Here is a 56,000-nt window from a genome sequence, read left to right on the forward strand (position 1 = left end):
ATGCCCAAGCCGGACGCGAGAACCGCGTTGCAGAACCTGGCCATCGCGTTTGACCACTACAACGAGTCGCATCCGCACAGCGCCCTGAAATACTGCTCGCCACGCGAGTTTCGCCAGCGAGCAAATTCACCAACCTAAGCGTGACCGCATGTCCGGTCATGCGGGGGCAAGTCCAGAACGGGAGAACGGAACGTATCAGGACGGGTGGGGTTAGCAGTTAAGACTAAAAGTAGCGGACTGAACAGGAGGCAGCATGTTTGATCGACTTGTAGCGGACGGTGATCGCACCACAACGGGAGGATATGTGATTGCGCGTAGCCGGAGCTATAACGAGCAAGGCAAGGCATACGCGCGGAAAGAAAATCATGCTACGTGCGGAAACTGCAAGGGCGGATATCCAATCTATGGCACGGCGAATGACTGGATGGATGATGACTTTCCGCTAGTGAAAGACCTGGACCGCGTTCTATGCCCATGCGGCAAGAACTTTGTTCTCGCGGCCAGTTCATCTTCTGCGTTCTATTCCGATAGCAAAGGCGAAGCAATGGCTGCTGAGCCGCCGCTGAAAGCGCTCACTAATACTAGCACTAGCACTAGCACTAGCACTAGCACTAGCAACGCCGCTTCGCAAACCGTTCGGAGCTACGATGAACAAATTCGCATCGTAGATGATTCGGGTTGTCCTGCTGCGAATTGTCCATTCCATATAACAGACAGTGCGGGCAAAACCTATCAGGGACTGACGGACGAAAACGGTCTGTGCCCGCGCGTGTATACGAACGGCCAAAAAACTCTTGATATAGCTGTTGGACTTAAAGCTCTGGAGCGCTGGGAACAATGACCAACTTCGTCTATCGGACCAACACCAACCAGACCCCTGACTCCAAGTATGATGTTCTCGGTCATCACATGCCTGCACGAATTTTCTTCTTTGTGACCGTCGAAGAAGTCGGCAAAGATGGCATGCTGGTTCGCAACACCTACACGTCGATATCAGATCCCCGACTAGTGGAATTGAAACTCTCGCCGTTGGGCAATATGCGTGAGGCCTACCCCGAAAAATATGGTCTGTGGGGCAAGGGCGGTCCTGAAACTCCAGCGAGTGTTGTTGATCACGTGCTGGAATACAACAAGATCACGTCTTACGCCTCAACCAGTAGCATCTATCCCGGTGGGGCAGACCGGATGGCTGGCAAGACAATCTACGTCGATATTGCCAAGGCAAAGCGCGCCGGTGCGAAGCTAGTGACAACCGATGAGATCGTTCAGGCCATCGATGAGTATGCTGCCAAGGCCCGCTCGCAAGACAGACGATGGGCAAACCATATCAAGCAAAACGTCATCAATCTCGATAAGGAAGTGCTGATTCAACCACGTCCGGTGGTGCCGGGTGAAGGTGTATTCTCGCAGCGCGGATTGGCGATCAGCCTTGGCATCGTCAAGTATGCTCGCGTCGTTCGGGTTGCTGGTTTAGCCTTCACGGGATACGACTTATCGGTTGCAACGGGTCAATCCATCCATCTGAAATCCATTCGTCCCTTGGAAAAAGAAGTCATTCGTCAGACTGGTGGATGGGCGGGCAGTTGGGCCGGCGCCGCCGCGAGCGCCAGAGTCGGTGCTTCGGTGGGTGCAATGGTCGGAATCGAGCTTGGACCCGGCGCAGTGATAACAGGTGCGCTTGGTGGCATCATCTTTGGTGCTATCGGCTACTTCGGCGGCTCGATGATCGCAAATGAGATTCCAGATCAATGATGAGGGGGGAGTGTGTCTTTCTTCAGGCGCAAGGTTGAAGAGTTGCAAACGAAGCGTGCAGAGCGGGAAAGTCTGAAGAGTCTCGAAGAGACCTTTAAAAAGCCGCTCAATGACCTACAAGTCATCTTCGGAAGTGGCCCTCTCGATCTGAGAAGGCGGCAGCTTCCTGCCTATCCTAAGCCGATATACCAGGGCGATGCAGGAATCAATGCCTTCGGGCTCGTCCATCATGTTCAGCTCACTCAGTTTCTGGCTTTACTCAACCTGGTTCGGCAGGGCCGACAAGAGGTCGCATATTTTCACTTCGCGCGTGAGGTCGATGGGCAGTCGTTGAGTACCATCATCTCCCCCACGTGGCGGTTTTCAGAGCGAGATGTGCGATTGCTCTCCAATGATTTTGAATTGATTACCACGCTCTCGGAGCAAGGTTTCCACCCGCCTCCTCCGTGGATTACGTTGTATGAGTTCGGGCCGGTGCTGCATATCAGTCAGGGTGATCCTCACTACTGGCTGAACTATGTTTGGGACCCGTTTTGGGAAAGCCTGAGTCTGGATAAGCAGACCGAATTCCTGGAGGAAGGCCGGAAAGAGACGGTTGCCCACATCTCGGATGAAGATTGGGAACTGTGGGTTGAGAGTATCAGGATGCGCGATGTTCGCTTTCGCAAGCTTGAAGACTGAACATGACGGTTAAACGAAAACTCAGCACATCGTTCCGGTTGCGCCGCTGCTTCGCAATCCGCTATCGGTATGAAGGCGGTTATGAGTGACAAACTCGGCGAAAGGGGTATCTATGATACGAATTGCGATTACGTCTATCTCAAGTGTGTTGGAACGGAATAGATTCAATACTGGATCGGCAAGGCCGGGGACAGTTGATGGAGCGTACAAATTCTATCGAGGTTTGTCTAAGATCTGGTCTTTCCGGCGAGCCGCGCCACGCCGAGACTGCGCACGTTCATCGATCAGGTGGTCGCGGAGTTCGGGCCGCACGGCGCGTGAATCATGTGTGCGTGGGAACGGTGAACGTTGAAGCGGGCGAAAGCGAGGCAAAGCCGGTGAAAAGCCGGTGAAAAGCGCGCAAACACCCAACCGACGCGGTCTGAAAACCGGCCCTTTCGACCCGCCAATCCCTGCGCATTGAAGGCTCGATTCGCGGGCTTTGCCCGCGTTCGGCGCGTCACAAGGCAAAATACGGGTTTCGCGCGCGCGAAGCGCGCCGCGATTCTGGATGAAGCAACCGCAAACCCACACCCCGGCGGCCGCCGTGCCGCCGACCTTCGCCAACGCGCATGACGACTGCCCGTCCGTATTTCAGGCCCGTGGCGTGCGGCGCAGCCAGGACAGCTCGTCCTCGAACAGAGCCACTCAGGAGCATTGATGACCGACTCGAACCCATCCTTCCTCGGCAGGATTTCACTTGCCGTCAGCACGTTCTTCCGCATTCTCGGCGACGGCGAATTCGCCGCCGGCGTGCTGCGTCTGCGTAACGGAGAGGCGGCCGCGAGCACGCCGCCCGCCGCCGCTGCGTCCATGCCCACGCCCGCTCCCACGCCCGCGCCGCAACCCGCGCCCACGCTGAAAGAAGCCAGCCCCGACGCCGCGCTGCAATTGCTCGGCCTGCTGCAACGCGACGCGCGCTTCATCGATTTCGTCGAGGAAGACATCAAGCACTACAGCGACGCCGACATCGGCGTGGCCGCGCGCCTCGTGCACGAAGGCTGCCGCGCGACGCTGCGCGAGCACTTCACGATCCGTCCGATCCGCGACGAAGCCGAAGGCAGCCGCGTCACGCTGGCCGAAGGTTTCGACGCGAGCGCGATCCGCCTGACCGGCAATGTGGTGGGCCGCGCGCCGTTTAGCGGCAGCATCAGCCACCGCGGCTGGCGGGTCGACGAAGTGCGTCTGCCGAAGCTCACGGACAGCCACAACGCGAAGGTCATCGCCCCGGCCGAGGTGGAGCTATGAGCGACGCACGCGAATCACGCTACGCGATCGGCATCGACCTGGGCACCACGCACTGCGCGCTGTCGTATGTGGACACCGCCGCGAGCGACGGCGAGCAAACCAGCGAGGGCGTGCTGCCGATCGCGCAGCTCACCGGACCCGGCGCGATCGACAATCTCGACCTGCTGCCCTCGTTCCTCTATCTGCCGCATCCCGACGAACTGAGTTCGGGCGACCTCCATCTCCCGTGGACCGGCGAGCGCGAGTTCGCGGTCGGCGAGTTCGCCCGCGGCCGCGGCGCGGCCACGCCGATCCGACTCGTGTCGAGCGCCAAAAGCTGGCTGTGCCATCCGGGCGTCGACCGGCGCGCGGCGATTCTGCCCAACGACGCGCCGCCCGAAGTCGCGCGCGTCTCGCCGCTCGAAAGCTCCGTGCGCTATCTGACGCACTTGCGCGAAGCCTGGGACCACGCGCACCCCGACGCGCCCTTCGCGCAGCAGGACATCACGGTGACGATTCCCGCGTCGTTCGATCCGGCCGCGCGCGAGCTCACCGCCGAGGCCGCCGAGGCCGCCGGCTACGGCCGCATGACGCTGCTGGAAGAACCGCAAGCCGCGCTCTATAGCTGGATCCAGAAGAGCGGCGGCCAGTGGCGCAAGCAGGTCGAGGTGGGCGACATCATCCTCGTGGTGGATGTGGGCGGCGGCACCACCGACCTCTCGCTGATCGCGGTAATCGAGCGCGAGGGCAATCTCGAACTGCATCGCGTGGCGGTCGGCGAGCACATTCTGCTGGGCGGCGACAACATGGACCTCGCGCTCGCGCACGGCGTCGCGCGCAAGCTCGCGGCGCAAGGCACTCAGGCCGACGCGTGGCAACTGCGCGCCCTCACCTATGCATGCCGCTCGGCCAAGGAAACGCTGCTCAGCGATCCGGCGACCGACACGGTGCCGCTCGTGGTGCCGAGCCGCGGCTCGAAGCTGATCGGCGGATCGATCCGCACCGAACTCACGCGCGCCGAGTTGACGCAAACCATCCTCGAAGGCTTTTTCCCGCAGGTGGACAGCGCGGCGCGGCCGGTGAGCCGCGCGCGCGCCGGTCTCACGCAACTCGGCCTGCCGTATGCGCAGGACGCGGGCATCACGCGGCATCTGGCGGCGTTCCTCGGCCGTCAGGTGGGCGCGCTGGCGGAACTCGAAGGACTACGCGACGCCGCCGCCAATCCGAACGCAAGCGTAACCACAAACCCGGGCGCGCAAGACGCGAGCTTCCTGCATCCCACCGCCGTGCTGTTCAACGGCGGCGTGTTCAAGTCGCCGCTGCTGGTCGAGCGGATCATGGGCACGCTCAACAACTGGCTCGCGGCCGAAGGCGCGGCGCCCGCGCGGCTTCTGGAAGGCGCCGACCTCGATCTCGCCGTCGCGCGCGGCGCGGCCTATTACGGCTATGTGCGGCGCGGCCGGGGCGTGCGGATTCGCGGCGGCACGGCGCGCGCGTATTACATCGCGATCGAATCGGCGATGCCCGCCGTGCCGGGGCTCGAACCGCCTGTGCAGGCGCTGTGCGTGGCGCCCTTCGGCATGGAGGAAGGCACCGAGGCCGAGTTGCCCGCGCAAGAATTCGGCCTCGTGGTCGGCGAGCCGGTGCACTTCCGCTTCTTCGGTTCGTCGGTGCGTCGTCAGGATCAGGTGGGCACGCTGCTCGATTTCTGGGGCCCGGAGGAATTGCAGGAACTCGAGGAAATCCAGGCGACGCTGCCGGCCGCGGGCCGCACCGCCGGTGAAGTCGTGCCGGTGAAGCTGCATGCGCGCGTCACCGAGGCGGGCACGCTCGAACTGGAAGCGATGCCGCGCGGCACCGACGAGCGCTGGAAAGTCGAATTCGACGTGCGCGGCAACGCCAATGCATGACTGAGATGAAGCGGTACAAGGTCGGCATCGATCTCGGCACTAGCAACACGGTGCTCGCCTACGCGGAGGCCGGCAACGCGTCGGAGCCGATTCGCGTGTTCGAGATCGAGCAACTGGTGAGTCCGGGTGAAGTGGCCGCGCGGCCGCTTCTGCCCTCGGTGCGCTATCACGCGGCGCCGGGCGAACTGGACGCGGGCGATTTGCAATTGCCCTGGACGGCGACGGTGACGGCGACAGCGACAGCGACGGCAAAGCGCGCGGCGAGCGGCGGGCACGGCGCGGACCGCGGCGACGGTAAGGCGGCGCAATCGCCGGTCGTGATCGGCCGGCTCGCGCGCACGCTCGGCGGCCAGGTGCCGGGGCGGCTGGTGGCGAGCGCCAAAAGTTGGCTGTCGCATGCGTCGGTGGACCGCGTCGCTCCCATCCTGCCGTGGGGCGCCGCCGACGACGTCCTCAAGGTCTCGCCGGTCGAGGCCAGCGCGAGCTATCTCGCGCACGTGCGCGCGGCCTGGAACCAGCGCTTTGCGCAGGCGCCGCTCGAACATCAGGACGTGGTGCTAACGGTGCCGGCTTCCTTCGACGAAGGCGCGCGGGCGCTCACCGTGGAAGCGGCGCGCATGGCGGGTCTGCCAGGCTTGCGGCTGCTGGAGGAACCGCAAGCCGCGTTCTACGACTGGCTGTTTCATCACCGCGAGCGGCTTGCGGCCGAACTCGCCGACACGCGGCTCGTGCTGATTTGCGACGTGGGCGGCGGCACCACCGATCTCACGCTGATCGAAGTGAACCTGCCTGAGAACGCCGAGCCCGAACTCACGCGCATCGGCGTGGGCAATCATCTGATGCTCGGCGGCGACAACATGGATCTGGCGCTCGCGCATCGCGTCGAGATGCGGCTATCTGGCGGCGACGGTGGAAGTCGTGGCGATGGCGACGGCAGCAACCGCGGCAATGCCGGCGACCGCAGCGGCGATAGCGTGAATCGCGGCAATGCCGGCAACGGCGATGGCGAAAATCGCGGCAACGCCGTCGGCAGCGGCGGCAGCAACGCGATCGAGAGCAGCGGCAGCAGCGCCAGCGTCAACAGCGAACGCAAGCGCCTGTCGGCAGCCAGCCTCTCGCAACTAGTCGAGCGTTGCCGCGCCGCGAAGGAACAACTGCTCGGCCCGCAAGCGCCCGATTCCGCCTCCATCACGCTGCTCGGCGCGGGCTCGAAACTGATCGGCGGCGCGCGCACCGCGCAGCTTACGCGTGACGAAGTCGAGCAGATCATCGTCGACGGCTTTTTCCCGGCGGTGGCGTCGAGCGAACGGCCAGGCAGGCCGCGCGGCGCGATCGTCGAGTTCGGTCTGCCTTACGCCACCGATGCCGCCGTCACGCGTCATATCGCGGCATTCCTGAGCCGCTTCGCGGCGCAGTCGCGCAAGGCGTTAGGTCGCGCCGCTTCCACCGACCCGGACGCGTCCGTGCCGGTGCCCGACACGCTGTTGCTGAACGGCGGCGTATTCCGCGCCGAGGCGCTGACGCGACGCCTCGCCGACACACTAGGCGCGTGGCGCGGCGAGCCGCTCAACGTGCTGCACAACGACAACCCGGACGTCGCCGTGGCGCGCGGCGCGGTCGCCTATGCGCTGGCCCGCGTGGGCGGCGCGCCGAAGATCGGCGGCGGTTCGCCGCGCAGCTACTTCCTCGTGCTCGACGAAACGGGCGACGGCAAGCGCGACGCCGACGCTACGCCACGCGGCATCTGCCTGCTGCCGCGCGGCACCGAGGAAGGCCACGAAATCCTGATCGAGCAGCGTACCTTCGCGCTGCGTCTCGGGCATCCGGTGCGTTTTCACCTGGTTTCGTCGAGCGCGGACACGGTCTATCAAGCCGGCCAACTGATCGATCTGGCGGACGGCGATTTCGTTCGCCTGCCGCCCATCGCGACGATCGTGCAGCCGCGCGATCAAGCCCGCGATGGCACCAGCACCAGCACCAGCACCGGCACCCGCACCGCGCGCGAAACCGCGGTGCGCATCGCGACCTCGCTCACCGAAGTCGGCACGCTCGAAGTCCACTGCATCGAACTCGACGATCCCGCGCAGCGCTGGCTGCTCGAATTCCAGTTGCGCCGCGAGGACGCGCAGGTGAATCTGGCCGGCGATGCGAGCGAGGCCCGGCATCCCGCGTTCGATGAAGCGATCGACCATATCGACCGCAGCTTCGGCTCACGCTCGCAAAACGTCGGCCCGAAGGAAATCAAGCGGCTGCGCGCGCAGCTCGAACAACTGCTCGGCCCGCGCGAGAGCTGGAACAGCGCGCTGCTGCGTGAACTGTTCGGCGCGCTGTGGGAGCGCGCGCGGCGTCGGCGGCGCTCGGCGGATCACGAGCGGCTATGGCTGAATCTCGCCGGCTATTGCGTGCGGCCGGGCTTCGGCTATCCGCTCGACGCATGGCGCGTCGAACAACTGTGGTCGCTGTTCGACGACGGCATTCAGTACGTCAACGAGAGCCAGGTGTGGTCGGAATGGTGGACGCTGTGGCGCCGCGCCGCGGGCGGTCTCGACGAAAGCGCGCAACTACGCGTGCTCGACGCGATGGCGTATCTGCAAACGGCCGCGCAGTCGCGCCACAAGCTGCCGTTCGACGTGTCCAGAACCGGCTTTCCCGACATGCTCCGGCTGAGCGCGTCGCTCGAACGCATTCCCGTCGAACGCAAGATCGAACTCGGCGAATCGGTGCTGACGCGGCTGAAGAAGCCCGCCGAAAATCATCAAGGCTGGTGGGCGGTGGGCCGTATCGGCGCACGGCGGCCGTTCTATGGCAGCGCGCATGGCGTGGTGCCGCCGAAGGTCGCCGGGCGCTGGCTCGACGCGATACTCGCGCTCGACTGGAAGAAGGTCGATCCCGCCGCGTTCGCCGCCGTGCAGATCGCCCGCATGACCGGCGACCGTTCGCGCGACTTGCCCGACGCCGCGCGCGAGGCGGTGGTGCGCCGGCTCGAGGCGGCCAATGCGCCGCGCGCGTGGATCACGATGGTGAGCGAGACCGTGGAACTCGATAACGCCGACGAAGGCCGCGTATTCGGCGAGTCGCTGCCGGCGGGCTTGAAGCTGATCGCCGGTTGAGCGTTACCCGCCGCGCCGGGCCGCTCAGCCAAACGCCCCGCTCACCTGGCGGCTCATCAACATCGCTCGGCCCCTAGCTCGTCACCGCGTCCTCCTGAGCCCGCTTTCTCGTCAGCATCGCGCTGATGTCCTGCGCCCGGATCGGGCGCGCGAGCAGATAGCCCTGCACCAGATCGCAGCCGGCCCGTTGCAGCCAGTCGAGTTGCGCGCGGTTCTCGACGCCCTCGGCCACGACGCACAGGTTGAAGCCGTGCGCGAGCGAGATGATCGCGCCGGCGATGGTCGTGCCGGCATCCGGCAAAAGCTGGATGAAGCTGCGGTCGATCTTCAACTGGTTGATCGGAAACGACTGCAGATACGACAGCGACGAATAGCCGGTGCCGAAGTCGTCGATGGCGAGCCGCACGCCCAGGTGCCGCACCGCGTGCATGAATTCCATCGCGGAATCCATGTCCTCCATCAGCAGGCTTTCGGTCAGTTCGAGTTCGAGCTGCGTCGCGGCCAGTCCGGTATCGTGCAGCGCGTGCCTGACCGCGTCGATGAAATCGCCGTCGCGCAACTGCCGCGCCGACACGTTGACCGCGACGTTCAACGCGACGCCCGTCGTGCGCAACCACGAAGCCGCATCGGAACACGCGCGCAGCAGCACCCAGCGGCCCAGTTCGCCGATCAAGCCGCACTCCTCCGCCACCGGAATGAACTCCGATGGCGCGATGAAGCCGTTCTCGGGATGCGGCCAGCGCAGCAGCGCCTCCACCCCCACCATGCGCTCCGAATCGCAACGGAATTGCGGCTGGTAATACACGTCGAGCTCGCCGCGCTCCATCGCCTTGCGCAGATCGCGTTCGAGCCGCACGCGCCGCTGCGTGCGCAAGGTCATCTCCGGCCTGAACTCGGCCAGCCGGTTCTTGCCCGATACCTTCGCCTGGTAGAGCGCGATATCGGCGTTGCTGACGAGTTCGGTCAACGCGGTGGCGTCGTCGGGAAACATGCTGATGCCGACGCTCGCGGTGGCCAGCATGTCGATGCCGTCGACGTGAAACGGCCGCCGCAGCGCTTCGGTGATTCGCTCGGCGATCGCCAGCGCTTCGGCGTTGTCGCGCACCGGCGCGGCGATCACCGCGAATTCGTCGCCGCCGATCCGGCCCACGACGTCGTGTTTGCGGACCACGGAAACCAGCGTGGCGCCGACCTGCCGCAGCAGCCGGTCGCCGGCGCCATGCCCCGCCGTGTCGTTGACGCCCTTGAAGTTGTCGAGGTCGATCAGCAGCAGCGCCAGTCTGCGGTCGGCGCGCGCGTGCACTTCCATCGCGCGTTCGAGGGTTTCGTAGGTGGCGCGCCGGTTGGCGAGGTCGGTCACGGGATCGGTGTGCGCGAGGTAGTCGAGCTCGCGCTCCGCCTTGTCCATGCGCGCACGCGCGCGCCGCATGACGAGCGCCGCCACCAGCATCGCGCCGAGCGACGCGATTCCGAGCAAGCCGGCGAAGCGCAGAATGCCGGTTCGCACGTCCGCCGTGCTGGCGACGAACTCCACGACGCCGAGCTGATGACCGCGATAGCGGATCTCCTGATGCACCGTGATGGTCGACGACAGCCACTGAAACGCCGCGGCGGACGGCTCCGGAGGCGGCGCGGCGTTGCGCGTCAGATACTGCGCATAGAGAAAGCCGGCACGGTCGTACACGGTGACCGAGAGCAGCGACGGGTCGGGGCGAAACGCGCGCAGGGTTTCCATCGACGCGTCATGGTCCTCGAACATCACGGAAGCCGAAATATTGTCGGCGACGATCGCCGCTTCGATCTCGACGTCCTTGACGAGCGCCTGGCGCAGCGAGACGAACTCGTAAGCCAGCATCACGCAGCCGACGATCACGAAGGCCGCGATGGCCGCGATGAGTTGGCCGGTCTCGAACGTTTTGGAGAGCCGCGAAGGTTCCGGTCGTATCTGGCTTTTCATTGAACGTTCCTTGCGAGGCGCAGCAGCTTCGAACTGAATTTCAGGCCGCAATGGGCCGCCTCTTGCGTATCGATGTCGAAGCGCACGTGTTCGTCCTCGGTGACGAGCGTGATGGCCGCACTGCTTCTGCCGGGCAGGCCGCCGTCGCTCACGAGCAGCGCGCTCGCCTGGCCGCAGGACGGCGGCGCGGGCGCGCCTTCCGGCAGCACCGTGATGTCGCATTTGCCCGGCCTGGGCGACGCGGCGCTGTCGACCGTCGTCCACGGCCGGCCGTCGATGATCTTGCCGTCGAGCTTCTGCAAGCTGTTCCACAACGGCTTGCCGCGCGTCGCGCAGACATTGAACGAGGCTGCGGGCGCGGCGCTCGCGGGCCACGTCGTGAAGAGCGCGAAGTTGTAGATGTAGGCAGCCTTCAGCGCGACGTCCTGCACCTGGCCCACGCACCACAGCGGCATGAGCAGCCACCACGGCAACACGGCCATCGCGAGACATACGTTTCGGGTCGGTCCCATGTCAGAACCCGTACACCATCTTCGCGTACACGGTGCGGCTCTGCTGCTCGATCGTCTGCTGGACGAACGCCGGCCCGGCGGGATCCGCGTAGCGTTTGTTGAACGCGTTGTAGACGCTCAGCGAGACCTCGGCATGACTGATGAGCCGCGACGAACCGAGCGTGAGATTGGCGATGCAGAAGCCGCCCGTCGTGGACGTTCCGGTCGAACGCGACGAGGTGCATTGCACCTCGGTGCCGAGGCGCGCGGCGTGATGGAACAACGGCACCAGCAGGTTCATCTTCGCCAGATGACGCGGTGAATTGGCCAGCACCGCCGACTGACCGTCGCGCGCGAGTTGCCACGAATAGCTCGCGCGCACACGGACGCCGCCGAAGAAATCGCGCTCGACGGCCAGTTCCGCGCCTTTCACGTCCGCGCGATCGATGTTCTGAAACACCAGCAGACCGTTGTCGGGATCCACCGTCTGCGAGATCAGGTCGCGCACCGCGTACTGGAACAGCGACAGCGTCACGCGGCCGCTCGATTCGAACAGATGCTCGAGCACGATTTCGCGCGTGGAGATATGTTCCGGTTTGAGCTTCGGATTCGCCTCCTGCCCGCCCTCGCCGGGCACGTTGTAATACAGCTCGTAAGCGTTGGGCGCGCGATACGCGGTGCCGTAAATGAGCTTGGCGGTGTCGCGCGCGGTGATCTTGTAGATCAGCGCGAGCCGTGGGTTGAGGTTGCCCGCCGTCACGCTGTCCCAGTCGTAGCGCAAGCCCGCGCTCAGCGTGAAGTTCGCCGGCAGCCGGATTTCGTCCTCGACATACGCGCCGGTCTGATTGCTGGAGCGCTTGTCGTTCAGTTGCGACGAGTACGGCTCGACGATGTAGTTGTACTGGTCGCGATGCGCGTCGCGGCGAAAATCCGCGCCCACCACGATTTTCTGCCGCGGCAGGCTCGTGATCGTGGCGTGCGTGTCGGCGCCGTACCAGAGCGCATGATCGCCATCGACACTCGCCACGGCGGTGCCGGTGTCGTACGGATACGTGCCGAGCCCGCGGTAGTCGGCGCGGCCCCAATAGGCCTGAGCGGAGACCGCGAGTCCCGCGGTCAGTTGACGCGAGAACGTGCCGTTGATGAAGCCCTGCGAATCGTTGGTCGAGTTGGGCGCGTTGAACACCGCGCCGAACGATCCGGTCGGTACGCCCTTGGTGCGATTCACATAGGCGGCGGAAAAAGAGAAATCGCCATACGCGGCCTTGGCGAACAGGCGCTGCGCGCGATCGTAGTCGAGGTTGCGTGCGATGCCGTGGTTCTGGTCCGGCGTATCGAAGTCGGGGAAATACAGGTCCTGTCCGTTGCGCACATACGAACTCGCCGACAACACCAGGTCCGCGCCGTTCTGGCCGTGCCAGCCGTAGGTGGCGCGCGCCCTCTTTTCGCCGAAGCTGCCGACGGCCACGGCGGTCTGCGCGCCATCGATCGCGCTGCCCTTCTTCGTGATGACGTTGATCACGCCGAACAGCGCGTTCGATCCATAGACGGCGGAGCCGGGACCGGGCACGTATTCGATCCGCTCGACGAGGTCCATGTCGACCAGCGCCTCGGTGCCGATCACCGCCTGACCGTAGACGGAATCGTTGGTGCGCACGCCGTCGATCAGCAGCAGGAAGCGGCTGTCGTAATCGCCCGGACGCAGGAAGCCGCGCGCGCCCACATAGGCGTAGTTGCGGTCGTAGCTGACGTAGAGTCCGGGCAGCGACGCGAGCGCGTCGGAGAGCGTGCGCCAGCCGAAATCGCGGATGTCCGCCGCGCTCAGCACCACCACGGCGGAAGGCGCGTCGCTCACCGACTGCGTGAATTTCGACGCGGACGTCACCACCTGAACGCTCATCAGCTTCTCGAGCGGCAGCGTGGCGAGCGTGTCGGCATCGGCGTCCGGCGCGATGTCGGCGGCTTCGCTCGCGGGTAGGTCACCGGCGGGTAAGTGGCGGGCGTTACGTGCGTTACGCGCGTCGAGCGGATCGACGGCCGCGGCTGCGTCGGTTTGCACCGACAACGAGACGAAAATAACGGCGGCGGCAAAATGTACCGCCAGGTGTCTGGAATGGGCGCGGGTCATAGTGTGAATGCGGTGAGCGCCTTTGCGCCTTTCCTTCACACTAACGACAATTTCAGCAGCAACTTAAGCGGGGGCGGACGGGGTTCAGGACAAACCCTATGCAACGCACATACGGTTGCAGTGCTTCATACGCGGCGGTAAAACATGCCGCATGTGAAGCAAGCGCCGCGCGCTGCGATACCACACAGCGACGCGGCAAATGCCTCTACTTGAACGCCTTAACGCGCGCCGCCGCTGGCAATCAGGGTTTCGCCCGTCATCCAGCGCGAGTCGTCCGACGCGAGGAACACGGCAACGTCGGCGACCTCGTCAGGCTGGCCGATGCGGCCGAGCGGTGTCGTGCTGATCGCCCACTGCTCCAGATCGGAGCCGACGATGCCCGCGCTATGCGTGCCTTCGGTCGCGATCATGCCCGGGTTCACCGAGTTCACGCGAATCTTGCGCGGACCGAGTTCGCGTGCCAGCACGCCGGTGATGCCGTCCACCGCGCCCTTGGTGCCCGTATAAACCGCGCTGCCCGGAGGCGTGAGGCGCGTCACCACCGAACTGACGTTGACGATGCTGCCGCCTTCTCCCAGATGCTTGACGGCCGCCTGCGTGGTCAGCAGCAGACCCAGCACGTTGACGTTGAAGTGCTTATGGAAATGTTCTTCGGTGATCTCCTCGATCTGCGCGAACTCGTACACGCCCGAGTTGTTGACGAGGATGTCGAGGCGGCCATACGTTTCGACCGCGGCGTCGATGATGCCTTGCGCGTCCGCCGCCTTGGAGACGTCGCCGCCGACGGCCACCGCCTTGCCGCCCGCCGCGGTGATCGCGGCGACCACGCTGTCCGCGCCCGCCTTGCTGGACGCATAGTTCACCACCACCGAGGCGCCTTGCGCGGCCAGCGCCTTCGCAATCGCTGCGCCAATGCCTTTCGATGCGCCCGTTACAACCGCGACTTTGCCTGTGAGCTTGCTCATGATCGTTTCCTTTCGATTGGGTTGCGCCGACGTAGTGCGGCGATGATTCGCGAGTTGGCGCCCATGAAGCCGATGCAGCTTCCGATGCAGCGACGCCGCCACTGCATGCAATGTAGGGATTCAGGCGACGGGGATAAAGCGGCTGAAGGCGAACAGATACGTCGGGAGGCGCGAACAATCGAAGCGCGGCGCGCGCGAGCCACGCGGCGCCGATGGAATACATGCCGCGCGCATGCCATGCACGCCGCGCGAGAAGCCGATCTCAGCGCCTGCGCCACAGCATGATCTGCACGGACAAGCTGGCCAGTACGGCTATTGCACCGAGCGTATCCACAATGGTGGCCCACACGATTCTTGCCCTCCTCGCTTTGCCTGTCGCCAATGCCTGATCAAACGAATGCGCGCGCCATCAATTGAATGCCGAGGCCGAGCAGGCAAACAAAGAACCAGCGGCGGAAGGTGTCGGCGCTGATGCGCCCTCGCACACGCTGTCCAATCCACATACCAATCAGCGCCGGCGCCACCGCGAACAGCGAGTGGCCGAGGTCGTCGACGGCAAACGCACGCTCTTTGGCGAGCCCGATCGCGAGCGCGATGGTGGAGACCGTGAACGACAGACCGAGCGCTTGCACCAGGTCCTCTTTCTTCAACGCGAGGCCCTGAAGATAAGGTACCGCAGGCACGACGAACACGCCGGTGCCGCCGGTGATCACGCCCGTGACCGCGCCGATTGCCGGCGACAGCCAGCGCTCATGCCGCCTGGGCACGTCGAGACGCCACGCCGTCAGGCCCGCGCCGGCGTACAGCGTCAACGCGGCGCCCAAACCGACGACCGCCCATTCGCCGCCCCCGCCCGCGATGAACGACGCGGCGGCAATCGTGCCGCCGACGATGCCCGCCATCATCGGCCACAAGCGCCCGAGCAGCGCCCGCACGCTCGGTCCCGCGAACAATTGCCAGAGGTTCGTGACGAACGAGGGCAACAGCAGCATCGCGGCCGCGTGAGCCGGCAGCATCAGCGTGCCGAGCACGCCCATCGCGACGGTGGGCAGACCCATGCCGGTCACGCCCTTGACGAAGCCGGCGACGACGAAGGTTGCCGCGACCAGACCTGCGTGCATCGCAAGGGAAGAACTCATCGGGAGCCTGTTCATGGTTGTGATATTGACGATTTTCGATTGCCGCAAGCCCGGCCACAATGCGTAAGATACTTACCGTGACTTAGGCTATGGCTTAGGCTGGCAACCCGAACCGAGACAACGCAAACGCCCCTCCATGCGCTTCGATCTGATCGACCTGCGGCTCTTTCTGTATATCCTCGAAACCGGCAGCATCACGCACGGCGCCGCGCGCGCGAACATGTCGTTGCCGTCGGCGAGCGCGCGGCTGCGCGGCATGGAAGACGCCCTGGGCATGCCCTTGCTCGAACGCGGCCGGCGCGGCGTCGAATCCACGCCCACGGGCGACACGCTCGCGCATCACGCGCGGCTCGTGCTGGGCCAGATCGAACGGATGCAAGGTGAACTGGGCGAGCATCAGGAAGGACGCAAAGCCTGCATCCGCCTGTGGACCAACACCGCCGCGATCACCGAATTCCTGCCCGCGGCGATCGGCCTTTTTCTGCGCGATCATCCGAATGTGCAGATCGATCTGAAGGAGCGCCAAAGCAGCGAGACGGTCAAGGCGGTGCTCACCGGCGCGGCGGAGATCGGCATCATCTCGGATGCGGTCGAGCATGGCGCGTTGCAAACGCTGCCCTTCGCCGTCGACAAGCTGGTGCTGATCGCGAGCCGCGACGACGCGCTCGCCACGCGTCGCCGCGTCACGCTGGCGGAAGTGGCCGACCGCGAATTCATCGGGCTGAGCGCGGACAGCGCGTTGCAAGCGTATCTGGGCGAGCGCGCGCTACTGGCTGGCGGAACGCTCAGCTTCCGCACCCATGTACGAACCTTCGACGGCATCTGCCGCATGGTCGAGCAAGGCGCGGGCGTCGGCATCGTGCCGGCCACGGCGGCGAAGCGTTATCGCGGGCGGCCGGGCATCCGCATGATCGAGTTGACCGATAGTTGGGCGACGCGCCAGTTGCTGATCTGCATGCGCGACATGAACGCGATGCCGCGGCCGGAGAAGGCGTTGGTGCGGCATCTGGCGGGCGGTTCTGGTCAGTCGTCGGGCAGTTCGCGGGTTCGTTGAGTTACAAAGCGCTGCCGACGTGGGCGCGCGTCGCGGGACACAATCACATCTCCGTGGTCCACTCGTTCAACACCATCGACGATGAAGTCGGCGCGGCATTGCTCGCATTCATGCAAGCGAAGCGGTAGCGGTTTAGTTGTGGCCGGCCCTGGATGAAGGTGTGTATCGCGTCATTGCGCGCTGCAGAAGATGACCGTGAGCACAAGGGGAATGACCTGCCGCACGACAGCGTCGCTGCCGGCCTTCCGTACGCGCGTTTCCACGTCCTCGGTCGAGCCCACTACCACCGCGCCATAGGCGGAATCTGTAATGGGCTGGCCGCTTCCCTGTTTGAATATCGTGTCGCCGTGTTCATACCCGAGAACGGCGTAGACGCGAAAACCGAAAGCCGTCAGGTTGCCGTCGTGTGCCGGTTTGAATGCATTGACCGAGTTCGCTTCGACACGCATCGGCTTCGGATCGATATATCGATCGGTCACGAGCGGAGCGATGAACGCGTGCGCGTTCGATTTGCAGTCGAGTTGAGCGTCGAGCGCGTAGGCGCGGCACAGGACTGGGGTAAACCCAGCGCCTATTGCAATAATCAATGTGAGCGCGTTGAGGACGGACTTGGTCATGATGGTGGCGCAGGGGGTCTGTCTCGGTCCACCTTGTCATGGTCGACCGGAGAGGTCTGTACGGTAGCAGCCAATGTTTTTTATTCAGTTCCGCGTGAAGGGCTTGCAGCGATGGGCGGGTGTCTTTGCTCCCCCGATGCGGGACTCTGCCGTTGTTTTCAAATGGGGCGTATAGCGTATAGATGAGCGCTCGGCGCTAGTTGGATTTGCTCGACATGGCCTCTGTCGAGAAGAGGTCGATTTCGGCTGGTAAGCGGGCGTTCGCGGATGGCAGATATCCGGTGGCCTGGTGTAGCCTGCATCTCTCTCGCAGCTAATCGCGCGGATAGCCCTGAGCTTGAGCGGTAGCTCAGGTCGGCAGCGTTACCATCGGCGCTTCAGCCAGGCGCCAGGGAGCCATCATGACGGTGAAGCGTATGGACAACGTCGGCATCGTGGTTGAAAACATCGATGCCGCCATCGAATTTTTTGCCGAACTCGGACTTGAGCTCGAGGGGCGTGCCCCCATCGAAGGAGACTGGGCAGATGGCGTCACTGGATTGCGCGGCATGCGCGTCGAAATTGCCATGATGCGTACGCCGGACGGTCTCAGCCGGCTCGAGATATCCCGATTCCTTGCGCCACCTGTGGTCGCCGATCACCGTCGCACCCCGGCGAACGCCCTTGGTTATCTACGCGTCATGTTTACCGTGGAGGACATCGACGATACGCTCGCCCGTCTCGGTAAACGCGGCGCGGAACTCGTCGGCAAAGTGTCCCAGTACGAAAACGCGTATCGGCTCTGCTACATCCGGGGCCCCGAAGGGATCCTGATCGGGCTCGCTCAGGAGCTCGGGCATGGGGCTTAAGCTCTCTATCGAGCGGACGTCGAACGTTAGAGATCGGTCTCTCGGGCTGCGCGCGGCCAAGAGCCGTCACTTGCATCCAGTTCGCAACTGTCGATTTAGGGAAGACGATCAGCCAATCGCTGCACCCGCAGCGAGTGAAAGCTCATCAGCCGTGTCGACACCGTTGCAGCTTGTGAGAAGATGGGCTCAAAAACATGGGGACAACGGTATGGCCGCGACAGCAGATCAAATTACAAGGCTATGCGATGACTGGCTTGCGGCTGTTATGCAACCGGGCGGTGCTATCGCTATCGGCACAAACTCCGAACGGTTTCGCCTGCGGGCAAACGAAGTCAATTTTCATGAAATCGACTTCGACGCGCTTTGTGCGTCAATAGTCGGGTTGACGAAGGTCGTGTTATTGCTCGGACTCAATACAGTCGTCGACGCTGACCATCAGCTACTGTGGTCGTGGTGCGCGGAGGCCCTTCTTTGCCATCGGGCGGAAGTGTTTCAGGCCGAACAGCGAGAGCTTCGGCAACTGCTGGCGACGGCGATCCATTGCGCATTGGCTGGAAGCCGGAATCCGAACTTGCGTCCGAGTGATTGGCAGCGAGAAAACCTCATCAGTCAGCTTCAAAGCATACATACGCAGGAATTGGCCGCTAACTCCTTTTTGTCGCTCGTGTATCTTGCGTTTCCGCTGTTGGAGGGTCTCCTCAAATTGCGGTGCGCGGCATTCGTCGATATGAGCGGGAAGGTTTTGGCGCATTTTGATGTGCCGAAGCGTGGCGGAGAGCCAAGGCGGGTGAAGGAGTACGGCCTCGAACGCCCCCGAGACAGGCAATGCAACAGCATCCGAGATCTGCTGGTGCTCTATCGAGCGGAAGTTGCCGGGGACGCAGTTGCGCGATGTTTGGATGACATATTTGCGCGCTTGGAGCAGTTGGAGGAAAAGCCGGGGCCCGATGCCTTGGCCGACTGGAGGAACAGTTCGTTGCACGGAGCCCGGTCGTTTCCCACAATCGCCGGAACTGTCATGGGTTGCGCCCTGCTGGTCGCCATCGACGGTATCGCGGGACGTTATGATGATCTGAGACAAGTGGCGTTGGAGGGTGTTATTAGGCGTCAGCAAATGCCGCGGCGATTTGGCGATAGCTTCTACCCGCCGTGGTGACGCATCTATCCCCTACTCGCCCGAAGTGCCCGACCTGGTGACATCACGAGCGCGGCATGCGTGTGTCCGTTTCAGGACATAAAGACGACGCGTAGGTTCGCGGGTTAAATGGCGGTTCGGGTCCGATCAGCGACAGCCACAGACAGCCAAGCCATCGTTGCAAACCGTCAGCCGCCTCGATCATTTCGCTAACCGTGTCATCGGTTTTCGACTTACCTAGCGCGGATTTTCACCTTGCGTGGCATCGCCCACCAAAGCAGCCGCCCCTGGGCGGGGCGGCGGTCGTTCACGCTTCGGGAGTACCCGGCGGTATGCTCACCGGCGAAGTGGCAGACGCGACGTCGGCTTCATCGCTGGCCGATGCGTCCGTTGAACCGACTTGCGGCTTGCCATCCGCATCATGCTGCGAGCCGGCCTGCGAAGCCACCTCGGCATCCCCGGACGAAGGCACCGCGTCGGCAGCCGCATTCACCGCGCCGCCCGCCGCTTTCGACGCGCCGCGCGCCGCGCGATGCGCCTGCAGACGCTGCGCACCCGCGGCTTCCTGCGCCGTGACCTTGCCCGCCTCGGCGCCCGTCAGATCGACACGCGCCGCACCTTCGACCAGACACTTCCAGTAGCGGCTGCCACGGCACCACGTCTTGATCGCGTCGCGCAACTCCGCTTCGTTCAGCGAAAGTTCCTTCGCGTGCGCGACGAGGTCCTCGAAGATGCCGACCTTCAGCGGCAACTTGGGCGCCGGATTCTTCGGGAAGGCATTCGGAAAATGTTTTTGCAGTCTGCCGATCGACTTCACCACCGGGTCCACCGGCTTCGCGTCCGCGGGCCTCGGCTGCGCCGCGGGATTGGCGGCGGCTTCGGGCGCGCCACGGCGCGCATGCGCCGGCTTGCGCGCAGGCCTCGCGTCCGGCCGCGCATCGGGCTTCGCGCCGGACTTGGCAGCGGGCTTGGAACCGGGCCGGGCACCCGACCTAGCGCCCTCGGACTTGGCACCCGGCTTCGCGGCGGGTGCCGCTTCCGCGCGGGCCGCGGCCAGTTGCTTCTTCAGTTCAGCGAGTTGTTCGAAACCCATGGCGCACAATCAATCGGAGGAAACCGAGATTGTAGCAGCGTGTGGCGACACGCTCATGACGCCGCTTGCGCGGCGCGGGCCTGCGGGAGCGGCGCGATCCTCCCGCGCGGCGTCTGAAACCGATTTTTGGGCGTATTCCTGTAGCGCCGCGCGCGTTTCAGCGGATCGGCGACACAGGGGACGCCATGCCCTCCGTTGGCAACGGCGCGCCCTCATACGTTTTCAGTCCAGAGACGCAAACGCACAAGCCTGGTCGACCCTCGTTGTTGCGCAGCGAAAGCCCGAGCCGATGCCGCTCGGCGATCCGCGACACGATCGCAAGACCTAGCCCGCTGCCCTCCCCCTGCGCCTCCTCGCCTCGATAGAAACGGTCGAAAACACGTTCGAGCTCCGCCTCGGGTATGCCTGAGCCGCTATCCACCACATCGAATCCCACGCGCTCCGCCGAGCGCCTCAGGATCACGTCGACTCGACCGCCGCGCGGCGTATGGCGGATCGCGTTGTTGATCAGATTGCCCAACAGCACGCTCATTCCGTGCGGATCGGCGAGCACGGTGTAAGCATCGTCGGCCGTGCGGGCGTGCTCGCATTCGAGCCCGAGGTCGATCTCCTTGGCCTCGGCCAGCAACGAACAGTCGCCCACCACCTGCTCACCGATCCGGCGCAAGCTCACGGGCGTCATCGAGGTGACCGGATGCGCGTCCTCACGCGCCAGCGTCAACAATTGCTGGACCAGGTGAATCATCCGGTTCACGCGCCCCTCGACGCGTTCCAGCGTCTGCCCCTCGCCCTTCAACGAGCCGTCGCGCGAGGCCGCCTGCAATTGCAGCTTCAAGGCGGCGAGCGGCGAGCGCAACTCATGCGCGGCATCGGCGATGAAGGTGCGCTGCGCCTGCGATGCGGCGTTCAGGCGCTGCAGGAGATCGTTGAGCGCGACCACCAGCGGCGTGATTTCGACCGGCAGGGTGCCGTCGAGACGCAGCGGTTCGAGCGAATCGATCGAACGCGTCGACAGCGCGCGCGACAGTCCGCCGATCGGCGCGAGCCCGCGCGCCACCACCAACAGCACCAGCGCGACCGTCACCGGCACCAGCACGGCGAGCGGCCACAGCGTATGCAGCGCCAGTTGCATCGCCAGGTCGTCGCGCACGGACACCGGCTGCGCCACCTGAACGTAGCGGTCGGCCTGCTGCAATCCGAACGCGCGCCAGTGGTACTCGCCGGTCTCCACGGTATTGAAGCCCACGGGCAGACGCGCGAACACCGGCTCCTGCATCGAGTGATAGACGAGCGTGCCGGAACGGTCCCAGATCTCGATGACGAGCCGGTCGTCGGCCAGGTCGCCCAGGTCGGGCTGGCGATCGCCCTCGCCCGCGCCGGCCAGATTCGCGGGCAGCGACAGCGCCACCGTGCGCAGTTCATAGTCGAACAGTTCGCCGGCTTCGACGCGCGCCGTGTGAAAGATGCCGTAGGCGGCCACGCCCGACGCCGCGGCGAGGCCGAAGATGAGCCAGCCGAGCAGCCAGCGGCGGATCGATCTCACCCGCATCGCTTCAGACGGTAGCCCACGCCGCGCACGGTCACCACCTGGTCCGCGCCGATCTTGCGCCGCAGGCTGTGCACGTGCACCTCGATCGTATTGCTGCCGACTTCCTCGCCCCAGCCGTACAGCTTCTCTTCCAGTTCGGTCTTGGTGAACACGCGCGTGGGCTCCTCGATCAGCGCTTGCAGGAGCGCGAATTCGCGCGGCACGAGCGGCAACGGTTCGCCGGCCTTGGTGACTTCGTGCGCCGCCGGGTCGAGCGTGAGTTCGCCGTGCGTATAGACGGGCTGCTTGTGACCGGTGCGCCGCCGCAATAGCGCACGCACGCGCGCGCCGAGTTCGTCGAGGTCGAAGGGTTTGATCAGGTAATCGTCGGCGCCCGCATCGAGGCCGCGGATGCGTTCTTCCACCGCGTCGCGCGCGGTCAGGATGATCACCGGCGCGGCGCCGCCGTTCTTGCGATAGGCGCCGAGCAGGTCGATGCCGTCCTTCTTCGGCAAGCCGAGATCGAGCAGCACGAGGTCGTACACGCCGTTGCCCAGCGACAATTCCGCCGCGCGGCCGTCACTGGCCCAATCGATCGCGTAACCGGCGCGGCGCATCGCGCCCAGCACCGTCTCCGCGATCATGTCGTCGTCTTCGACCAATAGCAGACGCATCGCCTCTCTTCCCCCGTTTTGCCCGCACTGCAGTCCGCTAGCTTAACGCGTCCTAGTGCTTGCAGAGGGGCGATTCAGCGCCCGGTGCGCCTTCATGTTCTTCGTCAGCGTTCTTCTTCATCGCTCCGGTTCATGGAGCGATATACCGACATACGCGGGCGCGGCCGCATCGCGCGACGCGCTTGCCCGCGGCCGGCTCGCCTGGGAGCGCGAGCCGGCCCTCACCCTCACACCGGCTTGATGTCCGCCGCCTGCTTGCCTTTCGGCCCTTGCTTGATTTCGAAGCTGACCTTCTGGTTTTCCTGCAACGATTTGAAGCCCTCGCTGCGGATTTCGGAGAAATGCGCGAACAGGTCTTCGCCACCGTCATCGGGTGTGATGAAGCCAAAGCCCTTCGCGTCGTTGAACCACTTCACTGTACCGGTTGGCATGTCGATTCCTATGTGTATCCAGGTTGATGGGGCTGCATGTCGCCGTCTTTCGTCCGCTGATTCGACCAGCGCCGGCGCCCCGGGCACTACCGCAGCAGCGCTTCGTGCGCGGTCGATGACGCGGACATTCGCCGGCTCATGCCACTGCGGCTCGACTCTACGCCTCTTTACATGACGTTGCCGTGATGGCTGCCGTGATGGCTGCCGTGACCGCCGCCGTGGCTGCTGCTGTGACTACCTTCGTGAGATTTTCGCCGTGACCTCCGCATGACTTTCGCTATCGCGTCTACTCGCGTCGCAAGACGCGTGCCTCGCGCGAGCCGTGGCAGGCGCCGATGCGATTTCGCGCAATCAGATAAGATAATCGGAATCGGCAATCCACTCTGGTCGCGCAGGTTCATCCGACCGCCACACGGTCGCGCGGCTATCGTTTTCGCCTATCCAGGCTTTCCCACATACAGGAACTCAGCATGGCCATTTCGAGCTATACCGATACCCGACTTCTGATCAACGGCGAGTGGTGCGATGCCGCAAGCGGCAAGACGCTCGACGTCATCAACCCGGCCACGGGCCAGCCCATCGGCAAGGTGGCGCACGCCGGCATCGCCGATCTGGACCGCGCGCTCGCCGCCGCGCAACGCGGCTTCGAAGCCTGGCGCAAGATTCCGGCCAACGAACGCGCGACCACCATGCGCAAGGCCGCGGGCTTCGTGCGCGAGCGCGCCGCCGACATCGCCCGCCTGATGACGCAGGAACAGGGCAAGCCGTTCGCCGAAGCGCGCGTCGAAGTGCTCGCCGCGGCGGACATCATCGAATGGTTTGCCGACGAAGGGCGCCGTGTGTACGGCCGCATCGTGCCGTCGCGCAATCTGTCCGCGCAGCAACTGGTGCTCAAGGAGCCGATCGGTCCGGTGGCCGCGTTCACGCCGTGGAATTTCCCGGTCAACCAGATCGTGCGCAAGCTGAGCGCGGCGCTCGCGAGCGGCTGTTCGTTCCTCGTCAAGGCGCCGGAGGAAACCCCGGCGTCGCCGGCGGGTCTGTTGCAGGCGTTCGTCGACGCCGGCGTGCCGCCGGGCACGGTCGGCCTCGTGTTCGGCGATCCGGCCGAGATTTCGAGCTACCTGATTCCGCATCCGGTCATCCGCAAGGTGACGTTCACCGGCTCCACGCCGGTCGGCAAGCAATTGGCCGCACTCGCCGGCGCGCACATGAAACGCGCCACGATGGAACTGGGCGGTCATGCGCCGGTGATCGTCGCCGAAGATGCCGACGTGGCGCTCGCCGTGAAAGCGGCCGGCGGCGCGAAATTCCGCAATGCGGGCCAGGTGTGCATCTCGCCCACCCGCTTCCTGGTGCACAACAGCATCCGCGAGGAGTTCGCCGCGGCGCTCGTCAAGCACGCTGAAGGTCTCAAGCTCGGCGACGGTCTCGCGGAAGGCACGACGCTCGGGCCGCTCGCCAACGCGCGCCGTCTCAGCGCGATGAGCAAGGTACTCGATGACGCTCGCAAGACCGGCGCCACGGTCGCGACCGGTGGCGAACGCGTGGGCTCGGAAGGCAACTTCTTCGCGCCGACCGTGCTCACCAACGTGTCGCTCGAAGCCGACGTGTTCAACAACGAGCCGTTCGGCCCGATCGCGGCGATCCGCGGCTTCGACAAGCTCGAAGAGGCGATCGCCGAAGCGAACCGGCTGCCGTTCGGCCTCGCCGGCTATGCGTTCACGAAGTCGTTCAGCAACGTGCATCTGCTGTCGCAGCAACTGGAAGTCGGCATGCTGTGGATCAACCAGCCGGCCACGCCTTCGCCGGAAATGCCGTTTGGCGGCGTGAAGGATTCGGGCTACGGTTCGGAAGGCGGCCCGGAAGCGATGGAAGCGTACCTGGTCACCAAGGCGGTTTCGGTGATGGCGGCTTAAGCGGCCTAAGGCTGGTTTTTCAGGCCTCTTCGCTTGCCATGAGGGTCCGCGGGCGTTTGCCCGCGGACCTTTTTTCTTGTGCTCGACCACCAACACGCTTGAACTCATGCAACCCACGCTGACTGGAACCATCGTCGAACTCAGGCCGCTTCGGCGGGAACATGCAAGCGCGCTGCTCGACGCCGCCGCGGACGGTGAACTCTGGAACATGACGCTGACCGTGGTGCCGGGACCGGACACCATCGGCGGCTATCTGGCAACCGCACTCGAAGGATGCGCGGCCGGCACCGTGATGCCGTTCGTGATCGTGAAGCGCGATACGGGCGCGATTGTCGGCAGCACGCGGTTCTGGAAAATCGATCGCGTGAATCGCAAGCTCGAAATCGGCCACACGTGGTTGAGCGCGTCGGTGCAGCGCTCGGCGGTGAACACCGAGGCGAAATATCTGTTGCTGTGTCACGCGTTCGAAGCGATGCAATGCGTGCGCGTGCAGTTCACCACCGACGAACTCAACGAGAAATCACGCGCGGCGATTCTGCGCATCGGCGCGAAGCAGGAAGGTGTGGTCCGGCATGAGCGCATCATGCCGGACGGACGCAAGCGCAACTCGGTGCGCTTCAGCATCATCGATGACGAGTGGCCTGAGGTGAAGGCCGTGCTCGAAGGGAAACTGGGGCGGTGATACGGCCCAGCCACTCCCCGCCAGCACAAAGCTTCACGTTCAAACGTGCGCGTCGCGCTCGCTGAGCGGCTGCGCTTTCGCCACCGTGAACTCCTCGCGCAACGCGTCGCGCGCGTGATGCCGGCGCACCCATAGCGCGGTGAGGATCGGCACGAGAATCGCCGTGACGAGGCAGGCCGTCGCGACCATCGCGGTCGCGGCCGGCACGAGCGGCTTGAAGCTCGGAATCATCTCGCCGATGATCGCGGGGTTCGCCACCGCGGCGCCCGCCGTCGACGAGGCCGCGAGGCCCGCCGCGCCATTGCCGCCCGCGATCCAGCGGTCGGCGAGAATCAGCGGAATGCCGGTCACGACGATCACCGCGAGACCGAGCAGGACGCCCGGCAGACCGCTCTTCGCGATCACGTTCAGGTCGATGCCGTTACCGAGCGCGAAGCCGAAGAACGGAATCAGCGGATGCACGCAGCGGCCGAAGAATTCCCGCAACTCGCTATCGAGGTTGCCCAGCACGAACCCCACGAGAAACGGCAGCACCGCGCCGACGAAAAGCCGCGGCTCGAAGAACGCGACGCCGGCCGCGCCGAGAATGATCATGCTGACGAGCGGCCCCGATTCGACCGACATCAGCACGAACGCGCCCGCCTCTTCCTTGGTGCCGTATTGCTGCATCACTGCGGCATAGAGGCCGCCGTTGGTCATGTCCATCGACGTGGTGATCGCCAGCACCGACAGGCCGGCGAAGAGGCCCGCCTTGATGCCGTCGACGGGAATGAAATGCGAGGCGACGAGCGTCGCGATCCACGCCACCACCATCTTGGTGACGAGCAGCGTGCCCGATTTGCGCAGCACCGTGCCGGTCGCCCGCAGGTCGATCGTCGCGCCCATGCAGAAGAACCACACCGCCAGAATCGGCACGGTGCCGCTGATCAAACCATTGGTAAACGAGCCGAAGTATTTCCCCGCGCCCGGCGCAAACGTGTGGACACAAGCGCCGAGCAGCAACGGCACCAGCATCAGACCGCCTGGAATGCGGTCGATGGCCTTCTTGATCTTCATGCCTCCTCCGTGGACTTCGCGTCCAGTTATCGGGTGGGTTACCCGGGGTAATGTCCCGGTCTTACGCCGGGCTGCTCCCTTTCGGCGCAATATAACATCGTGAAAGGAACACTGTTCCGATTCTCTTTGAATTTCGGATCATCGTTTACCCGAGTGATCCTGAAACACCGCGCCATTACTCGACAGACTCCGCAATATTTTTTGGACCATCGTTCCGAAATGCGAATTCTGCGTTAAAGTCGAGCCCACACACGCGCCTCGATGCGGCATGGCGAGGCGCCCAATCAGACCGGAGACAGAACAATGGAAGTGAGACAGGCCATCAACAGCGAGTACGCAAAGACGCTCGATACCGCGGGGCTGCGCAAGGAATTTCTCGTCGACCAGGTGTTCGAGCGCGACGCGCTGCGGCTCACGTATAGCCACATCGACCGCATCATCGTCGGCGGCGTGTGGCCGGCCACGCGCGCGGTCGAAGTGCCCGCTTCGCTCGGCAAGGCGATCGGCGTCGGCTATCTGCTGGAGCGCCGCGAACTCGGCGCGATCAACATCGGCGGCGACGGCTGGGTCGACGTGGACGGCACGCGTCATATCGTGCGCAACGAAGAGGCGATCTACATCGGCAAGGGCGCGCAAGCCGTCGCGTTCGGCAGCGACGACGTCGCCCATCCCGCGAAGTTTTATCTGAACTGCGCGCCCGCGCACGAGACGCATCCGACCCGCACGATCTCGCTCGCGCAAGCTTCGCCGCAAACGCTCGGCGACCCGGCCACGAGCAACCGCCGCACGATCTACAAGTTCATCGTCCCTGAAGTGCTGCCCACCTGCCAGCTTTCGATGGGCATGACCAAGCTCGAACCCGGCAGCCTCTGGAACACGATGCCGTGCCACACGCACGAGCGTCGCATGGAGGTGTATTTCTATTTCAACGTCGCCGACGACGCCGCCGTCTTCCACATGATGGGCGAGCCGAACGAGACGCGCCATATCGTCGTGCACAACGAGCAGGCCGTGATCTCGCCGAGCTGGTCGATTCACTCGGGCGTCGGCACGCGCGCGTACACGTTCATCTGGGGCATGGTCGGCGAAAACCAGGTGTTCGGCGATATGGACCACATCGCCGTGCGCGATCTGCGGTGATCGACATGACGCTCTCTCTTCACGACAATCCGCGCACGATATGAGCCAGAAAACAGTGAACCCCTTCGACCTGACCGGCAAGGTCGCCATCGTCACCGGCAGCAATACGGGCCTTGGCGCGGGCATGGCGGTGGCGCTCGCGTCGGCCGGCTGCGACATCGTCGGCGTGAGCCGCGGCGACGCCGGCGACACACCCGCGCGCGTGCAGGCGGCAGGCCGCCGTTTCGCGGACGTGCGCGCCGATCTGGCCTCGATCGCGCCTATCGAGGACATCGTGCGCGCGGCCGTCGAGGCATTCGGCCGCGTCGACGTGCTCGTGAACAACGCGGGCATCATCCGCCGCGAAGACGCGCTCGCGTTCGGCGAGGACGACTGGGACGCGGTCATGGACGTCAATCTGAAGAGCGTCTTCTTTCTTTCGCAAGCCGTCGCGCGGCAGTTCGTCAAGCAGCAAGGCGGCGGCAAGATCGTCAACATCGCGTCGATGCTGTCGTTCCAGGGCGGCATACGGGTCGCCTCCTACACGGCGTCGAAAAGCGGCGTGCTCGGTCTCACGCGCCTGCTCGCGAACGAGTGGGCCGTGCGCGGCGTCAACGTGAACGCGATCGCGCCGGGCTACATGGCGACCGCGAACACCGCGGCGTTGCGCGACGACGCGCAGCGCAACGACGAGATTCTCGGCCGCATTCCGGCCGGCCGCTGGGGCACGCCCGACGACCTCGCGGGACCGGTCGTGTTTCTCGCGTCGTCCGCCTCGGACTACGTGCATGGCCATACGCTCGCGGTGGACGGCGGCTGGCTCGCGCGCTAGCTCGGCAGACGGCATCGGAAGCGGTATGCTTCTGATGCGGCGCGCGCGTTGACACGTGGACACGCCGACGCGGCTGACGTAGGCAGGCATCGACAGGGAATGACGGAAATGGCAGCAATGGGCAAGCAGCGCAAGGACGCCGCCACGCACGACGCGGAAAGCGCGGATTGTGTCGGCATGAGCGGTGAATCGGCTTCGTCGGTCGGCCGGGTGTTCGCGATTCTCGGGGCGATCGGCGACAGCGGAGAAATCGGCATCAGCGAACTGTCGCAACGGCTCGGCATGTCGAAAACCACGGTGCACCGCGTGATCCAGACGCTGAAGGCGCTCGGCTACGTGACGCAGGAAATCGAAACCGAGCGCTACCGGCTCACCATTCGTCTGTTCGAACTCGGCGCGAAGGCGCTGGAGAGCGTCGATCTCGTGCGCGAGGCCGACGTCGAGATGCGCCGCATCGGTCAGATCACGCGCGAGGCGGTCCACCTCGGTGCATTCGACGAAGACGCGATCATCTACATTCACAAGATCGACGCCGACTACGGGCTGCGCATGCAGTCGCGCATCGGCCGCCGCAATCCGCTGCACACCACGGCGATCGGCAAGGTGCTGCTCGCGTGGATGGACCCGGCCGAGGCGCGCGAAGTGCTCTCGCACGTGGAATTTCGCAAGTCGACGCAAAAGACGCTCGCTTCCGCCGAAGCCGTGCTGAGCATTCTGCCGCACGTGCGCGAGCAAGGTTACGGCGAGGACAACGAGGAACAAGAAGAAGGGCTTCGGTGTCTCGCGGTGCCGGTATTCGACCGCTTCGGCCGCGTGATCGCCGGCCTGTCGATTTCGTTTCCGACGATGCGCTGCGGCGCCGACACCAAATCGCACTACGTCGCGCTGCTCAAGCAGTCGGGTCTTGCGATCTCCACACGGCTCGGCTATCGGGAAGCGACCGCCGCCGCCGAGCATGCGGCCGCCGAGCCGGGCTGAGCGGCCAGGCCCAACGCGCGGCAGGCATCGAGCGGCGCGAGAGTCGACGCGCCCGCCGCGCGAACATTCAAGGCAGCATCCGCTGCATAACCCGATCCTTCAGCACGAAGCGATGAAAGAGCGCCCCGCCGACGTGCAAGACAATCAGCGCGAACAGCACCCAGGCCAGCACGCCATGAATGTCGCCCATTTCATGAGCGACAGGCGAGCCGACTGGTGCGATCGCCGGATAAGGCAGCACGCCGAATAGCCTGATCAACCAGTCGCGCGAGGATGCATTGGCCCAGCCCAGCACCGGCACGATCACCAGCGCGAGATACAGCAACCCATGCGTGACGTTCGACACGATCCGCAGAGAAGGTGAAACGTCCGCGGGCGCGGGCGAATGCGTGAGACGCCAGACGATTCGCAACGCCACCGCTGCAATCAGCGTGGCGCCCACGCCGAGGTGCCATGCGATCAGGCCGTCCGGCCGCGTGTCCTTGTGAATCTCCGGCATGGTCCAGCCGATCACGAACTGGGCCGAGATCAGCAGGACCACCAGCCAGTGCAAGAACTTCGCTACGCCGTCGTAACCCGCCGTATAAGGGCGAAAAAGATCGGCTTGGTCGGATTGCATTTTCATGAGCGTTTGTCGCCGTCGTTTAGCGGTTGGTTGGGGATGCAGGTCACGCCGGCATAAAGAATCGCGGGCGCATGCGCCGGGTATGCTACACGCGCAACCTTAAGAATTGCTGATGCGCCATCTGTCGGCGCGCTGCACGCGCGAGGCCGCCTGGTCCACTGATAATCGGCTAAAGACGATCTTGCGTCGTTGCGCGAGCGCAAGATCATCCACGCAGTCTGCAACCGAATGTATCCACTGAGCAAAGTCGTCGGCCCCTGAACGCGCCCGGCGGCGCCGGATGCCGCAGCCGTCCTCTTTTCCATAACGCGCTCAACGGGTTGCCGGCAACTGCTTGCCGGCGCATCGCTCCGCCGCGCGCCTTTCCAACGCCCTCCTGCCCACGTCCGCGCTCCGGCGACAGCGGATCGAATCGACACGTCCTGTTACACACGAACACATCGGTAATGCGACGGCTCAGTAGAGTTCGGATCAACAAGGAAAGGGAGCAAGGTCATGAAACGAATTCTCGCGCTGGTCATATTGGCGGTAACGCTCGGCAGCGCCTTGAGCGCTTGCATCGTGGTGCCGGCAGGCGGCGGCTATCACGACCATTACCGCTATCGCGACCGTTACTAAGCCCGCTACTAAGCCGGTTACTAAGCCCGTTACCAAGCTCGATCCGCGCAGTCCCGCATCCCGCGGTGCCAACTCAATCGTAAAACCCGAGAATAAAACATGAGTCATTCACGAAACCGCTGGCTGTCCATGGCGATCGTTGCAGGTCTGGGGATCGGCGCATCGTCGGTCGCGCTCGCGCACGTCGATGTGGGCGTCGGTGTGAACATCGGCGTTCCGGGCGTCGCTTACGCGCCCGAGCCGGTCTATGCGCCACCCCCGCCGGTGTATGCGCCTCCTCCCGTGGTGGTCATCAGCCCCGGCTGGTACGGCGAGCGCTATTACGACGGTCATCGCTATTGGGAGCGGCGCGACTGGGAAGCGCGTCACCGTGGCGGGCGCGAATGGCATGAAGCCCGCGGACCGCGCGGCGACTGGCACGACGGCGGGCGCGGCTACGGCTACGGCGGCCCGCGTGGCGATTGGCGCGGCGATGGTCATGGTCACGGCGAGGGTCGCGGCCACGGCGACCATTGATACGCGGCACCCGGCGGCATCATCGGCCACGCCGGGCCGCACACGCATGAGCGTCACCCACTTTGCAGGAGCGATGATTTGCTAACCAGCGATCCCCGGCGTGTCACCGCGCAAGTCGACGGCGTGCTCATGTGCGCCGAATACAGTGAACTGACCGGCCAATTGTGCTTGCGTCAGGATGGCGCGTTGCTGCGCGAATGGTTTCCGCCTCATTCGTGGATCGCGATTGCATCCGCGGCGGGGGCGCGGCATTGGGGCACGCGGCCGACCGATGAAGATCTGCTCGCGCTGTTGCGCAATGAAGTGACGTTGTTGCGTGGAGCTTAGGTTGGAACTTAGGTTAAAACTTGGGTGCGAGACGGACGAAGCACGCGGCGAGGTGCTCGCCGCGTGCTTCGCTGAATGCTTCGTTGACTGCTTCAACGCGCGTTATAAATCGGCGGCGAATACGAACTGACCGTGGTATCGCGGCCATGTCCGGCTTGCCACGTGCCGTGGCTGCGCGAACCATATCCGCTGGTGTCGGCTTGAGCCGCGTTTTGCGGGTCGGAGGTCCGCGCTTGCGTGGCTTGAACGTCTTGCGAAACCGGCTGAGCGGACGGCTGCGCAAACGAAGCAAGCGGCGCGGCAAGAACGACAGCGATAGCAACAGCTTGAATGAGCGATTTCATGTAACCACCTCCAGGGATTGTCTTTGTACGCGCTGCCGATGCGGCTTGTGTTGCAGCGATGAAGGCAGTGTAGGTGGCCGGCCTTACGGGATAAATCCGCTAATCATGAATTCACTGTTGCTTCGCGCACGACAATGAACAACGTGCTGATCGGGCGTTCCTTCGCACGCACTCGGCGCCGGACACATTCAATCGCCGACGCCCTCCCCGTTTGCTCTAAACGGCGGCAACCCCCACGTAGTTTTCCGCCATGACCGTGGCTGCCGCGCGTGACGTGGTCACGTATTCGAGTTCGGCCACCTGAAGCTGCTGCTCGAACGGCGACGCGCCTTCGATACGATGCATCATGCTCGTCATCCAGTACGAGAAGTGCTCGGCGCGCCAGATGCGCTTGAGCGCGGTTTCGCTATAGCTGTCGAGCAGATCGGTGCGGTTTTCCACGTAGAACGCCTTCAACGCGCGGGTGAGCACGCGCACATCGGCGACGGCGAGATTCATTCCTTTCGCGCCGGTGGGCGGCACGATATGCGCGGCGTCCCCGGCAAGAAAGAGCCGGCCGTGCTGCATCGTGGCCGACACGAAACTACGCATGCCGACAATGTTCTTTTGAAAGATCTTGCCGTCGACAAGCTTCTGGCCGTCGTGCGAATCGACCCGCGCGTGCAGTTCCGCCCAGATTCTGTCGTCGGACCAATGGTCGACGGAGTCTTTCGGATCGCACTGGAAATACATGCGCTGCACGTTGCGCGAGCGCGTGCTGATCAGCGCAAAACCGCGTTCGTGCCGCGCATAGATCAATTCTTCCGAAGAAGGCGGTCCTTCGCACAAGATCCCGAACCAGCCGAACGGATAAACGCGTTCGAAGTCCTTGCGCAGCGCCTGCGGAATCGACGCGCGCGAGACGCCTTGCGAACCGTCGCAGCCGATCACGAAGTCGCATTGCAGTTCGCATGCTTCACCTTCGTGGCGATAGCGGATCGAAGGCGAGTCGGTCTCGATGTCGTGCAGCGAGGTCTCCGACACGCCGAAACGCAGCGCCCCGCCCGCGGCGATACGCGCCGCGACCAGATCCTTGATGACTTCGTGCTGCGCGTAAACGGTGATCGAATGGCCGGTGAGTCCGGTCAGATCGATGCGCCGCCGCTTGCCCTCGAAAGCGAGTTCGAAACCGTGATGCAGCGCGCCCTCCGCTTTCATGCGCGCGCCGACGCCGGCTTCGGTCAGCAGGTCCATCGTGCCCTGTTCGAGCACGCCGGCGCGAATGGTGGATTCGATCTGTTCGCGCGTGCGCGATTCGAGCACGACGGAGTCGATACCGCGCAAATGAAGAAGATGGGAAAGCAGCAGGCCCGCGGGCCCGGCACCGATGATGCCAATCTGGGTGCGCATGAGTTGTCTCCTGAATGCGGCGATTGATTTGCGCCCAGTTTGACGATCATGCGCGGTATCGCGCAACGCGATATGGCGGATATGCCGTATGCCGATTCAAGATAGCAAGTCGACGTGCGAGCGTGGCGCCGAGGTGCACGTATGCACTCGAACGCCCTGCCGACAGAGCTTGCGGTCTCCTGCAACGATCACTGCTGTTCCACATCGCTTTAGCCGATCTCAAGGTAAACCCCGAACGGCAACCGGCTCCACCATTACGCAAGAAACAGGCGATACACGGGGTTTTGCGTCTCTTCCCAGTACGGATACCCCAGCGTCGCGAGAAAGCGTCCGAACTCGCTGTTCTCGCTGTCGGGCACCTGAATGCCGACGAGAATCGAGCTGTAGTCCGCGCCCTGGTTGCGATAGTGAAAGAGGCTGATATTCCAGTTCGGCGCCATCGACGACAGGAACTTCATCAGCGCGCCCGGCCGCTCGGGAAACTCGAAGCGGAACAGCCGTTCGTCATGCGCGAGCGGCGAGCGGCCGCCGACCATGTAGCGGATGTGCTGCTTCGAGAGTTCATCGAAGGTCAGGTCGACGGTCGCGAAGCCGTGCGCTTCAAAGGCGCCCGCGATCTGCGCGGACTCGCTGCGGTTCCTGATCTGCACGCCGACGAAGATATGCGCCGAGCTCGCGTCCGCGATCCGGTAGTTGAACTCGGTGACGCTGCGCGTGCCGACCAGTTCGCAGAAGCGCCGGAAGCTGCCGCGCTCCTCGGGAATCGTCACGGCGAACACCGCCTCGCGCGCTTCCCCCACTTCGGCGCGTTCGGCCACGAAGCGCATGCGGTCGAAATTCATGTTCGCGCCCGACGTGATCGCGACCAGCGTCTGGTTCTCGATGCCTTCGCGCTCGGCATACTGTTTCGCGCCGGCCACCGCGAGCGAGCCGGCGGGCTCGAGCACGCTGCGGGTGTCCTGGAACACGTCCTTGATCGCCGCGCACAGCGCATCGGTGTTCACGAGCAGCACGTCGTCGAGATACTCGCGGCACAGGCGGAAGGTTTCCTCGCCGACCAGCTTCACCGCGGTGCCGTCCGAGAACAGGCCGACCTCGTTCAGCGTGACCCGCTCGCCGGCTTTCAGCGACGCGGCCATCGCGCACGAATCGTCGGTCTGCACGCCGATCACCTTGATCTCCGGGCGCACCGATTTCACGTACGCGGCGACGCCCGCCGCGAGTCCGCCGCCGCCGATCGGCACGAAGATCGCGTGAATCGGTCCCTGATGCTGGCTGAGAATTTCCATCGCGACGGTGCCCTGGCCGGCGATCACATACGGATCGTCGAACGGATGCACGAAGGTCAGGCCGCGCGCTTCCTGCAACGTCAGCGCATGCGCGTACGCATCGCTATACGACTCGCCGGACTGCACCACCTCGACGGTCGGCCCGCCATGCGCGCGCACCGCATCGACCTTCACCTGTGGCGTCGTCACCGGCACGACGATGATCGCCTTCACGCCCAGCCGTGTCGCCGACAGCGCCACGCCTTGCGCATGATTGCCCGCCGACGCGGTGATTACCCCGCGCTCCAGCGCCTCGGCCGGAATGTGCGCCATCTTGTTGTACGCGCCGCGCACCTTGAACGAGAACACCGGCTGGTTGTCCTCGCGCTTCAGGTAGACCGGATTGCGCAGGCGCGCCGACAGATTCGGCGCGCGTTCCAGTTCGGTCTCGCGTGCCACGTCGTAGACGCGCGCGGTCAGGGTTTTCTTCAGGTAGTCGTGGCGCAGCGCCACGCTGTCGGCGGCTTCGGCAACCTGGTCGAGTTCGAATAGCGGCAAGGCAAGCTCCTGTGCGGCAAAAACGGATCAGCAGAGAGAGAGAACCAGGAGGCAGGCACGCGGACATAAAAAAACCCGCCTCGTGGGGCGGGTTAATGTGTCACTGCAAGCCGACGCGCGCTAACCCACCATTCGATGAATGATGCTAATAATCAGCGCAATACGGATGTCGAGGCAGTTCATGCGCCGGATCATCGTTGAGCTCGCGATGTTTGTCAAGGACGGTGCGCCGCCTGGGCGGCGCGCAAAACCGTATCGGACACAGCCGGCCCGATATGAAAGTTCAGTTGGTCCAGTCGTTCGTCGAGCGGACCGCTGCAGCAGCGGCAGTTGGGACCGTCCCGCAACGCGCGCTGCGTTAGCGCGGGGAAAATCGCCGGGCCGTCCCATGAGCGATAGCCCTCCCGACATACGCTTGAGCGCGCGCGAAGACCGGCTCCAGGCCGCACACCGCACGCCGCACGCCGGTCAGTTGCCCACGCCGCTGCGCTTCTTGAAGGCGCTCAGAATGTGCCGCTCGAGCGCGTTGTAGTCGCCGCCGAAGTGATGGCTGCCCGAGGTGCGAATCACCTCGATGCCGGTTTTGCCGAGTACCGGACACAAGGTGTCTTTCTCGCTCTCGCCGTAGAAGCACTGCACGATCGCGGGCGGCACACGCGCCACTTCGGGCAGCACCTTCAAGGCCCTATCGCTTGCCGGCATGCCGAGCCAGCCGCCCACGCGAATCTGGAAATCGGCGTCGGGCGCGAAGCCGAGCAGCGCGATCAACGACACTTTCGCGCGCTGCGCTTCGGGCAGCCGGTTGTACGCGAACGGCATCACGTCCGCGCCGAACGAATAGCCGATCAGCGCGATGTGCTGAGCATGCCAGCGTGAGCCGTAGGTTTGCATCACGCGCGCGAGGTCGCGGCTCGTCTGCGCGGGCGGCTTCTCGCTCCAGAAATAACGCAGGCTGTCCCAGCCGATCACGGAAACGCCGTCTTTCTGCAACCCTTGAGCGATGGTCTTGTCGAGATCGCGCCAACCGCCGTCGCCGGAAATCACGATCGCCATGAGCCCGTTTGGCTGCGCCGCCGGCAACTCGATGAGCGGCAAGTCGGAGACGTCCTCGTCGCTCGTCGACATCGCTTGCAGATGCGGCGTGAGCAATGCGACGAGGCGCGCGCGATCCGCGTTGCCCGTCGTGGCCTTTTCGACGAAGCCCGGCACCTTGTCGCGGATCACGGTCGGGTCGGGCGGGCATGGCCGAAAGCGCGCATCGAGCGTGCGTTCCGCATCCACGGTCACCGCGCCGGCGATCGTGTTCGACGGCGCCTGCTCCAGCACGTGCATCGCGAGCGTCGCGCCCTGCCCCGTACCCGCGACGATCGGCGCGAAATAATGGCTCGATTGCGATTGCCGTTCCAACTGATGGCTCAAGGCCTCGGCATCGCCCACCAGTTGATGGCAGGCCTCCTTCCGCGCGCGCAAATTGGCCGCATAACGCGCCGTATCCACGCCGACGGTCAACGCGCCGGCCTTGGCGAGCTCATCGGCAGCCTGCTGGTCCGCGGCGCTCCAGCCGCTCGCTTGCGAGTACAGCACGACGAAACCCCGCAACGGTCCCGCCGGCTGCGTGACCCTGACCTCGCCATAACGGCCGCCCGGCACGATGCTGGTCGCGGCGTGGGCGCCGCTGCCGCCAATCAGGCAGCTCGCCGCCACGGCGAGCCTGAAGAAACGATGCAATGTCATGAGCGCCGGCCTCCCGCCAGCAATGACAGGTCCGCGAGCGTGAAGAACACGCCCACCGAACCCGACGCCGCGAGATAGCGCGGCTCCCAATGCGGCTGGAACTTGCTCTTGAAAGCGCGCAGTCCGCGGAAGTTGTAGAAGCGGCCGCCGAAGCGCCACACGATGCCGGCGAGGCGATGCCAGCGCGACGCCAGCGGCGTGGGCTGCATGCCGGAGAGCGGCGCGATGCCGAGACTCAGCGAGCGGAAGCCCGCCTGCTTCAAATGCAGCGCCAGTTGCGTGAACAGATATTCCATCGCGTAAGGCGAGGCGCTCGCCACATGCCGCATCACGCCGACCGTGGCTTCGGTATGCATGTCGGTCGTCATGAAGGTGACGAACGCCACCGGCTCGCCGTGCTGGCGCACCAGCATCACCGATTGCGCGGCGAGGTAGTCGTCGGTAAACGCGGCGACCGAAAAGCTCTTTTCACGCGCGTCGCGGCTGCCGAGCCAGCCGTCGGAAATCTGCCGCAGCGTTTCGAGCGACGCCGGCACATCGGCCCGATGAATCACGTCGACGGTGAAGCCGTCACGCTCGCCACGCTTGAGCGCATAGCGCAGATGCGCGCGATGCGAGCCCTTCAGGTCGAAATCGTCGAGCACGACGTGGGCTTCCTCGCCGAGCTTCATCAGCGTGAGGCCGGCGTCGAGGTAAAGCGGCAACGCGTTGGCGCGCACCTGATAGAACGCCGCGCGCCCGCCGTGCGCATGCGCGAGCGCGACGAACTTGCCGATCAGGCCGGCCCATTCCTCGCGCGGCCCCACCGGATCGTGCAGCGCGGCCCACGTGCGGCCGTTTTTCGCGTACATCAGGAAGGCTTCGCGCGACTCGGAAAAGAGGAAGCTCTTGTCGCCCATCAACGCGAGACCGGCGTCGCTGCGCTCCTGCGCGCGCACGATGCGCGCCGCGTCCTGAAGATCCTCCGGCGCCGGCTTGACGAAATGGCCGGGCGCCGGGCGCAGCAGTTGCCAGAAACAGAACGTCGCGGCGAACAGGCTCGCGGCCAGCGTGGCGCGCAATGCACGCGGCGCGCGTTCGTCGAAGGCGAATTGCCACCACAGGTCGCCAGTGTACGGCACGTCGCGGAAGGCGAACAGCATCACCCAGACGGCCAGCATCAGCACCATCGCAACGGAGACCAGCCAGCCCGCCGTAAAGCGTTCGGCGAACAGCGACGAGTGACGGTTGAAGCGCTTGCGCGTGGCCAGCAGCAGCACGATCAGCATGCCGAGCACGGCCGCCTCCACGAACGCGAGACCCTTGGTGAGCGACAGCGCGAGGCTCAACACCGCCAGCAGCAAGGTCATCCACCAGGCGGCGTCCAGCCGGCGCAACAGCCCGCGCGCGACGAACAGCAGCAATACGCCCAGCACGCTGCATAGCAGCTGCGAGCTTTCGAGCACCCACAGCGGCAGCACGTCGCGCAGAATGCGAATGCGTTGCCAGAACGCAGGCGTCGCGCTGGAAATCACCAGCATGCCGCCGACCACGAACGTGACGAGACTCAGAAACAGCGGCGCGAGCTTCGATACGGCCGCCGCATGGTGCAGCGGCAAACGCCCTTTCAGCGCGCGGCCCTCGAAGCCGGCGAGCAGCGCGGCCGAGACGACCAGCGGCGCGCCGAAGTAAATCGCGCGATAGGCGAGCAGCGCCGCGACCATCTGCTGGGTGGGCACGCTGCCGTTCAGCGTGAACACCATGGCGGCTTCGAATACGCCGACGCCGCCGGGCGTATGGCCGATCATGCCGAGCAGCATGGCCGCGGCATAGACGGTGATGAAGGTGACGAAGCTCACGTCCGCATGCGGCAGCAGCGCCCACAGCGCAAGGCCCGCGGCCACCACGTCGACCACGGCGAGCGCCACTTGCTCGAGCAGATCGCGGCGCGCCGGAATGTCGAACGACAGCCACGCCCAGCGCGTGCGGACCGCGCGCGTGTCGCGACGGCAGGCAGCGGCCGCGAGCGCAAGCGCGATGAGCAGCGCCGCGCCGCTCCAGCGGAGCGCCATCGGCGTGAGATGGAGCATCGGCGCGAGCAGGCCGGCGGCGCAGACCATGCCGAGCGCCGTCATCAGCACCAGCGCGAGCGCCAGCGACACGCTCGTGAACACCGTCATGCGGCCGATCTGCGCGGGCGTGACGCTCGCCACGCCGTAGACCCGCGCGCGCACGGCGCCGCCCGTCAACGCGCCGAACCCGGTGGCATTGCCGAGCGCCGAGCCCGCGGTGGCGCCGATCCACAGCGCGGCGCGCGGCACGGCGACGCCCAGGTATCGCAAGCCGACGAGATCGCGGCCGACCAGCGCCACATAACTGAGCGTGGTCGCGGCGAGCGCGGCGGTCCACTCGCCGGCGCTCAGGTGACGCAATTCGCGCATCACCGAGCGGTAGTCGACCGCTTGTGAAAGATGCTGCAAGACGATCAGCAGCAGCCCGCCGATGACGAGCGCGAGCAAGGGCGAGAGGATTCCGCGGTGGCCAAGCGTTTTCGATGCACGGTCGAACATCGCGACTAGCCGGTCGAACTTATTGTTATGTCGATGGAACATGGTCAATGCGGGCCTTGCGTGGAGCTGTCACGACGACGGGTCGTCTGCCGCGACATCGCCTTGCCTCGGCGATTACAACGAGATAACGGCAAAACATTGAAAAGGTTGACAGCAGCGGCCGTTCAACCCGGGATTAACCTGGGGCTCGTGATCGAGGCTGAATGCGCGTTGCGCGTTTGCCATGGCGGTGCGCAAGATGATTGGGTCGAGATGTCGACGAGGATCGCGCCGCGCTCGACAGGGGCAGGAGTGTAAACGCGAATCGCGTCGTGCGGGATGAAGATTCGGCGTCGCGCCGATGATCCGAAACAGCCATGAGCGATCCGTAAGCCGCTCTGCTCTATCAAGCTTTGCGCTTCATGTGCCGTAAATGGAAGTAACGGCCCGGCAACCTGTCGCGAACGTGCCGCGTGAAGCGAAGTTCGACCCAAGGAGAACGATGATGGCGAATCAGGAATGGATGATGGCGGGAATCTGTCTGCTGGGGCTGGTGTCGACCGCGCTTTTGATGAGTTCGTTTTCCGCGCGAGCGATGAAGATGCGAAACGTCGTGGCGAGGGTGTCGAAGCGCACTCGCGACTGAATACGCAAGCAAAGCAGTAGGTAACCGGACGGGCGCGCGTGAATCGCGAGCGTGCTGCCGCGAGCGCGGCAGACGGCGCACTCGCGCGCCCGCCAGGTCTTGCAGCCAATGCCGGCTGCGGTACTGCCCTTACTGCGTGCGCTTACTGCGGACGGCGGTGCGCTTCAGCGATCACGGCGCAGGTTTGCAGATGCAGGTTCAACGCGTGCAGCGCCAGGGCGCGCAGTTTGCCCAGCAAGGTGATGTTCTTGGCGGTGGTGGCGCGAGCGGCTGCGGTATGAGTAGCGGTGTTCATGGTGGGCTCCTTTATAGGGTTTATACCTAGGGAATAACCCGATTATAGACCTATCCTGTCGCACTGCAACAACTATTAAAAACCCGCTGTGGACTTGTTGCGCGACGGTCACGGCCGCTCGCAGCGTCTTTCGCCAGAGGGATAGCCGGCTATTAGCAAACCGCACCGTACAGGTGCAATAATGGCCCTTTGCCTGCGACAGCACGCCGCAGACCCGCCTTCATGCCCGTCGTCCAGAAAGCCCTGATCGCGCCGCTTATCGTAGCCTGCGCGATGTTCATGGAAAGCGTCGACGCCAATGTGATCGTCACCGCATTGCCGGCCATGGCACGCGACTTCGGGCGCGATCCGGTCACGCTGAAAATCGCGGTGACGAGCTACGTGCTCGGTCTCGGCGTGTTCATCCCCGTGTGCGGCTGGCTCGCCGACCGTTTCGGCGCGCGCACCATCTTTCGCACCGCGATCGGCATCTTCGTGACCGGCTCGCTGTTGTGCGCCGCGTCGAATTCGCTGGCGACCTTCACGCTCGCGCGTTTCGTGCAAGGCGTGGGCGGCGCGATGATGGTGCCGGTCGGCCGCATCATCATTTTCCGGGTGGTCCACAAATCCGATTTCATCCGCGCGATGAACTACCTGAGCGTGCCCGCGATGCTCGGCCCGGCCGCCGGGCCGCTGCTCGGCGGCTTCATCACGACCTATCTGCACTGGCGCCTGATCTTCTTCATCAACGTGCCGATCGGCATGCTCGGCATCTATCTGACCAACCGGCACATCGCCAATACGCGTGAACCCCACCCCGGCCCGCTCGACTGGGTCGGTTTCTTTCTCTCGGCGGCGGGCGCGGTGCTGCTTCTGCTGGGGCTCTCGCTGGTGGGCGGCGAACTGATTTCGAATCGGGACGCGTTCGGCATGTGCGCAAGCGGCGCCGTGCTGCTCGCAGGCTATGTGGTGTACGCGCGGCGCGTCGAGTTGCCCTTGCTCGACCTGCGCTTTTTCAAGGTGCCGACCTTCCAGGCGAGCGTGCTCGGCGGCTCGCTGTTTCGCATCGGGCTCGGCGCCTTGCCGTTTCTGCTGCCGCTGATGCTGCAGGAGGGCCACGGCATGAGCGCGTTCGAATCCGGCCTGATCACCTGTGCTTCCGCGTTCGGCGGCATGTTCATGCGCACGGTCGCCTCGAGCGTGCTGCATCGCTATGGTTTTCGCTCGGTGCTGGTGGTCAACGCGGCATTGTCGGGGTTGTCGATCGCGGCGTGCGGACTGTTTTTCCCCGGCACGCCGGTCTGGATCATCTGGGCGGTCGTGCTGCTCGGCGGCTTCTTTCCCGCGCTGCAATTCACGAGTCTGAACTCGCTCACTTACGCGGAAATCGCGAGCCGCGACGTGGGCCGCGCCACCAGTCTCGGCAGCGTGGTGCAGCAGATGTCGCTCGGTCTGGGCGTGACGATCGGCGGTATCGTGCTGCAGATTTCGCGCGCGCTGCACGGGCATCCGAGCATGATGTGGTCGGACTTCTGGCCGGCGTTCCTGGTGGTGGGTTTGTGCTCGTTCGCCTCGATTCCGGTTACGCGGCGTCTGCCGCACGGCGCCGGCGACGAGATTGCGCGCGGCGGCCGCGGCTGACCCGGCGCCCTTAACCGGGCTGCTTCTTGCGAATCACGCTCACCTCGCCGTTGCGTTCGAGAATCGCGGCGGCCACGTTGTCGAACGAGCACGCGCCGGTTTTCTGCCGCACGCTCTCGCGAATATCGGTTGCCGTAATCAGCGCGGCGTTCATTTCGTCCTCGTTGAATTTGCCGTTGCTGAACACCTCGCGTTCGCCGCCGCCGACCAGCCGCTCCAGCCCATGCGAGTGCACGCAAGCCCACGCCAGCAGCCGATGGCACACGACGATCACGAACGCGGCCGCGATCGTCGCGAGAAACGGCGACGCGCCGACGATCGCCCGGCTCAGCGTCGCGCCGAGCAGGATCACCACCACCAGATCGAACGGCGAGCGCTGCCCGAACGAGCGCCGGCCCGAGATGCGGATCAACACCAACGTGATCACGAACACGATCACGGCGCGCAGCCCCATCTGCAGCGGATCGAGATTCCTGCCGTCGCCAAACAGCGTGAAAATCACGTCGTTCATATCGCCCTCCTCGCGACAGGCGGCCGCCCTGGTTTTCTCTGTCGCGAGCGGCGGCCGCAGCGTTCATAGGGCGCGCAGCAAACGATGTGCCTCGGGTATTCAATGCCCGCAAGGCAGCGCGATGCCCGGAACGTGAAGCGATGAAAACGGGCGTGAGCGCGGCTAGCCGCCACCGCCCCCGCTGCGCCGCTGTTCGACCTGCGTCAGCAATGCATCGAAGCGGGCAAGCTCGACCGGCTTCACGAGATGAACATGGAAGCCGGCCTTTGCAGTGCTCTCGCGATCGCTCTCATGGCCGAAGCCGGTCATCGCGGCGAACATCGTGTCGGCGAGTTCCGGCATGGCCCGCAGCGCCGCGAGCGTCGCGTAGCCGTCCATCTTCGGCATCGCCAGGTCGATCACGGCGAGATGCGGCGCAAAGCGCGGCGCGACGTGCAGCGCCGCCTCGCCCTCGTAGGCGATGCGCACTTCGTGGCCTTTGAGTTCGAGCAGCATCGCGAGACTGTCGGCGGAGTCGCGGTTGTCGTCGACCAGCAGGATGCGCAGCGGCGCAACCTCGCCCGAGGCCTCGCCCGGCTGAGCGGCGGCGGCCTCGGAGGGCGCCGCGGCGAGCGGCAGACTCAGCGTGAACGTGCTGCCGCGCCCCGGCCCCGCGCTGCTCGCGACAATGCTGCCGCCATGCATTTCGATCAGCGACTTGCACAACGTGAGGCCGATGCCGAGGCCGCCTTCGCCGACACTTTGCCCTTCCTTTTCCTGCACGAACAACTCGAAGATCGTATCGAGCGAACGCAGCGGAATGCCGCAACCCGGGTCGCGCACTTCCATCACGGCCATCTGATAATCGAGGCGGACCACGATCTCGATGCGGCCGCCCACCGGCGAGAACTTCGACGCGTTGTGCAGCAGGTTCTGCAACACCTGCACGAGACGCGTCATGTCGCCGCGCACGACCACCGGTTCGCGCGGCAGGTTCGTTACAACGGTCTGCGAATGCGCATCGGTAAACGGCCGCGCCGCTTCCATGCCGCGCGCCACCACCTCGCCGAGATCGACGCGGCCAATGCGCAACTCGACCTTGTCCGACATGATCCGGCCAATGTCGAGCAGATCGTCGACGAGCCGCGTGAGATGCGTGACCTGGCGATCGATCAGATCGCGCGAGCGCGCCAGCGTGGGACTCACTCCCGCCTCGATCTGCATCACGCCGATCGCGTTGCGCACGGGCGCGAGCGGATTGCGCAACTCGTGCGCGAGGGTCGCGAGAAACTTGCGCATGCGTTCGCCCGAGCGCTCCAGTTCTTCACGCTGACGCCGCTCGGTCAGATCGCGCGTGATTTTGGCGAAGCCGCGCAGCCGCTTCGATTCGTCATACACCGCCGTGATGTTGACGTTGGCCCAGAAACTCGAGCCGTCCTTGCGTACACGCCAGCCTTCGTCCTCCACGTGGCCGAGCTGCCGGGCAATGGCGAGTTCGCGCGCGGGCTTGCCCGCCGCCGCGTCTTCCGGCAGATAGAACACCGAGAAATGCCGGCCGACGATTTCGTCGCGCGCATAGCCTTTGATGCGCGCGGCGCCCTCGTTCCAGCTCGCCACATGACCTTGCGGATCGAGCATGAATATCGCGTAATCCTTGACGTTGTCGACCAGCAGACGAAAACGCTCCTCGCTTTGCCGCAGCGCTTCCAGATATTCGCGTTTCGCGGTCAGGTCGCGCGTGATCTTGGCGAAACCGCTGAGCACGCCCGCCTCGTTGCGGATCGCCGTGATGACGACGTTGGCCCAGAAGGTCGAGCCGTCCTTGCGCACGCGCCAGCCTTCGTCCTCGAAGCGGCCGGTCAGCGCCGCCTGTTGCAGTTCGTAGGCGGGCCAGTCGCGCGCCAACGCTTCCGCGGTGTAGAAGCGCGAGAAGTGCTGGCCGATGATCTCGTGTTCGGTGTAGCCCTTCAGTTTCTGCGCGCCGACGCTCCAACTGACGACATGCCCGGTCGCGTCGAGCAGGAAGATCGCGTAGTCCTCGATCGCCTGCACCAGCGTCCCGTAATCGACGTTGACGAGCGCGCTCGCGCGGACGGCGGCGGGATTCTGGGCGGGACCGCCGTTCTCGCCGGCGGAAGGGAGATCGAACTCTTTCATGGGGGTCGGGAAGAATAGAGGTTCATTCAAAAGCATACACCGCCGACAGCCGGCCGCCTCGCTCATCAGGCCGTGCGCGCCGTTGCGACGGACCCGGGCCGCGCTATTTGTGTAAAGCGCCGCGCACGCTCGACACGTCGCGCGTCGTCACCGGCGCTGCCGCATTGCCCCACGTATTGCGAATGAACGTTAGCACGTGGGCCATTTCGCTGTCGCTCAGCTGATCGGCGAACGACGGCATCTTGCGCGGCTCGGGACCGTGTTCCGTGCGCGGGCTCCGGCCGCCCTCGACGAGCAAACGCACGAGCGACGTGCTGGACGCCGACAACACCGCCGGATTGCCCGCGAGGCGCGGATACTTTTGCGGCACGCCCGCGCCGTCCGTCTGATGGCAACGCGCGCAATAAGCGGCGTAGAGGCCGGCGCCGGGCCGTTCGACATCGCCGGTTTTCAGCGCCTGCACGCTCTGCCGCGCGGCGCGCGAACGCTCGTTGAAGTGCCCGCTCGGCGCGCGCGGCGGCAAGCTCTTCAGATAGGCGGCGAGCGCCGCGAGGTCGGCGTCGCTCAGATATTGCGTGCTGTCTTCGACCACCTGCACCATGCTGCCGAACGCGATCAGTCCGCCGCCGTGGCCGTGCTTCAGGAACGCGGCGATGTCCGCGGCCGAATGCCTGCCGAGACCCGAGCCGGGGTCGCCCGTCAGATTCGGCGCGAACCAGTGGTCGTTGGTGCCGCCCGTCAGAAAGAGCGGATCGGCCTCGCTATAGCCGCGCTCCTGGTACGCGGCTCCGCGCGGCGTGTGGCACGCGCCGCAATGTCCGAGCGACTGCGCGAGATACGCGCCGCGATTCCATTGCGCGTCGCGGGTCGGTTCGGGCTTGAACGGGCCGCTCGGCGCGAAGGCCCAGTTCCAGACCGCGAGCGCCCAGCGCTGGTTGAACGGAAACGGCAGGCGGGTCGCGGGCGCGGGTGCCGCCACCGGCTGCACGCCGTGCATGAAGTACGCGTAGAGCGCGTGCAGGTCGGCGTCGTCGATCTTCGCAAACGAGGGGTACGGCATCGCCGGGTACAGCCGTTTGCCGCCGGGCGCCACGCCCTCGCGCACGGCGCGCGCGAAATCGTCGTAGCTATAGCGGCCGATGCCCGAGCGCGGGTCCGGCGTGATGTTCGACGAGTAGATGGTGCCGAACGGCGAAACCATGCCGAGACCGCCGGCAAATACAGGCGTTGCGGTGGGCGCGGCGCCGGGGTGCGTCACGCGTGGCGGGGCGGTGTGGCAGCCGGCGCAGTCGGCGGCTTTCGCGAGGTAGGCGCCGCGGGAGATCTGGGCGGTGGTGGTGTCGGTGGTGGGCGCGGTGCTGGTCGTGACGCCGTTTGCGGTGCTGTTCGCGGTGCTGTTCATGACGCCGTTCACGGTGCGATTCGCCGTGCTGTTCGTGGTGCTGCTCATGACGCCGTTCGCGGTGCTATTCGCCGTGCTGTTCTCGGTGCCGCTCGTGCCGCCGTTCGCGGTGCGATTTGCCGTGCTGTTCTCGCCGCCGCTCGCTGTGCCGCCCGTGCCGCCCGCGCTCGACACCAACGCCAGCGTCACGACGCCGCCGAGCACGGCATGCCAAAGCCGCCGCCATGCCGGCCGGCCGCCGTGCCACGCAACGTGATCGCTGAACCCGCGCATCGTCACCACCCCCTGCATGGCGACACGATCGCCAACGCCACGTCGGTCGCGATCAGCGCGAACAGGAACAGCGCGCTGCACATCGCGGCGATGCGGCTCAGGAACCAGTCCAGTTCGGCGCGCGTGCGGCGCTCGCCGCTCAACGCGCCCCACTGCATCGGCCCGATTCGGCGCATCGTGCGCCACGCGGTCAAGGTGCCGAACACGCCGGCCGCGAGACACAGAGCGCTCACCGTGAAAAGCGCCGGACGCATCCACACGACGAGCGGCGCCGACAGCGGCCGGTCGAACGGATAGCAGCTCTGCGCGGCCAGCGCCTCCGTCGTCACCATCTGCGCGAGCCATGCAAACGGCGCGAGCAGCAGGCCGATCAGCATGTCGCGCATGGCCGGATGCGGCGGCTCGCGGCTCAGGCGCGGCGTCATGTCATCGGTCATGACCACTCCCGAAACAGGTAAGGCGTCAGATACAGCGTGCTGAAAATAAACAGCCACACGACATCGACGAAATGCCAATACAGCCCGCCGATCGTCAACGCGGCGCAGCGTTGTTCGTCGAAATAACCGAGCGCGGTCCACAGCAGCAGAAACAGCAGCACGACGATGCCCACCGCCACGTGCGCCATATGAAAACCGGTGATCGTGAAATACAGCGAACCATAGAGATGCGTGCTCAAGCCATACGGATGCGCGCGCCACTCGATCAACTGAATGCCCATGAACGCGCAGCCGAGCACCACGCCTAGCGCCATCGACGCCACCGCCCAGCGCAGACGGGCGCGCCGCACGCAGCGCTCGCACAGCCACACGAACACGCTGCTCGACAGCAGAATCGCCGTGTTGGCGATGCCGAGCCCGAGCTTCGGCAGCCCTTCAGGCGGCCAATGCTGCGGCGTCTGCGAGACCAGGTACAGATACGAAAAGATCAGATAACCGAACAGCGAACCTTCGGTGGCGATCAGCGTGAGGCACCCCCACCAGCCGCCCGAGCGCTCGCCGGCGCTGCCCACCGGCAAGGGGCGCGGCTGCGCCGGCTCGCGTGAAGGCTGATTCAGGTCGACGGCGTCGCTCACGTCAGCCTCCCGCGTCGCGCACGGCGACCGGCTCGCGCTGGATCAACGCGCGCTCGGGCCACAACCACACCACGATCGACACCGCGCAGCCCGCCAGCATCGCGCCCGCGAAAATCCACGCGCCCAACGCGAGCCCGGCGAACACCAGCGTCGCGAACACCGCGAGCCAGAACGGCGCATACGAATCGCCGGGCATCTTCAGAATCACATCGGGGGTGGCTTCGAGCGCGGTCGTGCCGAGCGCCTCGCGGCCCTGCGCGAGCAGATAGCCTTCGTCGAGTTGCGAGCGCATGGGGACCGTGATGCCCGGCTCGTCGATGCGGCCTTCCCACAACGGATGACGGCTCGCGAGCCACGGCACGACCGCGAAGTTGTACGGCGGCGGCGGCGAACTCATCGACCATTCGAGCGTGGGCGCGTCCCACGGATTGTCGCCGGCCGGCTTGCCGCGTTTCAGGCTCACGAGCACGTCGATCAGAAAGATCAGCACGCCCGCCGCGAACAGAAACGAACCCAGCGAGGTGATCAGATTCGCCGTGTTCCAGCCCATCTCGGCGGGATACGTATAGATGCGTCGCGGCATGCCGAGCAGCCCCGCGATATGCATCGGAAAGAACGCGACGTTAAAGCCGACGAACAGCACCCAGAAACCGAGCTTGCCGAGGCGCTCGCTCATCATCTTGCCGGTGAACTTCGGAAACCAGAAATAGATGCCGCCGATCACCGGGAACACGTTGATGCCGAGCAGCACGTAATGCAGATGCGCGACCACGAAGTACGTGTCGGTGAGTTGCCAGTCGAGCGGCACCGCTGCCGTCATCACGCCGGAGACGCCACCCACCACGAACAGCAGCACAAAGCCCGCGAAGAACAGGAACGGCACACGAAACACCGGCCGGCCCGTCCAGATCGTCGCGATCCATGCGAAGGTGGCGACCGCGCTCGGAATCGCGATCACCATGCTGGCCGCGCCGAAAAACGACAGCGCCAGCGCCGGAATGCCGGTCGCGAACATATGGTGAATCCACACGACGAAGCCGATCACCATCGTCGCGACGGTGGCGAGCGCGACCGGTCCATAGCCGACCAACGGCCGCCGGCAAAACACCGGCAACGCATCGGAGACGATGCCCATTGCCGGCAGCACGACCGCATAGACCCACGGATGCGCGAAGATCCAGAACAGGTGCTGCCAGAGCAGCGGACGGCCGCCGTTGAGCGCGTCGAAAAAATGCGTGCCGATGCGCCGATCCATCCACAGCAGCAGGAACGCGAGACTCACCGAGGGCACCACCAGCAGATTGCCGCCCGACGCGGTGAGCGTGCCCCACACCAGCACGGGCATCCGGTCGAGCGACATGCCCGGCGCGCGCATGCGCAGCAACGTGACGACGAAGTTCATCGCGCCGACCGTCGTCGAGATGCCGAGCAGCACCATGCCGAGCGCGTACACGTCGATATTCGGCCCGCTGCTGTACTCGAGGCCGGAGAGCGGCGCGTAGTTGAACCAGCCGGCGTTCGGCGCCTGGCCGCTCGGAAAGCTCGCATACAGAAAGATGCCCGCGAACAGAAACACCCAGTACGACAGCGCGTTCAGCCGCGGAAACGCCATGTCGCGCGAGCCGAGCACGAGCGGCCACAGGTAGTTCGAAAAGCCGGACAGCACGGGCAACGCGTACAGAAAGATCATCGTCACGCCGTGCATCGTGAAGAGCTGGTTGTATTGCTCGGGACTGAGCACCGTCGCGTTGGGGCGCGCGAGCTGGATGCGCATGATCAGCGCTTCGATGCCGCCCATCAGCAGAAAAACGAACGCGGTGACGAGGTAGCGCAGGCCGATGGTCTTGTGATCGACCGTGGAGAGCCAGCCGCGCCAGCCCGGCGGGGCTTCCCAGATTTCGCGCAGGCGCTTTTCCTCGGCGCTGCCCGGCAGCACGCGGCCGCGCCGTGGCGTGCGCGCAAGTGGCGAGGCGGCGGGCGGCGTGCTCGTTGAAGCGGTGTTCGTAGCGCCCGGTGTGGCGGCGGACGCGGCGTGATCGGACATCGAAAGGCGCTCCGTAATGTGTCGGGAGGGTCGGCGGGATTTCAACGCAGCGTCGCCAGATAGGCGGACAGCGCGGCGGCGTCGCCCGTTGTCAGCGCGATATTCGGCATCAACGCCTCCGGCTTGATCCGCTGCGCGTGCTGAATCCAGTCGAGCAGATGATCCGGCGTATTGGTCAGCGCGCCCGCGGCGATCGTGCGACGCGAGCCGAGATGCGTGAGATCGGGCGCTTGCAGGCCGGCTGCGTCGGTGCCGCGAATCATGTGGCAGCCGGCGCAGCGCTCGGCGAACAGATGCCGGCCGGCGGCGAGCGCAGGATCGCCACGATCGCTGACGGGCGCGGCCGGTCGTCCTTGCGCGTCGCGCCAGGCATTGAAGTCCGCGGCGTTTTGCGCAACCACCTCGAAGGCCATGTGCGCGTGCTGCGCGCCGCAAAACTGTGAGCACTGTCCGCGATAGACGCCGGCATGATCGGCCTGAATCCACTGCTCGTTGGTTTGTCCGGGGATGGTCTGCGTCTTGCCCGCGAGTTGCGGCACCCAGAACGCGTGCACGACGTCGGCGCTTTTGAGCTGAACCTTGACGGGCTCGCCGACCGGAATATGAATCTCGTTGGCCGTGCTGAAGTTGCGGGCCGGGTCGGGGTCGTCGGCGTAGTCGACTTTCCACCACCAGTCGTATGCCGTGACGGTGATGGTCAATTGCGGATGCGCGGCGGGCGAAGCGACCGACTCGAGCGTCACCAGCACATAGACGAGCATCGCGAACAGGACGAGCGACGATACGCCGGTGCCGACATAAATCCAGCGCATGCCGCCCGCCTCCGCATCGAGCGAGTCGCTGGGCACGGCCGGACGCTTGCGCGCGATCGCGCCGATCAGCAACCCGGCGACGATCAGCGTCACGCAGACGGCAATGGCGGTGAGCGCCCAGCCGAGCCGCATCGTCGGCGCGGCGGCGGGGCCGGCCGCGTGCAGGAAGTAATTGAGCGGCGCCGTGAGCGATGCATGAGCCGTGGACGCCACCCAGGCGAGCGCCGCGAGCGTGGCGCGCGCGCATGCGTCTCGTGACGCACGAATGCCGTTGCTTCGCGTGGGCAGCGCTCGTTGCATGCCGCTTCTGCTCCATGGGTTCGCCGTTCAGGGTCGTCACCCGGAAGGTTTTCCGACCTCGCGCGGGTGAGCATCAACCTGGTGAACCAGCAAGAAACGAACCTTTCAGGCGTAAGCAGAACGGCATCGGCACATCGCGGAGCCTAAGCGCAAAAAAACCCGATAACGACCTCTCGATCATGACCGGGCTCGATCAACGCTTCGTCCAGCGGCAACCGCGCCTCACAGCGGGAACTCACCCCGCCGCGCTCACTTTTTCCGCCAGCTTCGCGTCGTAACTGGAATGCACGTGCACCCGCTTTTTCTCGGGATAAGCGTACGAATACGCCTTGCGCAGCGCCAGCGAGGCCTCGTGGAAACCGGACAGAATCAGCTTCTGCTTGTTCGGATAGTTGGCGATGTCGCCGACCGCGAAGATGCCGGGCCGCGAACTCTCGTAGTTCGACGTATCCACGTCCACGCGGCCGCCGTGAATCGTCAGCCCCCATTGCGCGATCGGCCCGAGGTCGGCGACCAGTCCATACAGCACGACGAGTTCTTCCGCTTCGAGCCGGCTCTCGCCTTCGATATGCCGCAACGTGATCGCCTGCAACGCATCGTCTTCCACGACGAGCCCCGCGATCGCGCCGACGACGAAGTCCATTTCCCCGGCCGCGACCGCGTCGCGCATCAACTCCACGCTCGAATCGGCCGCGCTGAAACCGTTGCGCCGGTGCACCAGCGTCAGGCGCCGCGCGACCTTGCGCAGCGCCAGCGCCCAGTCGAGCGCGGAATCGCCGCCGCCCGCCACCACCACCGTCTTGTCGGCGAAATCGGCGAGACGCTGCACGCTGTAGTGCACGTGACGCGACTCCAGCGCCGCGGCTTCGGGCAGCAACAGCTTCTGCGGCACGAATGCGCCGTTGCCGGCGGCGAGCAGGATCGCCGCGACGTCGAACACGAGGCCGCGATCGGTGCGCACGGTCCAGCGTCCGTCGCCGCCCTGCTCGACCGACTGGACGCGCTGCTCCAGATGAATCGGCACGTCGAACGGCTTGCATTGCGCCATCAATCGCTCGACGAGTTCACGCGCGGTGCACGACGGAATCGCCGGAATATCGTAGATCGGCTTGTCGGGATAAAGCTCGGTGCATTGGCCGCCGATCTTGTCGAGCGCATCGACGATCTGGCACGACAGGCCGATCACGCCCGCCTCGAAAGCGGCGAACAACCCCACGGGGCCGGCGCCGACAATCAGAACGTCGGAGCGGATCGGTTGCGTTTGCGGGTCGGCGGCGGGCGTCATTCGGCGTCTCTTCGGATGGGTGGATAACCCACCATACAGAATCACCCCCAGCCCGGCAACGATGTCATTACACGCGGTAAGGACGCTCGGCGAGGGAACAGCGGGGACCGGACGCGCGGGGTTCCGATCGACCGGGATGTCCAATATGATGACGCCATCCCACTGAATCGCCGCGGGCTCGCGCGCTCGCCGCCTCGTTGAACATGACCCGCGATTCCTCCCAGACCGCGCTATTGCGGATCGTCGCCGCCGGCTTTTTCATGCAGGCGCTCGACACGACGATCGTCAACACCGCGTTGCCGTCGATGGCGCACAGCCTGCAGGTCGCGCCGCTCGCGATGCAGCCGGTCGTGGTCGCCTACACGCTGACGATGGCGATGCTCACGCCCGCCTCCGGCTGGCTCGCCGACCGCTTCGGCACGCGGCGCGTGTACTTCGCGGCGATTCTCGTGTTCGTGCTCGGCTCGATAGGCTGCGCGAGCGCGCATACGCTCGGTCAACTGGTGGTCGCGCGAATCCTGCAAGGCGTCGGCGGCTCGATGCTGCTGCCGATCGGACGGCTCGCCGTGCTGCGCAGCGTCTCGGGCGAGCAGTACGTATCGGCGCTCGCGTTCATTTCGGTCGCCGGCCAGTTGGGACCGATCGTCGGACCGACGTTCGGCGGCTGGTTCGTGCAAACGATCAGTTGGCATTGGATCTTTCTGATCAACGTGCCAATCGGCGCGCTGGGTCTTTACGCGGTGCAGCGGTTTCTTCCGGCGCATGGCGAAACCCGGGCGCCGCCGTTCGACTTCCTCGGTTGCGGGCTGCTGTCGCTTTGCATGATCGCGTTTTCGCTGGCGATCGACGCGCCCGTCGAGACGCATCGCGCGGCATGGTCCGTCGGCCTCTTCGCGCTCGCCGCCGTGAGCGCGCTCGCCTATATTCCCTACGCGAGACGCCGGCGCGATCCGCTCTTCAAACTGTCGCTCTTCAGCGAGCCGAACTTCAGCGTCGGCCTGATCGGCAATCTGTTATGCCGGATCGGTTCGAGCGCCGTGCCGTTTCTCGTGCCCTTGCTGCTGCAATTGCAGTTGGGCTACTCGCCGCTGCATTCCGGCCTGATGATGCTGCCCGCGGCGCTCGCCGGCACCGTCGCCAAACGCTGGATCGCGCCGCTCATACGACGCTACGGTTATGACCTGTTCCTGCTCGTCAATACCGTGATCGTCGGCTTGTCGATCGTTGCGTTCGCGCTGATTTCGCGCGGCACGCCGCTCGTCGTCGAGGCCGCGATTCTCGCGGTGTTCGGCGCGGCCAACTCCATGCAATTCGCGGCGATGAACAGCGTCACGCTCAAGGGCCTGTCGCATGAAGACGCCGGCAGCGGCAACAGCCTGTTTTCGATGGTGCAGATGCTCGCGATCGGGCTCGGCGTGTCGATCGGCGGCGGTCTGGTGAATCTGTTTTCGGCGCAATGGGGCTCGGCCACGCTCGGCTTTCGCCTGAGCTTCGTGTGCGTCGGCGCGATCACGCTGGTGTCGGCCTGGGTGTTCCGCCATCTCGACGAAGCGCCCGCCGCGCGCGCGGTGCGTGCGCGGGCGACACAGGGCGCGGGGCGCTGAACGAGCGCGGCGTCGGCCCCGGCTTTTCAATTCGTCAGTCCGGAAAGCGGATGCCGGAGAAGCTCGCGCAAGCTTCGATCAAACGCTCCTGCACGGCGACCTCGCGCACGGCCCGATGCGTCTCGCGCGGCTTCATGTGATAGAAGTACTCGCCGCTGACGGTTGCCGCGGGTTCGTCGCTGACCGCGAGCCAGGCCTGGGTTTTGGGCGCGGCTCGCAGATCATCCGGTGCGCCCGCCCCGCCCATTTTCGTCGCGACCCAGCCCGGCTCCAGCGCATTCGACAACACCCGCGGCCAGCGGCGCGCAATCGCGAACGCCAGCAGCGCGTCATGCAGCTTCGAGTCCGAGTACGCCGCCGTGCCCTGCCACTGGCGCCGCTCCCACGCGAGGTCGTCGAGGCTCGCGTCGCCGCTGCGATGCAAACCCGAACTCAGGTAGACGAGCCACTTCGGCTTCTCGATCAGCGCCGTCAAGATGTAAGGCGCCAGCGCGTTGATCGCGAACACATGCGGCAGACCGTCGACGGTGGCGATCCGGCGCGGCTCCTGATAGCCGACCGCCGCGTTATGGATCACCGCGTCGAAGCGGCCGAGCCGATTCGCCTGCCCGGCCAGCGCGACGGTGGCCGCGATACTCGAGAGGTCGCCGGTGAGTATCGTTTGCGCTTCCGGTATCGCTTTTAACGCGTCCTTGGCGCGCGCCGCGTTGCGCGCATGCAAAACCACCTGATGCCCGGCGTCGACCAGAAGGCGGGCGGCCATCTGACCGAGGCCATCGGCGGAACCGGTTATGAAAACACGCGACATGAGGAAGTTCTCCGTTGATCGGTTCAAATATGCCCGATGCATGACGAGAATCTGGTTTCATCGTGCATCGGACGAACGCACCTAGCTTAGCGCGCGCTCCGCGATTGACGCGATAGCGTGGCTGTCATTCGATTCATGACGCCGCATCATCTATTCGCCGTGACGTGCGGCATGACGACGAACCGACGCATGATTTAAAACGGACTTTCGCGTTAGCATGTCGTGCAACGAATACATAACAAAAGGACTATCACATGCCATTTGACGAGCGCATGCTGAACGGCATGGGCGTGTTGACGGCGATCGTCGATTGCGGCAGTTTCGCGGCGGCGGGCGAAGCGCTCGATATGTCGCAATCGGGGGTCAGCCGTTCGGTGGCGCGACTCGAAGCGCGCCTCGGCATCCGGCTATTCGACCGCACCACGCGCTCGGTCGCGCTGACCGACGAGGGCCGGCGTTTCTACGAACAGATCGTGCCGCTGCTGGGCGGGCTCGAGGAAGCGGCGGCCTCCGCGGCCCAGGGCGCGAGCGCCGTTCGCGGACGCCTGCGCGTGAACATGGACCCGTTCTTTTCGCGCCTCGTGCTCGGCCCGCGACTGGGCGGATTCATCGACAAGCATCCCGATCTGCAGCTCGAACTGGTCACGCGCGACCAGTTGGGCGATATGGTCGCGGACGGCTTCGATCTCGCGGTCCGTTTCGGCGAGCCGCCCGTGTCGACGCTGATCGCGCGCAAGCTGCTGGATACGCGCATTCTGACCGTGGCCGCGCCGTCGTATCTGAGGAAGCATGGACATCCGGCCACGCCGGCCGAACTCGAAAGCGGCAAGCACGTGTGCATCAAGTTTCGCGACCCACTCACGGGCTATCCGTTCAGTTGGGAATTTCATCGCGGGCGCAAGAAGATGGTGATCGCGCCGCAAGGCCGCCTGACCGTGAACGACGTGGGCACCTTGCATAGCGTCTGCAAGGCCGGCCAGGGCGTCGCGCAGATTCTCGCGCTCGGGGCCGAGCCGCTGCTCGCCAACGGCAAGCTCGTCGAACTGTTTCCCGACTGGGGCGACGAGGTTTATCCGCTGTATGCGCTCTACCCTTCGCGGCATCATCCACCGGCGAAGGTGCGGGCGTTCTTCGACTTCATCGTTTCCCTGACCGGCGGCGCGCCGCGCGAACCGGCCGGTTGATTCGGCGGCCGGCTTCACGCACGCCCGCCCGCGGCGAAGCGACGAGGCGCGAGTGCGCCGCGTCGATAAGCCCGCGCCGGGAAAACCGTCTCAGGAAATCGTGTAGCGGTTTTGCGTGCCGCTCGTGTACACGTTGCGCGCAAGCGTGAGAATCTGCTCGCGATGCCGGTCGAAGGCGGCCAGCACGGCCGGTTCATCGGCGCCCACGCTCGGGCTCAGCGTCGAAATCACCGATTGATTGACGGCGAAAGCGATTTCACGCGCGTTGTCGTAGCCCCAGAAATTGACGCAATGGTGGAAGGCGTCGTAACTGCGGCTTGGGTTCGGAAAGTTGAGAGACATATCGGGCCCCCGCGAGATGTGTTTCCGCTTCACGGTGCGCTGAAAGGCCCACCCGGTCAAGCCCTCGTTTATCAGGAAGGGGCGCTACCAGGTCCGTTGCGCTCGGCCGGGCAAGGCATGAACCGCGCCGCGGGAGTCGCGCGCGGGTCCGAGCCTTGCTGACGTGTAAGCGTCTTCGACACCAGGAGCCAGATGATGAGCGACACCAAGGAACCCGCCAAAAACAAGCCGGCCGACATCGAGCATCCGCAACCGGCCGTGCACAGCGACAACGAGAAGAGCAAGCTGCCGGAACGCGACGATGAAGGGCGCAATCAGTCGCCGGCGGACAGTCCCGGCAAGAAACCGGGTGAAGGCGAACCGTCGGTTGGTTGAAATATCAAGCGCCAAACGGGAG

The 56,000-nt window shown here is 65.0% G+C and carries 54 protein-coding genes (2 of these 54 only partly in view); 26 read left to right on the forward strand and 28 right to left on the reverse strand.

Features of this window, described 5'->3' with window-relative positions:
* From CUJ90_RS09245 to CUJ90_RS09275, 7 genes are all read left to right on the forward strand, one after another.
* Positions 1-138, forward strand: a protein-coding gene (locus CUJ90_RS09245) for an IS3 family transposase (protein WP_114163475.1); it begins 1,067 nt to the left of the window's first position. Within the gene, positions 1-138 belong to an annotated coding region that runs on past the window's edge; the region does not span the whole gene.
* Positions 139-253: 115 nt separating this feature from the next.
* Positions 254-841, forward strand: a complete 588-nt coding sequence (locus tag CUJ90_RS32995) for a PAAR domain-containing protein (protein ID WP_208645210.1) — start codon at positions 254-256, stop codon at positions 839-841.
* Complete coding sequence (locus CUJ90_RS09255; RefSeq protein WP_114162500.1) at positions 838-1,752, forward strand: glycine zipper family protein; 915 nt, start codon at positions 838-840, stop codon at positions 1,750-1,752. Before CUJ90_RS32995 ends, CUJ90_RS09255 begins: the two co-directional genes overlap by 4 nt.
* Before the next feature lie 12 nt (positions 1,753-1,764).
* Positions 1,765-2,433, forward strand: coding sequence for a hypothetical protein (locus CUJ90_RS09260; RefSeq protein ID WP_114162501.1), 669 nt, complete (start codon positions 1,765-1,767; stop codon positions 2,431-2,433).
* 699 nt (positions 2,434-3,132) lie between these two features.
* Positions 3,133-3,720 carry a DUF2760 domain-containing protein gene (locus CUJ90_RS09265; RefSeq protein ID WP_114162502.1) on the forward strand — a complete coding sequence of 196 codons (588 nt, stop codon included), beginning with the start codon at positions 3,133-3,135 and terminating at the stop codon, positions 3,718-3,720.
* The gene (locus CUJ90_RS09270; RefSeq protein ID WP_114162503.1) at positions 3,717-5,609 is read left to right on the forward strand and encodes an Hsp70 family protein; all 1,893 of its coding nucleotides are present in this window, start codon (positions 3,717-3,719) and stop codon (positions 5,607-5,609) included. Before CUJ90_RS09265 ends, CUJ90_RS09270 begins: the two co-directional genes overlap by 4 nt.
* A complete protein-coding gene (locus CUJ90_RS09275) occupies positions 5,606-8,719 on the forward strand; it encodes an Hsp70 family protein (protein ID WP_208645211.1) in 3,114 nt (1,037 codons plus the stop codon). The genes CUJ90_RS09270 and CUJ90_RS09275 overlap by 4 nt, the downstream gene beginning before the upstream one ends.
* Positions 8,720-8,792: 73 nt before the next feature.
* Here the strand turns inward: CUJ90_RS09275 and CUJ90_RS09280 are convergent, their stop codons facing one another.
* The 5 genes from CUJ90_RS09280 to CUJ90_RS09300 form a co-directional block, all read right to left on the reverse strand.
* A complete protein-coding gene (locus CUJ90_RS09280) occupies positions 8,793-10,676 on the reverse strand; it encodes a putative bifunctional diguanylate cyclase/phosphodiesterase (RefSeq protein WP_073432505.1) in 1,884 nt (627 codons plus the stop codon).
* Positions 10,673-11,188: a YfiR family protein gene (locus CUJ90_RS09285; protein ID WP_114162505.1), complete on the reverse strand. Its 516-nt coding sequence runs from the start codon at positions 11,186-11,188 to the stop codon at positions 10,673-10,675. Before CUJ90_RS09285 ends, CUJ90_RS09280 begins: the two co-directional genes overlap by 4 nt.
* Before the next feature lies 1 nt (position 11,189).
* Complete coding sequence (locus CUJ90_RS09290; protein WP_114162506.1) at positions 11,190-13,295, reverse strand: TonB-dependent receptor plug domain-containing protein; 2,106 nt, start codon at positions 13,293-13,295, stop codon at positions 11,190-11,192.
* 218 nt (positions 13,296-13,513) lie between these two features.
* A complete protein-coding gene (locus tag CUJ90_RS09295; RefSeq protein ID WP_114163502.1) occupies positions 13,514-14,260 on the reverse strand; it encodes a glucose 1-dehydrogenase in 747 nt (248 codons plus the stop codon).
* Between the two features lie 389 nt (positions 14,261-14,649).
* Positions 14,650-15,399 carry a sulfite exporter TauE/SafE family protein gene (locus CUJ90_RS09300; RefSeq protein ID WP_244219894.1) on the reverse strand — a complete coding sequence of 250 codons (750 nt, stop codon included), beginning with the start codon at positions 15,397-15,399 and terminating at the stop codon, positions 14,650-14,652.
* 136 nt (positions 15,400-15,535) lie between these two features.
* Here CUJ90_RS09300 and CUJ90_RS09305 point away from each other — a divergent pair, with 136 nt between their 5' ends.
* Positions 15,536-16,453 carry a LysR family transcriptional regulator gene (locus CUJ90_RS09305; RefSeq protein ID WP_114162508.1) on the forward strand — a complete coding sequence of 306 codons (918 nt, stop codon included), beginning with the start codon at positions 15,536-15,538 and terminating at the stop codon, positions 16,451-16,453.
* A complete protein-coding gene (locus tag CUJ90_RS33585) occupies positions 16,450-16,581 on the forward strand; it encodes a hypothetical protein (RefSeq protein ID WP_277998126.1) in 132 nt (43 codons plus the stop codon). The genes CUJ90_RS09305 and CUJ90_RS33585 overlap by 4 nt, the downstream gene beginning before the upstream one ends.
* Positions 16,582-16,623: 42 nt before the next feature.
* Here CUJ90_RS33585 and CUJ90_RS09310 read toward each other — a convergent pair whose 3' ends face one another.
* The gene (locus CUJ90_RS09310; protein WP_114162509.1) at positions 16,624-17,070 is read right to left on the reverse strand and encodes a hypothetical protein; all 447 of its coding nucleotides are present in this window, start codon (positions 17,068-17,070) and stop codon (positions 16,624-16,626) included.
* A gap of 401 nt (positions 17,071-17,471) precedes the next feature.
* Here CUJ90_RS09310 and CUJ90_RS09315 point away from each other — a divergent pair, with 401 nt between their 5' ends.
* Both CUJ90_RS09315 and CUJ90_RS09320 read left to right on the forward strand, forming a co-directional pair.
* Entirely contained in the window at positions 17,472-17,918 is a 447-nt protein-coding gene (locus CUJ90_RS09315; protein ID WP_114162510.1) for a VOC family protein, read from the forward strand.
* 208 nt (positions 17,919-18,126) lie between these two features.
* Positions 18,127-19,074: a hypothetical protein gene (locus CUJ90_RS09320; RefSeq protein ID WP_152035339.1), complete on the forward strand. Its 948-nt coding sequence runs from the start codon at positions 18,127-18,129 to the stop codon at positions 19,072-19,074.
* Positions 19,075-19,360: 286 nt separating this feature from the next.
* Here CUJ90_RS09320 and CUJ90_RS09325 read toward each other — a convergent pair whose 3' ends face one another.
* The 4 genes from CUJ90_RS09325 to CUJ90_RS09340 all read right to left on the reverse strand — a co-directional run bounded on the left by CUJ90_RS09325 (position 19,361) and on the right by CUJ90_RS09340 (position 22,779).
* Complete coding sequence (locus tag CUJ90_RS09325) at positions 19,361-20,146, reverse strand: ProQ/FinO family protein (RefSeq protein WP_114162512.1); 786 nt, start codon at positions 20,144-20,146, stop codon at positions 19,361-19,363.
* Between the two features lie 157 nt (positions 20,147-20,303).
* Positions 20,304-21,689: a sensor histidine kinase gene (locus CUJ90_RS09330; RefSeq protein ID WP_114163503.1), complete on the reverse strand. Its 1,386-nt coding sequence runs from the start codon at positions 21,687-21,689 to the stop codon at positions 20,304-20,306.
* On the reverse strand, positions 21,686-22,348 hold the full coding sequence (locus CUJ90_RS09335) for a response regulator (protein WP_114162513.1): 663 nt from the start codon (positions 22,346-22,348) through the stop codon (positions 21,686-21,688). The genes CUJ90_RS09330 and CUJ90_RS09335 overlap by 4 nt, the downstream gene beginning before the upstream one ends.
* Before the next feature lie 227 nt (positions 22,349-22,575).
* Positions 22,576-22,779 (reverse strand): cold-shock protein, encoded by a 204-nt coding sequence (locus CUJ90_RS09340; protein WP_007181784.1) that lies wholly within the window; start codon positions 22,777-22,779, stop codon positions 22,576-22,578.
* Between the two features lie 470 nt (positions 22,780-23,249).
* Between CUJ90_RS09340 and CUJ90_RS09345 the strand changes: the two genes are divergently transcribed.
* Entirely contained in the window at positions 23,250-24,695 is a 1,446-nt protein-coding gene (locus tag CUJ90_RS09345) for an NAD-dependent succinate-semialdehyde dehydrogenase (RefSeq protein WP_114162514.1), read from the forward strand.
* A gap of 106 nt (positions 24,696-24,801) precedes the next feature.
* Positions 24,802-25,377: a GNAT family N-acetyltransferase gene (locus CUJ90_RS09350; RefSeq protein ID WP_114162515.1), complete on the forward strand. Its 576-nt coding sequence runs from the start codon at positions 24,802-24,804 to the stop codon at positions 25,375-25,377.
* A 39-nt stretch (positions 25,378-25,416) separates the two neighbouring features.
* Here CUJ90_RS09350 and kdgT read toward each other — a convergent pair whose 3' ends face one another.
* Positions 25,417-26,433 carry a 2-keto-3-deoxygluconate transporter gene (gene kdgT, locus CUJ90_RS09355; RefSeq protein ID WP_114162516.1) on the reverse strand — a complete coding sequence of 339 codons (1,017 nt, stop codon included), beginning with the start codon at positions 26,431-26,433 and terminating at the stop codon, positions 25,417-25,419.
* A 303-nt stretch (positions 26,434-26,736) separates the two neighbouring features.
* On the opposite strand from kdgT, the gene kduI reads away from it, so the two are divergent.
* The 3 genes from kduI to kdgR all read left to right on the forward strand — a co-directional run bounded on the left by kduI (position 26,737) and on the right by kdgR (position 29,362).
* Positions 26,737-27,573 carry a 5-dehydro-4-deoxy-D-glucuronate isomerase gene (kduI, locus tag CUJ90_RS09360; protein WP_073432815.1) on the forward strand — a complete coding sequence of 279 codons (837 nt, stop codon included), beginning with the start codon at positions 26,737-26,739 and terminating at the stop codon, positions 27,571-27,573.
* Between the two features lie 40 nt (positions 27,574-27,613).
* Positions 27,614-28,384, forward strand: a complete 771-nt coding sequence (gene kduD, locus CUJ90_RS09365) for a 2-dehydro-3-deoxy-D-gluconate 5-dehydrogenase KduD (protein ID WP_114162517.1) — start codon at positions 27,614-27,616, stop codon at positions 28,382-28,384.
* A gap of 108 nt (positions 28,385-28,492) precedes the next feature.
* Positions 28,493-29,362 (forward strand): DNA-binding transcriptional regulator KdgR, encoded by an 870-nt coding sequence (gene kdgR / locus CUJ90_RS09370; RefSeq protein WP_114163504.1) that lies wholly within the window; start codon positions 28,493-28,495, stop codon positions 29,360-29,362.
* A 67-nt stretch (positions 29,363-29,429) separates the two neighbouring features.
* On the opposite strand, the gene CUJ90_RS09375 is transcribed toward kdgR, so the two are convergent.
* Positions 29,430-29,987, reverse strand: coding sequence for a cytochrome b (locus tag CUJ90_RS09375; protein WP_374710298.1), 558 nt, complete (start codon positions 29,985-29,987; stop codon positions 29,430-29,432).
* 495 nt (positions 29,988-30,482) lie between these two features.
* Here CUJ90_RS09375 and CUJ90_RS33590 point away from each other — a divergent pair, with 495 nt between their 5' ends.
* The 3 genes from CUJ90_RS33590 to CUJ90_RS09385 all read left to right on the forward strand — a co-directional run bounded on the left by CUJ90_RS33590 (position 30,483) and on the right by CUJ90_RS09385 (position 31,448).
* On the forward strand, positions 30,483-30,605 hold the full coding sequence (locus CUJ90_RS33590; RefSeq protein WP_268802013.1) for a hypothetical protein: 123 nt from the start codon (positions 30,483-30,485) through the stop codon (positions 30,603-30,605).
* 99 nt (positions 30,606-30,704) lie between these two features.
* Positions 30,705-31,121: a hypothetical protein gene (locus CUJ90_RS09380; protein ID WP_114162518.1), complete on the forward strand. Its 417-nt coding sequence runs from the start codon at positions 30,705-30,707 to the stop codon at positions 31,119-31,121.
* A 78-nt stretch (positions 31,122-31,199) separates the two neighbouring features.
* The gene (locus CUJ90_RS09385) at positions 31,200-31,448 is read left to right on the forward strand and encodes a hypothetical protein (RefSeq protein WP_114162519.1); all 249 of its coding nucleotides are present in this window, start codon (positions 31,200-31,202) and stop codon (positions 31,446-31,448) included.
* A 92-nt stretch (positions 31,449-31,540) separates the two neighbouring features.
* On the opposite strand, the gene CUJ90_RS09390 is transcribed toward CUJ90_RS09385, so the two are convergent.
* The 5 genes from CUJ90_RS09390 to mprF form a co-directional block, all read right to left on the reverse strand.
* Positions 31,541-31,792 carry a hypothetical protein gene (locus tag CUJ90_RS09390; protein ID WP_114162520.1) on the reverse strand — a complete coding sequence of 84 codons (252 nt, stop codon included), beginning with the start codon at positions 31,790-31,792 and terminating at the stop codon, positions 31,541-31,543.
* Between the two features lie 216 nt (positions 31,793-32,008).
* On the reverse strand, positions 32,009-33,181 hold the full coding sequence (locus tag CUJ90_RS09395; protein ID WP_073432825.1) for a 4-hydroxybenzoate 3-monooxygenase: 1,173 nt from the start codon (positions 33,179-33,181) through the stop codon (positions 32,009-32,011).
* A 254-nt stretch (positions 33,182-33,435) separates the two neighbouring features.
* Positions 33,436-35,007, reverse strand: a complete 1,572-nt coding sequence (gene ilvA, locus CUJ90_RS09400) for a threonine ammonia-lyase, biosynthetic (protein WP_114162521.1) — start codon at positions 35,005-35,007, stop codon at positions 33,436-33,438.
* Between the two features lie 468 nt (positions 35,008-35,475).
* Positions 35,476-36,741, reverse strand: coding sequence for a virulence factor family protein (locus CUJ90_RS09405; RefSeq protein ID WP_114162522.1), 1,266 nt, complete (start codon positions 36,739-36,741; stop codon positions 35,476-35,478).
* Complete coding sequence (mprF, locus tag CUJ90_RS09410) at positions 36,738-39,290, reverse strand: bifunctional lysylphosphatidylglycerol flippase/synthetase MprF (RefSeq protein WP_244220019.1); 2,553 nt, start codon at positions 39,288-39,290, stop codon at positions 36,738-36,740. The genes CUJ90_RS09405 and mprF overlap by 4 nt, the downstream gene beginning before the upstream one ends.
* 412 nt (positions 39,291-39,702) lie before the next feature.
* Here mprF and CUJ90_RS32335 point away from each other — a divergent pair, with 412 nt between their 5' ends.
* Complete coding sequence (locus tag CUJ90_RS32335) at positions 39,703-39,915, forward strand: hypothetical protein (RefSeq protein WP_143031967.1); 213 nt, start codon at positions 39,703-39,705, stop codon at positions 39,913-39,915.
* 142 nt (positions 39,916-40,057) lie between these two features.
* Here the strand turns inward: CUJ90_RS32335 and CUJ90_RS32820 are convergent, their stop codons facing one another.
* On the reverse strand, positions 40,058-40,210 hold the full coding sequence (locus CUJ90_RS32820; protein WP_167363301.1) for a hypothetical protein: 153 nt from the start codon (positions 40,208-40,210) through the stop codon (positions 40,058-40,060).
* Between the two features lie 222 nt (positions 40,211-40,432).
* Here CUJ90_RS32820 and CUJ90_RS09415 point away from each other — a divergent pair, with 222 nt between their 5' ends.
* Positions 40,433-41,830 (forward strand): MFS transporter, encoded by a 1,398-nt coding sequence (locus CUJ90_RS09415; RefSeq protein ID WP_114162524.1) that lies wholly within the window; start codon positions 40,433-40,435, stop codon positions 41,828-41,830.
* Between the two features lie 10 nt (positions 41,831-41,840).
* On the opposite strand, the gene CUJ90_RS09420 is transcribed toward CUJ90_RS09415, so the two are convergent.
* The 3 genes from CUJ90_RS09420 to CUJ90_RS09430 all read right to left on the reverse strand — a co-directional run bounded on the left by CUJ90_RS09420 (position 41,841) and on the right by CUJ90_RS09430 (position 45,879).
* Complete coding sequence (locus tag CUJ90_RS09420; protein ID WP_114162525.1) at positions 41,841-42,341, reverse strand: DUF421 domain-containing protein; 501 nt, start codon at positions 42,339-42,341, stop codon at positions 41,841-41,843.
* A gap of 162 nt (positions 42,342-42,503) precedes the next feature.
* Entirely contained in the window at positions 42,504-44,477 is a 1,974-nt protein-coding gene (locus CUJ90_RS09425) for a PAS domain-containing hybrid sensor histidine kinase/response regulator (protein WP_114162526.1), read from the reverse strand.
* 103 nt (positions 44,478-44,580) lie between these two features.
* Positions 44,581-45,879: a c-type cytochrome gene (locus CUJ90_RS09430; protein ID WP_244219895.1), complete on the reverse strand. Its 1,299-nt coding sequence runs from the start codon at positions 45,877-45,879 to the stop codon at positions 44,581-44,583.
* Between CUJ90_RS09430 and CUJ90_RS32340 the strand changes: the two genes are divergently transcribed.
* Positions 45,842-46,135 (forward strand): hypothetical protein, encoded by a 294-nt coding sequence (locus tag CUJ90_RS32340; RefSeq protein WP_167449642.1) that lies wholly within the window; start codon positions 45,842-45,844, stop codon positions 46,133-46,135. The two genes, CUJ90_RS09430 and CUJ90_RS32340, sit on opposite strands and share 38 nt — an antisense overlap.
* A 19-nt stretch (positions 46,136-46,154) precedes the next feature.
* On the opposite strand, the gene CUJ90_RS09435 is transcribed toward CUJ90_RS32340, so the two are convergent.
* The 5 genes from CUJ90_RS09435 to CUJ90_RS09455 form a co-directional block, all read right to left on the reverse strand.
* Positions 46,155-46,589, reverse strand: a complete 435-nt coding sequence (locus CUJ90_RS09435) for a hypothetical protein (RefSeq protein ID WP_244219896.1) — start codon at positions 46,587-46,589, stop codon at positions 46,155-46,157.
* Positions 46,586-47,224 (reverse strand): cytochrome c oxidase subunit 3, encoded by a 639-nt coding sequence (locus CUJ90_RS09440; RefSeq protein ID WP_114162527.1) that lies wholly within the window; start codon positions 47,222-47,224, stop codon positions 46,586-46,588. The genes CUJ90_RS09435 and CUJ90_RS09440 overlap by 4 nt, the downstream gene beginning before the upstream one ends.
* A 1-nt stretch (position 47,225) precedes the next feature.
* Positions 47,226-49,268 carry a cytochrome c oxidase subunit I gene (gene ctaD, locus CUJ90_RS09445; RefSeq protein WP_114162528.1) on the reverse strand — a complete coding sequence of 681 codons (2,043 nt, stop codon included), beginning with the start codon at positions 49,266-49,268 and terminating at the stop codon, positions 47,226-47,228.
* 41 nt (positions 49,269-49,309) lie between these two features.
* Entirely contained in the window at positions 49,310-50,380 is a 1,071-nt protein-coding gene (coxB, locus tag CUJ90_RS09450; RefSeq protein ID WP_114162529.1) for a cytochrome c oxidase subunit II, read from the reverse strand.
* A 235-nt stretch (positions 50,381-50,615) separates the two neighbouring features.
* Positions 50,616-51,665, reverse strand: a complete 1,050-nt coding sequence (locus tag CUJ90_RS09455) for an NAD(P)/FAD-dependent oxidoreductase (protein ID WP_114162530.1) — start codon at positions 51,663-51,665, stop codon at positions 50,616-50,618.
* Positions 51,666-51,868: 203 nt separating this feature from the next.
* Between CUJ90_RS09455 and CUJ90_RS09460 the strand changes: the two genes are divergently transcribed.
* Entirely contained in the window at positions 51,869-53,269 is a 1,401-nt protein-coding gene (locus CUJ90_RS09460) for a DHA2 family efflux MFS transporter permease subunit (RefSeq protein ID WP_114162531.1), read from the forward strand.
* A gap of 34 nt (positions 53,270-53,303) precedes the next feature.
* Here CUJ90_RS09460 and CUJ90_RS09465 read toward each other — a convergent pair whose 3' ends face one another.
* A complete protein-coding gene (locus tag CUJ90_RS09465) occupies positions 53,304-54,077 on the reverse strand; it encodes an SDR family NAD(P)-dependent oxidoreductase (RefSeq protein ID WP_114162532.1) in 774 nt (257 codons plus the stop codon).
* Positions 54,078-54,331: 254 nt separating this feature from the next.
* Here CUJ90_RS09465 and CUJ90_RS09470 point away from each other — a divergent pair, with 254 nt between their 5' ends.
* Positions 54,332-55,261, forward strand: a complete 930-nt coding sequence (locus CUJ90_RS09470; RefSeq protein ID WP_114162533.1) for a LysR family transcriptional regulator — start codon at positions 54,332-54,334, stop codon at positions 55,259-55,261.
* A gap of 90 nt (positions 55,262-55,351) precedes the next feature.
* On the opposite strand, the gene CUJ90_RS09475 is transcribed toward CUJ90_RS09470, so the two are convergent.
* On the reverse strand, positions 55,352-55,603 hold the full coding sequence (locus CUJ90_RS09475; RefSeq protein WP_073431083.1) for a DUF1488 family protein: 252 nt from the start codon (positions 55,601-55,603) through the stop codon (positions 55,352-55,354).
* Positions 55,604-55,798: 195 nt separating this feature from the next.
* Between CUJ90_RS09475 and CUJ90_RS09480 the strand changes: the two genes are divergently transcribed.
* Both CUJ90_RS09480 and CUJ90_RS32345 read left to right on the forward strand, forming a co-directional pair.
* Entirely contained in the window at positions 55,799-55,978 is a 180-nt protein-coding gene (locus tag CUJ90_RS09480; RefSeq protein ID WP_114163507.1) for a hypothetical protein, read from the forward strand.
* Positions 55,953-56,000 carry the 5' end (the start) of a hypothetical protein gene (locus CUJ90_RS32345; RefSeq protein WP_143031968.1) on the forward strand. It continues 225 nt past the right edge of the window, so 48 of the gene's 273 nt are visible here — the first part of the coding sequence; its start codon is at positions 55,953-55,955; its stop codon lies beyond the right edge, outside the window. Before CUJ90_RS09480 ends, CUJ90_RS32345 begins: the two co-directional genes overlap by 26 nt.

It is taken from the genome of Paraburkholderia terricola (assembly GCF_003330825.1).
In the GTDB taxonomy this organism is placed as follows: Bacteria; Pseudomonadota; Gammaproteobacteria; order Burkholderiales; family Burkholderiaceae; genus Paraburkholderia; species Paraburkholderia terricola.

Bases quoted from the DNA above. Each gene is read 5' to 3' on its own strand.
- CUJ90_RS32995 (WP_208645210.1), top strand. From the start codon at position 254: ATGTTTGATCGACTTGTAGCGGACGGTGATCGCACCACAACGGGAGGA.
- CUJ90_RS09255 (WP_114162500.1), top strand. From the start codon at position 838: ATGACCAACTTCGTCTATCGGACCAACACCAACCAGACCCCTGACTCC.
- CUJ90_RS09265 (WP_114162502.1), top strand. From the start codon at position 3,133: ATGACCGACTCGAACCCATCCTTCCTCGGCAGGATTTCACTTGCCGTC.
- CUJ90_RS09270 (WP_114162503.1), top strand. From the start codon at position 3,717: ATGAGCGACGCACGCGAATCACGCTACGCGATCGGCATCGACCTGGGC.
- CUJ90_RS09275 (WP_208645211.1), top strand. From the start codon at position 5,606: ATGACTGAGATGAAGCGGTACAAGGTCGGCATCGATCTCGGCACTAGC.
- CUJ90_RS09280 (WP_073432505.1), bottom strand. From the start codon at position 10,676: ATGAAAAGCCAGATACGACCGGAACCTTCGCGGCTCTCCAAAACGTTC.
- CUJ90_RS09285 (WP_114162505.1), bottom strand. From the start codon at position 11,188: ATGGGACCGACCCGAAACGTATGTCTCGCGATGGCCGTGTTGCCGTGG.
- CUJ90_RS09290 (WP_114162506.1), bottom strand. From the start codon at position 13,295: ATGACCCGCGCCCATTCCAGACACCTGGCGGTACATTTTGCCGCCGCC.
- CUJ90_RS09295 (WP_114163502.1), bottom strand. From the start codon at position 14,260: ATGAGCAAGCTCACAGGCAAAGTCGCGGTTGTAACGGGCGCATCGAAA.
- CUJ90_RS09300 (WP_244219894.1), bottom strand. From the start codon at position 15,399: ATGAGTTCTTCCCTTGCGATGCACGCAGGTCTGGTCGCGGCAACCTTC.
- CUJ90_RS09305 (WP_114162508.1), top strand. From the start codon at position 15,536: ATGCGCTTCGATCTGATCGACCTGCGGCTCTTTCTGTATATCCTCGAA.
- CUJ90_RS09310 (WP_114162509.1), bottom strand. From the start codon at position 17,070: ATGACCAAGTCCGTCCTCAACGCGCTCACATTGATTATTGCAATAGGC.
- CUJ90_RS09315 (WP_114162510.1), top strand. From the start codon at position 17,472: ATGACGGTGAAGCGTATGGACAACGTCGGCATCGTGGTTGAAAACATC.
- CUJ90_RS09320 (WP_152035339.1), top strand. From the start codon at position 18,127: ATGGCCGCGACAGCAGATCAAATTACAAGGCTATGCGATGACTGGCTT.
- CUJ90_RS09325 (WP_114162512.1), bottom strand. From the start codon at position 20,146: ATGGGTTTCGAACAACTCGCTGAACTGAAGAAGCAACTGGCCGCGGCC.
- CUJ90_RS09335 (WP_114162513.1), bottom strand. From the start codon at position 22,348: ATGCGTCTGCTATTGGTCGAAGACGACGACATGATCGCGGAGACGGTG.
- CUJ90_RS09340 (WP_007181784.1), bottom strand. From the start codon at position 22,779: ATGCCAACCGGTACAGTGAAGTGGTTCAACGACGCGAAGGGCTTTGGC.
- CUJ90_RS09345 (WP_114162514.1), top strand. From the start codon at position 23,250: ATGGCCATTTCGAGCTATACCGATACCCGACTTCTGATCAACGGCGAG.
- CUJ90_RS09350 (WP_114162515.1), top strand. From the start codon at position 24,802: ATGCAACCCACGCTGACTGGAACCATCGTCGAACTCAGGCCGCTTCGG.
- kdgT (WP_114162516.1), bottom strand. From the start codon at position 26,433: ATGAAGATCAAGAAGGCCATCGACCGCATTCCAGGCGGTCTGATGCTG.
- kduI (WP_073432815.1), top strand. From the start codon at position 26,737: ATGGAAGTGAGACAGGCCATCAACAGCGAGTACGCAAAGACGCTCGAT.
- kduD (WP_114162517.1), top strand. From the start codon at position 27,614: ATGAGCCAGAAAACAGTGAACCCCTTCGACCTGACCGGCAAGGTCGCC.
- kdgR (WP_114163504.1), top strand. From the start codon at position 28,493: ATGGCAGCAATGGGCAAGCAGCGCAAGGACGCCGCCACGCACGACGCG.
- CUJ90_RS09375 (WP_374710298.1), bottom strand. From the start codon at position 29,987: ATGAAAATGCAATCCGACCAAGCCGATCTTTTTCGCCCTTATACGGCG.
- CUJ90_RS33590 (WP_268802013.1), top strand. From the start codon at position 30,483: ATGAAACGAATTCTCGCGCTGGTCATATTGGCGGTAACGCTCGGCAGC.
- CUJ90_RS09380 (WP_114162518.1), top strand. From the start codon at position 30,705: ATGAGTCATTCACGAAACCGCTGGCTGTCCATGGCGATCGTTGCAGGT.
- CUJ90_RS09390 (WP_114162520.1), bottom strand. From the start codon at position 31,792: ATGAAATCGCTCATTCAAGCTGTTGCTATCGCTGTCGTTCTTGCCGCG.
- CUJ90_RS09395 (WP_073432825.1), bottom strand. From the start codon at position 33,181: ATGCGCACCCAGATTGGCATCATCGGTGCCGGGCCCGCGGGCCTGCTG.
- CUJ90_RS09405 (WP_114162522.1), bottom strand. From the start codon at position 36,741: ATGACATTGCATCGTTTCTTCAGGCTCGCCGTGGCGGCGAGCTGCCTG.
- mprF (WP_244220019.1), bottom strand. From the start codon at position 39,290: ATGTTCGACCGTGCATCGAAAACGCTTGGCCACCGCGGAATCCTCTCG.
- CUJ90_RS32335 (WP_143031967.1), top strand. From the start codon at position 39,703: ATGGAAGTAACGGCCCGGCAACCTGTCGCGAACGTGCCGCGTGAAGCG.
- CUJ90_RS32820 (WP_167363301.1), bottom strand. From the start codon at position 40,210: ATGAACACCGCTACTCATACCGCAGCCGCTCGCGCCACCACCGCCAAG.
- CUJ90_RS09415 (WP_114162524.1), top strand. From the start codon at position 40,433: ATGCCCGTCGTCCAGAAAGCCCTGATCGCGCCGCTTATCGTAGCCTGC.
- CUJ90_RS09420 (WP_114162525.1), bottom strand. From the start codon at position 42,341: ATGAACGACGTGATTTTCACGCTGTTTGGCGACGGCAGGAATCTCGAT.
- CUJ90_RS09425 (WP_114162526.1), bottom strand. From the start codon at position 44,477: ATGAAAGAGTTCGATCTCCCTTCCGCCGGCGAGAACGGCGGTCCCGCC.
- CUJ90_RS09430 (WP_244219895.1), bottom strand. From the start codon at position 45,879: ATGAACAGCACCGCGAACAGCACCGCAAACGGCGTCACGACCAGCACC.
- CUJ90_RS09435 (WP_244219896.1), bottom strand. From the start codon at position 46,589: ATGACCGATGACATGACGCCGCGCCTGAGCCGCGAGCCGCCGCATCCG.
- ctaD (WP_114162528.1), bottom strand. From the start codon at position 49,268: ATGTCCGATCACGCCGCGTCCGCCGCCACACCGGGCGCTACGAACACC.
- coxB (WP_114162529.1), bottom strand. From the start codon at position 50,380: ATGCAACGAGCGCTGCCCACGCGAAGCAACGGCATTCGTGCGTCACGA.
- CUJ90_RS09455 (WP_114162530.1), bottom strand. From the start codon at position 51,665: ATGACGCCCGCCGCCGACCCGCAAACGCAACCGATCCGCTCCGACGTT.
- CUJ90_RS09460 (WP_114162531.1), top strand. From the start codon at position 51,869: ATGACCCGCGATTCCTCCCAGACCGCGCTATTGCGGATCGTCGCCGCC.
- CUJ90_RS09465 (WP_114162532.1), bottom strand. From the start codon at position 54,077: ATGTCGCGTGTTTTCATAACCGGTTCCGCCGATGGCCTCGGTCAGATG.
- CUJ90_RS09470 (WP_114162533.1), top strand. From the start codon at position 54,332: ATGCCATTTGACGAGCGCATGCTGAACGGCATGGGCGTGTTGACGGCG.
- CUJ90_RS09475 (WP_073431083.1), bottom strand. From the start codon at position 55,603: ATGTCTCTCAACTTTCCGAACCCAAGCCGCAGTTACGACGCCTTCCAC.
- CUJ90_RS09480 (WP_114163507.1), top strand. From the start codon at position 55,799: ATGAGCGACACCAAGGAACCCGCCAAAAACAAGCCGGCCGACATCGAG.